70 protein-coding genes and 1 pseudogene (1 of these 71 cut by a window edge) are annotated in these 54,952 nt (G+C 54.3%); 15 read left to right on the top strand and 56 right to left on the bottom strand.

The features are described from left to right. The 6 genes from GO984_RS20355 to GO984_RS20330 form a co-directional block, all read left to right on the top strand. Positions 1-1,250, top strand: partial view of a putative bifunctional diguanylate cyclase/phosphodiesterase gene (locus GO984_RS20355; protein WP_245231194.1) — the 3' portion only. 268 nt of this gene lie to the left of the window's left edge; 1,250 of the gene's 1,518 nt are visible here — the last part of the coding sequence; its start codon lies beyond the left edge, outside the window; its stop codon occupies positions 1,248-1,250. Positions 1,251-1,373: 123 nt separating this feature from the next. Further along, positions 1,374-3,188: a membrane protein insertase YidC gene (gene yidC / locus GO984_RS20350; protein ID WP_157024401.1), complete on the top strand. Its 1,815-nt coding sequence runs from the start codon at positions 1,374-1,376 to the stop codon at positions 3,186-3,188. Next, positions 3,185-3,922, top strand: coding sequence for an MOSC domain-containing protein (locus GO984_RS20345; protein WP_157024400.1), 738 nt, complete (start codon positions 3,185-3,187; stop codon positions 3,920-3,922). Before yidC ends, GO984_RS20345 begins: the two co-directional genes overlap by 4 nt. Further along, on the top strand, positions 3,922-4,572 hold the full coding sequence (yihA, locus tag GO984_RS20340) for a ribosome biogenesis GTP-binding protein YihA/YsxC (protein WP_157024399.1): 651 nt from the start codon (positions 3,922-3,924) through the stop codon (positions 4,570-4,572). The genes GO984_RS20345 and yihA overlap by 1 nt, the downstream gene beginning before the upstream one ends. A gap of 15 nt (positions 4,573-4,587) precedes the next feature. Continuing rightward, positions 4,588-4,932, top strand: a complete 345-nt coding sequence (locus GO984_RS20335; protein ID WP_157024440.1) for a DUF2946 family protein — start codon at positions 4,588-4,590, stop codon at positions 4,930-4,932. A gap of 77 nt (positions 4,933-5,009) precedes the next feature. Further along, positions 5,010-6,410, top strand: coding sequence for a PepSY-associated TM helix domain-containing protein (locus GO984_RS20330; RefSeq protein WP_157024398.1), 1,401 nt, complete (start codon positions 5,010-5,012; stop codon positions 6,408-6,410). Between the two features lie 71 nt (positions 6,411-6,481). Here GO984_RS20330 and GO984_RS20325 read toward each other — a convergent pair whose 3' ends face one another. Then, positions 6,482-7,210, bottom strand: a complete 729-nt coding sequence (locus GO984_RS20325; RefSeq protein ID WP_157024397.1) for an SDR family NAD(P)-dependent oxidoreductase — start codon at positions 7,208-7,210, stop codon at positions 6,482-6,484. 120 nt (positions 7,211-7,330) lie between these two features. On the opposite strand from GO984_RS20325, the gene argB reads away from it, so the two are divergent. The 5 genes from argB (at position 7,331) to GO984_RS20300 (ending at position 10,879) form a co-directional block, all read left to right on the top strand. Next, positions 7,331-8,194 carry an acetylglutamate kinase gene (gene argB, locus GO984_RS20320; protein ID WP_157024396.1) on the top strand — a complete coding sequence of 288 codons (864 nt, stop codon included), beginning with the start codon at positions 7,331-7,333 and terminating at the stop codon, positions 8,192-8,194. A gap of 101 nt (positions 8,195-8,295) precedes the next feature. After that, positions 8,296-9,090: a sterol desaturase family protein gene (locus GO984_RS20315; RefSeq protein ID WP_157024395.1), complete on the top strand. Its 795-nt coding sequence runs from the start codon at positions 8,296-8,298 to the stop codon at positions 9,088-9,090. Then, entirely contained in the window at positions 9,087-9,734 is a 648-nt protein-coding gene (locus GO984_RS20310; protein WP_209279445.1) for a ferredoxin, read from the top strand. The genes GO984_RS20315 and GO984_RS20310 overlap by 4 nt, the downstream gene beginning before the upstream one ends. After that, the gene (locus GO984_RS20305) at positions 9,731-10,228 is read left to right on the top strand and encodes a SixA phosphatase family protein (RefSeq protein ID WP_157024393.1); all 498 of its coding nucleotides are present in this window, start codon (positions 9,731-9,733) and stop codon (positions 10,226-10,228) included. The genes GO984_RS20310 and GO984_RS20305 overlap by 4 nt, the downstream gene beginning before the upstream one ends. Before the next feature lie 222 nt (positions 10,229-10,450). Further along, positions 10,451-10,879: a GNAT family N-acetyltransferase gene (locus GO984_RS20300; RefSeq protein WP_138163973.1), complete on the top strand. Its 429-nt coding sequence runs from the start codon at positions 10,451-10,453 to the stop codon at positions 10,877-10,879. A gap of 62 nt (positions 10,880-10,941) precedes the next feature. Here GO984_RS20300 and GO984_RS20295 read toward each other — a convergent pair whose 3' ends face one another. The 10 genes from GO984_RS20295 to GO984_RS20250 form a co-directional block, all read right to left on the bottom strand. Beyond that, positions 10,942-11,733, bottom strand: coding sequence for an amino acid ABC transporter ATP-binding protein (locus GO984_RS20295; protein ID WP_138163972.1), 792 nt, complete (start codon positions 11,731-11,733; stop codon positions 10,942-10,944). 12 nt (positions 11,734-11,745) lie between these two features. Continuing rightward, positions 11,746-13,053 carry an amino acid ABC transporter permease gene (locus GO984_RS20290; RefSeq protein WP_157024392.1) on the bottom strand — a complete coding sequence of 436 codons (1,308 nt, stop codon included), beginning with the start codon at positions 13,051-13,053 and terminating at the stop codon, positions 11,746-11,748. Between the two features lies 1 nt (position 13,054). Continuing rightward, positions 13,055-14,323 carry an amino acid ABC transporter permease gene (locus GO984_RS20285; RefSeq protein WP_157024391.1) on the bottom strand — a complete coding sequence of 423 codons (1,269 nt, stop codon included), beginning with the start codon at positions 14,321-14,323 and terminating at the stop codon, positions 13,055-13,057. 127 nt (positions 14,324-14,450) lie between these two features. Next, complete coding sequence (locus GO984_RS20280; protein WP_157024390.1) at positions 14,451-15,467, bottom strand: amino acid ABC transporter substrate-binding protein; 1,017 nt, start codon at positions 15,465-15,467, stop codon at positions 14,451-14,453. Positions 15,468-15,700: 233 nt separating this feature from the next. Beyond that, positions 15,701-16,405: an ATP12 family chaperone protein gene (locus GO984_RS20275; protein ID WP_157024389.1), complete on the bottom strand. Its 705-nt coding sequence runs from the start codon at positions 16,403-16,405 to the stop codon at positions 15,701-15,703. Positions 16,406-16,408: 3 nt separating this feature from the next. Further along, positions 16,409-17,077: an HAD-IA family hydrolase gene (locus GO984_RS20270; RefSeq protein ID WP_157024388.1), complete on the bottom strand. Its 669-nt coding sequence runs from the start codon at positions 17,075-17,077 to the stop codon at positions 16,409-16,411. Further along, on the bottom strand, positions 17,074-18,117 hold the full coding sequence (locus tag GO984_RS20265) for an RluA family pseudouridine synthase (protein ID WP_157024387.1): 1,044 nt from the start codon (positions 18,115-18,117) through the stop codon (positions 17,074-17,076). The genes GO984_RS20270 and GO984_RS20265 overlap by 4 nt, the downstream gene beginning before the upstream one ends. Further along, entirely contained in the window at positions 18,114-18,494 is a 381-nt protein-coding gene (crcB, locus tag GO984_RS20260; RefSeq protein ID WP_157024386.1) for a fluoride efflux transporter CrcB, read from the bottom strand. The genes GO984_RS20265 and crcB overlap by 4 nt, the downstream gene beginning before the upstream one ends. Positions 18,495-18,613: 119 nt before the next feature. After that, complete coding sequence (locus GO984_RS20255) at positions 18,614-19,927, bottom strand: replication-associated recombination protein A (protein WP_157024385.1); 1,314 nt, start codon at positions 19,925-19,927, stop codon at positions 18,614-18,616. Between the two features lie 2 nt (positions 19,928-19,929). Next, the gene (locus tag GO984_RS20250) at positions 19,930-21,315 is read right to left on the bottom strand and encodes a trypsin-like peptidase domain-containing protein (RefSeq protein WP_157024384.1); all 1,386 of its coding nucleotides are present in this window, start codon (positions 21,313-21,315) and stop codon (positions 19,930-19,932) included. A gap of 369 nt (positions 21,316-21,684) precedes the next feature. On the opposite strand from GO984_RS20250, the gene GO984_RS20245 reads away from it, so the two are divergent. Both GO984_RS20245 and GO984_RS20240 read left to right on the top strand, forming a co-directional pair. Next, positions 21,685-22,401: a porin family protein gene (locus GO984_RS20245; protein ID WP_342448116.1), complete on the top strand. Its 717-nt coding sequence runs from the start codon at positions 21,685-21,687 to the stop codon at positions 22,399-22,401. 144 nt (positions 22,402-22,545) lie between these two features. After that, a complete protein-coding gene (locus GO984_RS20240; protein WP_157024383.1) occupies positions 22,546-22,941 on the top strand; it encodes an Imm8 family immunity protein in 396 nt (131 codons plus the stop codon). Positions 22,942-23,079: 138 nt separating this feature from the next. Here GO984_RS20240 and GO984_RS24025 read toward each other — a convergent pair. The 39 genes and pseudogenes from GO984_RS24025 to GO984_RS20045 all read right to left on the bottom strand — a co-directional run. Next, positions 23,080-23,235: pseudogene (locus GO984_RS24025) on the bottom strand (50S ribosomal protein L17); the annotation flags it as partial. 126 nt (positions 23,236-23,361) lie between these two features. Beyond that, positions 23,362-25,764: a CHASE3 domain-containing protein gene (locus GO984_RS20230; protein ID WP_342448115.1), complete on the bottom strand. Its 2,403-nt coding sequence runs from the start codon at positions 25,762-25,764 to the stop codon at positions 23,362-23,364. Between the two features lie 154 nt (positions 25,765-25,918). Further along, positions 25,919-26,341, bottom strand: coding sequence for a 50S ribosomal protein L17 (rplQ, locus tag GO984_RS20225; protein WP_138163961.1), 423 nt, complete (start codon positions 26,339-26,341; stop codon positions 25,919-25,921). Between the two features lie 147 nt (positions 26,342-26,488). Beyond that, positions 26,489-27,505 carry a DNA-directed RNA polymerase subunit alpha gene (locus GO984_RS20220; RefSeq protein WP_138163960.1) on the bottom strand — a complete coding sequence of 339 codons (1,017 nt, stop codon included), beginning with the start codon at positions 27,503-27,505 and terminating at the stop codon, positions 26,489-26,491. 117 nt (positions 27,506-27,622) lie between these two features. Then, the gene (gene rpsK / locus GO984_RS20215; protein ID WP_157024382.1) at positions 27,623-28,012 is read right to left on the bottom strand and encodes a 30S ribosomal protein S11; all 390 of its coding nucleotides are present in this window, start codon (positions 28,010-28,012) and stop codon (positions 27,623-27,625) included. Between the two features lie 15 nt (positions 28,013-28,027). Beyond that, entirely contained in the window at positions 28,028-28,396 is a 369-nt protein-coding gene (rpsM, locus tag GO984_RS20210; protein WP_138163958.1) for a 30S ribosomal protein S13, read from the bottom strand. A 238-nt stretch (positions 28,397-28,634) separates the two neighbouring features. Continuing rightward, positions 28,635-29,015 carry a hypothetical protein gene (locus GO984_RS20205; protein WP_157024381.1) on the bottom strand — a complete coding sequence of 127 codons (381 nt, stop codon included), beginning with the start codon at positions 29,013-29,015 and terminating at the stop codon, positions 28,635-28,637. 74 nt (positions 29,016-29,089) lie between these two features. Then, positions 29,090-29,731: an adenylate kinase gene (locus tag GO984_RS20200; RefSeq protein WP_157024380.1), complete on the bottom strand. Its 642-nt coding sequence runs from the start codon at positions 29,729-29,731 to the stop codon at positions 29,090-29,092. After that, positions 29,728-31,092: a preprotein translocase subunit SecY gene (gene secY / locus GO984_RS20195; RefSeq protein WP_138163954.1), complete on the bottom strand. Its 1,365-nt coding sequence runs from the start codon at positions 31,090-31,092 to the stop codon at positions 29,728-29,730. The genes GO984_RS20200 and secY overlap by 4 nt, the downstream gene beginning before the upstream one ends. Positions 31,093-31,204: 112 nt before the next feature. Then, complete coding sequence (gene rplO, locus GO984_RS20190) at positions 31,205-31,678, bottom strand: 50S ribosomal protein L15 (protein ID WP_157024379.1); 474 nt, start codon at positions 31,676-31,678, stop codon at positions 31,205-31,207. A gap of 180 nt (positions 31,679-31,858) precedes the next feature. Further along, on the bottom strand, positions 31,859-32,350 hold the full coding sequence (locus tag GO984_RS20185; RefSeq protein WP_157024378.1) for a hypothetical protein: 492 nt from the start codon (positions 32,348-32,350) through the stop codon (positions 31,859-31,861). A gap of 367 nt (positions 32,351-32,717) precedes the next feature. Beyond that, positions 32,718-33,716 carry a Gfo/Idh/MocA family protein gene (locus GO984_RS20180; RefSeq protein WP_157024377.1) on the bottom strand — a complete coding sequence of 333 codons (999 nt, stop codon included), beginning with the start codon at positions 33,714-33,716 and terminating at the stop codon, positions 32,718-32,720. 162 nt (positions 33,717-33,878) lie between these two features. Further along, complete coding sequence (locus GO984_RS20175) at positions 33,879-34,094, bottom strand: DUF1127 domain-containing protein (protein WP_157024376.1); 216 nt, start codon at positions 34,092-34,094, stop codon at positions 33,879-33,881. A gap of 249 nt (positions 34,095-34,343) precedes the next feature. Next, on the bottom strand, positions 34,344-34,571 hold the full coding sequence (locus GO984_RS20170) for a DUF1127 domain-containing protein (protein WP_157024375.1): 228 nt from the start codon (positions 34,569-34,571) through the stop codon (positions 34,344-34,346). Between the two features lie 155 nt (positions 34,572-34,726). Next, positions 34,727-35,146 (bottom strand): MAPEG family protein, encoded by a 420-nt coding sequence (locus GO984_RS20165; protein WP_158980065.1) that lies wholly within the window; start codon positions 35,144-35,146, stop codon positions 34,727-34,729. A gap of 58 nt (positions 35,147-35,204) precedes the next feature. Continuing rightward, positions 35,205-35,813 carry a 2-hydroxychromene-2-carboxylate isomerase gene (locus GO984_RS20160; RefSeq protein WP_157024374.1) on the bottom strand — a complete coding sequence of 203 codons (609 nt, stop codon included), beginning with the start codon at positions 35,811-35,813 and terminating at the stop codon, positions 35,205-35,207. A gap of 143 nt (positions 35,814-35,956) precedes the next feature. Further along, the gene (gene rpmD / locus GO984_RS20155; RefSeq protein WP_138163946.1) at positions 35,957-36,145 is read right to left on the bottom strand and encodes a 50S ribosomal protein L30; all 189 of its coding nucleotides are present in this window, start codon (positions 36,143-36,145) and stop codon (positions 35,957-35,959) included. A 12-nt stretch (positions 36,146-36,157) separates the two neighbouring features. Further along, the gene (rpsE, locus tag GO984_RS20150) at positions 36,158-36,733 is read right to left on the bottom strand and encodes a 30S ribosomal protein S5 (RefSeq protein ID WP_157024373.1); all 576 of its coding nucleotides are present in this window, start codon (positions 36,731-36,733) and stop codon (positions 36,158-36,160) included. Between the two features lie 110 nt (positions 36,734-36,843). After that, the gene (gene rplR / locus GO984_RS20145; RefSeq protein WP_157024372.1) at positions 36,844-37,203 is read right to left on the bottom strand and encodes a 50S ribosomal protein L18; all 360 of its coding nucleotides are present in this window, start codon (positions 37,201-37,203) and stop codon (positions 36,844-36,846) included. An 11-nt stretch (positions 37,204-37,214) separates the two neighbouring features. Then, positions 37,215-37,748: a 50S ribosomal protein L6 gene (gene rplF, locus GO984_RS20140; RefSeq protein WP_138163943.1), complete on the bottom strand. Its 534-nt coding sequence runs from the start codon at positions 37,746-37,748 to the stop codon at positions 37,215-37,217. A 12-nt stretch (positions 37,749-37,760) separates the two neighbouring features. Continuing rightward, a complete protein-coding gene (gene rpsH / locus GO984_RS20135) occupies positions 37,761-38,153 on the bottom strand; it encodes a 30S ribosomal protein S8 (protein ID WP_138163942.1) in 393 nt (130 codons plus the stop codon). Positions 38,154-38,166: 13 nt separating this feature from the next. After that, positions 38,167-38,472: a 30S ribosomal protein S14 gene (rpsN, locus tag GO984_RS20130; RefSeq protein ID WP_157024371.1), complete on the bottom strand. Its 306-nt coding sequence runs from the start codon at positions 38,470-38,472 to the stop codon at positions 38,167-38,169. An 18-nt stretch (positions 38,473-38,490) separates the two neighbouring features. Beyond that, positions 38,491-39,054, bottom strand: coding sequence for a 50S ribosomal protein L5 (rplE, locus tag GO984_RS20125; protein ID WP_157024370.1), 564 nt, complete (start codon positions 39,052-39,054; stop codon positions 38,491-38,493). After that, complete coding sequence (gene rplX / locus GO984_RS20120) at positions 39,047-39,358, bottom strand: 50S ribosomal protein L24 (RefSeq protein ID WP_157024369.1); 312 nt, start codon at positions 39,356-39,358, stop codon at positions 39,047-39,049. The genes rplE and rplX overlap by 8 nt, the downstream gene beginning before the upstream one ends. A 2-nt stretch (positions 39,359-39,360) precedes the next feature. Then, a complete protein-coding gene (gene rplN / locus GO984_RS20115) occupies positions 39,361-39,729 on the bottom strand; it encodes a 50S ribosomal protein L14 (protein WP_138163938.1) in 369 nt (122 codons plus the stop codon). A gap of 99 nt (positions 39,730-39,828) precedes the next feature. Continuing rightward, a complete protein-coding gene (gene rpsQ / locus GO984_RS20110) occupies positions 39,829-40,059 on the bottom strand; it encodes a 30S ribosomal protein S17 (protein ID WP_157024368.1) in 231 nt (76 codons plus the stop codon). An 11-nt stretch (positions 40,060-40,070) separates the two neighbouring features. Beyond that, positions 40,071-40,271 carry a 50S ribosomal protein L29 gene (rpmC, locus tag GO984_RS20105; RefSeq protein WP_138163937.1) on the bottom strand — a complete coding sequence of 67 codons (201 nt, stop codon included), beginning with the start codon at positions 40,269-40,271 and terminating at the stop codon, positions 40,071-40,073. Between the two features lie 181 nt (positions 40,272-40,452). Continuing rightward, positions 40,453-40,890, bottom strand: coding sequence for a hypothetical protein (locus GO984_RS20100; RefSeq protein WP_157024367.1), 438 nt, complete (start codon positions 40,888-40,890; stop codon positions 40,453-40,455). Further along, positions 40,890-41,345 (bottom strand): Panacea domain-containing protein, encoded by a 456-nt coding sequence (locus GO984_RS20095; protein WP_157024366.1) that lies wholly within the window; start codon positions 41,343-41,345, stop codon positions 40,890-40,892. Before GO984_RS20095 ends, GO984_RS20100 begins: the two co-directional genes overlap by 1 nt. A gap of 296 nt (positions 41,346-41,641) precedes the next feature. Beyond that, positions 41,642-42,262 (bottom strand): 2OG-Fe(II) oxygenase family protein, encoded by a 621-nt coding sequence (locus GO984_RS20090; RefSeq protein WP_157024365.1) that lies wholly within the window; start codon positions 42,260-42,262, stop codon positions 41,642-41,644. 104 nt (positions 42,263-42,366) lie between these two features. Beyond that, positions 42,367-44,766: a CHASE3 domain-containing protein gene (locus tag GO984_RS20085; protein ID WP_157024364.1), complete on the bottom strand. Its 2,400-nt coding sequence runs from the start codon at positions 44,764-44,766 to the stop codon at positions 42,367-42,369. Between the two features lie 238 nt (positions 44,767-45,004). Beyond that, positions 45,005-45,346 carry a RidA family protein gene (locus GO984_RS20080; protein ID WP_138163934.1) on the bottom strand — a complete coding sequence of 114 codons (342 nt, stop codon included), beginning with the start codon at positions 45,344-45,346 and terminating at the stop codon, positions 45,005-45,007. Positions 45,347-45,489: 143 nt separating this feature from the next. Continuing rightward, positions 45,490-45,903 (bottom strand): 50S ribosomal protein L16, encoded by a 414-nt coding sequence (rplP, locus tag GO984_RS20075; protein ID WP_138163933.1) that lies wholly within the window; start codon positions 45,901-45,903, stop codon positions 45,490-45,492. 14 nt (positions 45,904-45,917) lie between these two features. Beyond that, positions 45,918-46,625, bottom strand: a complete 708-nt coding sequence (gene rpsC / locus GO984_RS20070; RefSeq protein WP_138163932.1) for a 30S ribosomal protein S3 — start codon at positions 46,623-46,625, stop codon at positions 45,918-45,920. Continuing rightward, complete coding sequence (gene rplV / locus GO984_RS20065; protein ID WP_157024363.1) at positions 46,625-47,005, bottom strand: 50S ribosomal protein L22; 381 nt, start codon at positions 47,003-47,005, stop codon at positions 46,625-46,627. Before rplV ends, rpsC begins: the two co-directional genes overlap by 1 nt. A 3-nt stretch (positions 47,006-47,008) precedes the next feature. Continuing rightward, positions 47,009-47,287 carry a 30S ribosomal protein S19 gene (rpsS, locus tag GO984_RS20060; RefSeq protein ID WP_157024362.1) on the bottom strand — a complete coding sequence of 93 codons (279 nt, stop codon included), beginning with the start codon at positions 47,285-47,287 and terminating at the stop codon, positions 47,009-47,011. A 3-nt stretch (positions 47,288-47,290) separates the two neighbouring features. Beyond that, a complete protein-coding gene (rplB, locus tag GO984_RS20055) occupies positions 47,291-48,133 on the bottom strand; it encodes a 50S ribosomal protein L2 (RefSeq protein ID WP_138163929.1) in 843 nt (280 codons plus the stop codon). Between the two features lie 280 nt (positions 48,134-48,413). Next, positions 48,414-48,704, bottom strand: coding sequence for a hypothetical protein (locus GO984_RS20050; RefSeq protein WP_157024361.1), 291 nt, complete (start codon positions 48,702-48,704; stop codon positions 48,414-48,416). Then, a complete protein-coding gene (locus GO984_RS20045; RefSeq protein WP_157024360.1) occupies positions 48,701-49,459 on the bottom strand; it encodes an RHS repeat-associated core domain-containing protein in 759 nt (252 codons plus the stop codon). The genes GO984_RS20050 and GO984_RS20045 overlap by 4 nt, the downstream gene beginning before the upstream one ends. Before the next feature lie 517 nt (positions 49,460-49,976). Here GO984_RS20045 and GO984_RS20040 point away from each other — a divergent pair. Beyond that, a complete protein-coding gene (locus GO984_RS20040; RefSeq protein ID WP_157024359.1) occupies positions 49,977-51,215 on the top strand; it encodes a PAS domain-containing protein in 1,239 nt (412 codons plus the stop codon). 143 nt (positions 51,216-51,358) lie between these two features. On the opposite strand, the gene GO984_RS20035 is transcribed toward GO984_RS20040, so the two are convergent. The 5 genes from GO984_RS20035 to GO984_RS20015 form a co-directional block, all read right to left on the bottom strand. Further along, a complete protein-coding gene (locus GO984_RS20035; RefSeq protein ID WP_157024358.1) occupies positions 51,359-51,655 on the bottom strand; it encodes a 50S ribosomal protein L23 in 297 nt (98 codons plus the stop codon). Beyond that, a complete protein-coding gene (gene rplD, locus GO984_RS20030) occupies positions 51,652-52,269 on the bottom strand; it encodes a 50S ribosomal protein L4 (RefSeq protein ID WP_157024357.1) in 618 nt (205 codons plus the stop codon). Before rplD ends, GO984_RS20035 begins: the two co-directional genes overlap by 4 nt. Further along, entirely contained in the window at positions 52,266-52,964 is a 699-nt protein-coding gene (gene rplC / locus GO984_RS20025) for a 50S ribosomal protein L3 (RefSeq protein ID WP_157024356.1), read from the bottom strand. Before rplC ends, rplD begins: the two co-directional genes overlap by 4 nt. 18 nt (positions 52,965-52,982) lie before the next feature. Continuing rightward, entirely contained in the window at positions 52,983-53,297 is a 315-nt protein-coding gene (gene rpsJ / locus GO984_RS20020) for a 30S ribosomal protein S10 (RefSeq protein ID WP_127747095.1), read from the bottom strand. A 228-nt stretch (positions 53,298-53,525) separates the two neighbouring features. Then, a complete protein-coding gene (locus tag GO984_RS20015; protein WP_167740441.1) occupies positions 53,526-54,593 on the bottom strand; it encodes an acyltransferase family protein in 1,068 nt (355 codons plus the stop codon). A gap of 62 nt (positions 54,594-54,655) precedes the next feature. On the opposite strand from GO984_RS20015, the gene GO984_RS23420 reads away from it, so the two are divergent. Continuing rightward, positions 54,656-54,814: a hypothetical protein gene (locus tag GO984_RS23420; RefSeq protein ID WP_167740440.1), complete on the top strand. Its 159-nt coding sequence runs from the start codon at positions 54,656-54,658 to the stop codon at positions 54,812-54,814. Between the two features lie 64 nt (positions 54,815-54,878). Here the strand turns inward: GO984_RS23420 and GO984_RS20010 are convergent. Continuing rightward, positions 54,879-54,952 (bottom strand): EF-Tu C-terminal domain-related protein (locus tag GO984_RS20010; protein WP_209279447.1); only part of this gene is annotated, 74 nt, incomplete at its 5' end.

Raw genomic sequence — 54,952 nt, 5'->3', positions numbered from 1 at the left:
GCCTAAGATCCGCCACCTTGGTTTTGGAAATTGACGAATACAAGGAACTGGTCACGCGACATGGCCAATCCGCCGGAGATGCGGCACTACAACGCTGCGGCGAGCGGATCGTTGCGACACTTCGTGATAACGACACCGTTGCCCGGATTGGCGATAGCAAATTCGGAATCTGCCTGATGCCGGTACAACAGCTAGATCTTGAGCTCACCGTGCAACTGGCCGGCCGGTTGCAGGCCGCTCTGGAAGAGCCCATTTCGCTGGATGGGGCCTCGATCTACCTGTCCTGTTCAATTGGCTTCTGCATGCGTAACCGCGCCCCAGGAAACAGCCCCTCTGACTGGCTATCAGCCTCCGCCGCCGCGTTGGGCGATGCTCAACATAACGGGCCATCCGGTATTCGTGCCTATAGCGCCGACATTCACCGCCGCACCAAGGCGCGCAGCGATCTGCGTGAAGATGCCGCCACAGCACTGGAAGGTGGTCAAATTCAGCCCTGGTTCCAGCCGCAGATTTCAACCGATACCGGGAAAGTAACTGGATTTGAGGCATTGGCCCGCTGGTCGCACCCTGTACATGGCATGATCCCGCCCTCCACCTTCCTGCCTGCCTTGGAAGAAGCTGGATTGATGGAACGTCTCAGCCAGGTGATGCTGTATCACGCGCTGACCGCTCTTAAGGCCTGGGATGCCGCCGGAGTGGATGTCCCTACCGTTGGTGTCAACTTCGCCACTGATGAATTGCAGAACCCTGGTCTGGTGGACCGCGTCAAATGGGAAATGGAACGGTTTGACCTGGCCCCGGAACGGCTCTCGGTAGAAATCCTTGAAACTGTGGTCAGCGATTCCCCCGATGATGTGATCACCCGCAATATCTCTGGCCTCGGAACTCTGGGCTGCCAGATTGATCTGGATGACTTCGGCACAGGCCATGCCTCTATTGCCTCGGTGCGCCGCTTCAACATCTCGCGTATCAAAATTGACCGGTCTTTTGTGATGAAGGCTGATCGCGACCCGGAACAGCAAAAACTGATCGGTGCCATTCTGACAATGGCCGAGCGGCTGGAGCTGGAAACCCTGGCCGAAGGTGTGGAAACCGTGGGCGAACATGCGCTGCTGGCGCAGCTTGGCTGTGACCATGTGCAGGGCTTTGGCATTGGTCGCCCGATGCCATTTGACCAGACATTGGACTGGATCACTGCCCATCAGGCAAAACTGCAGGACGCCCCTGCAATTGGCAAACAGCGCAGCTAACAGCGGCTGAATTTACCAATTGGGGCGTATTGACGCCCCGATCCTCCCGAATCTGCTTGACCTTTGGGGTCCATCTCTGTTGAACCACACCCTGTCATTCCCTGTACAAGGTGGCAGTCCCAAATGGACGACCAGAACAAAAATTTAATACTCGCGACCGTCCTCAGCTTTTTGGTGATTCTTGGTTGGTATACCTTTTTCCCACCACCAGAGCCGGCGCCCGTCGTAGAACCTGCGGTGAACGAAACCGTGGCAACTGGCGATACCGCCGGCGCCCCGGTTGCTGGTGGCGCTGCAGCTACTGATGCCGCCGCGACGGCACAGATTGCCGAAGCCGAAGCGCCCAAGGCACCCCGTATCGACATCGACACACCTCGCCTTTCCGGCAGCATCTCGCTGCAGGGTGGCCGCATTGATGATTTGTCGCTGAAAGATTACCGAGTCTCGATCGAAGATGACGCTGAAATCGTCAAAATGCTGTCCCCAGTGGGAGAGCCGGGCGCTTACTACGCGCTCTATGGCTGGGCTCCGGGTGCAGGTCTAGCACCGGACGAGGTTCCGGGTGCCAATACCATCTGGCAGCCACAGGGCGACAACACGCTGACGCCAGACACCCCGGTCACCATGACCTGGGACAATGGCAAGGGCCTGACCTTCTCGCGCACCATCGCCATCGACGAAGACTATATGTTTGAAGTCACCCAATCGGTTGAAAACACCTCGGGCAACACCGTTGCACTGGCGCCCTACGGCACCCTTGCGCGTCACGGTGAGCCGGCAGAGTTGAAGAACTTCTTCATCCTGCACGAAGGTGTTGTTGGCATGGCCGATGGCGAGCTGACGGAAACCGATTACAGCAGCATGCCTGATTTCGACGTGGACCCACGCGAAGGCAAGGCTGAGGTCACCCAGGTTGCCGAAAGCGGCTGGATTGGCTTCACCGATCACTTCTGGATGTCGACACTGATCCCTGAATCGGGCCAAGCGTTCAAATCTATCGCCAAATACGATGACCGCCGCGATATCTATCAAACAGATATCGTGCTGCCGACTGTCACCCTTGCAGCAGGCCAATCTTCCGAAGTCACCACACAGCTGTTTGCCGGCGCCAAGGAATGGGCCACCATCCGCGAATACGAAGCAGGTGGCGTTTCTGGGTTCATCGACAGCATCGACTGGGGCTGGTTCTTTATGCTGACCAAGCCGATCTTCTGGTTGCTGCACAACCTGAACCAACTGATTGGCAACATGGGTTGGTCGATCATCGGCCTGACCCTGATCATCAAGGCAATCCTTTTCCCGCTGGCCTACAAATCCTACGTCTCAATGGCGAAGATGAAGGAACTGCAGCCGCAGATGGAAGAGCTGAAGAAGAAAGCTGGCGACGACCGTCAGGCCATTCAGAAAGGCATGATGGAGCTGTACAAGAAGGAAAAGGTAAACCCCGCTGCGGGCTGCCTGCCGATCTTGCTGCAGATCCCGATCTTCTTCTCGCTGTATAAGGTGATTTTTGTCACAATCGAACTGCGTCACGCTCCGTTCTTTGGTCCCTTCCAGGATCTGAGTGCCCCTGACCCAACCTCGATCATGAACTTCTTTGGCTGGTTGCCTTGGGCAGGCCCCGAACCCGGCACCATTGTTGCCTTGGTCTTTATCGGCATCCTGCCTTTGTTGCTCGGCATCTCGATGTTCCTGCAGCAAAAGCTGAACCCAGCCCCAACGGATCCAACCCAGCAGATGATCTTTGCCTGGATGCCGTGGGTGTTCATGTTCATGCTGGGCGGGTTTGCGTCGGGTCTGGTTGTCTACTGGATCGCCAACAACACGATCACGTTCACACAGCAATATCTAATCATGCGCAGTCAGGGTTATACCCCAGACATTTTCGGCAATATCAAGTCGGGCTTTAAGAAAACGCCTAAGACGGATAAAAAATGACAAGCAAAGTTGCACAGATGTGGCGGCACCCGATCAAAGGGATCGGGGCCGAACCACTTACAGAGGTCCGCCTGAATGAAGGCGGGCCTTTGCCGTTGGATAGAGCCTGGGCCTTATTGACCGGGAAAGCCACGGATACTGGCGCGTGGCAGCATTGCCGCAACTTCGCTCGTGGCTGTTTCGGACCAGAACTGATGGCTGTAACTGCTGTCACGGATGGTGACCTGATCACGCTGAGACATCCTAAACAGGATGATCTCACCATCGATCCCTCTGCGGACAGCGCCAAGCTGGTCGACTGGATCACATCGATCTATCCCTCCGAACGTCCTGCCCCCCATACGCTGATCAAATCACCCGACGGCGGTATGGCGGACGCAGATGTTCCGGCAATCTCCATCATGTCCCTGGCGTCGCTGAACGCACTGGGGGACAAACTTGGTCAAAACCTTGATCCCCGCCGGCTTCGCGGAAATCTCTGGATTGACGGCTCCACTCCTTTCGAAGAATTTGACTGGGTGGACCAAGAGTTGAAGATTGGTGGTGCCCGCCTAAAGGTGATCGACCGGATCACTCGTTGCCGTGCCACCGAAGCCAACCCGGACACAGGCGAGCGCGACGCCAACACACTCAAGGCCCTGCGTGAACACTGGGGTCATACTGATTTCGGCATTCTTGCCGTCGTCCAAAATGATGGTGATGTCGCCCTTGGCGACACACTCGAGGTGCTCTGATGCAAATCCAATTTACCCTGGCCGAAACGCCCGACGACTTCACAACGGAAAAGGGCCGCAAAATGTTTGCCGGCGAATCCGAGTTTGTCAAAGGCGTTGTGGCCATGTCCGGCCTGCCACCAGCCGACCGGATGGAGGTCTGTTTTGCAGGCCGTTCCAATGTTGGCAAATCCAGCCTGATCAACGCGCTGACCGGCACCAAAGGTCTGGCACGGGCGTCGAACACGCCAGGCCGCACGCAGGAAATCAACTATTTCACCCAGGGGCCTGACCACTATCTGGTCGACCTTCCCGGCTATGGCTATGCCAACGCGCCGCTGCCGGTGGTCGAAAAGTGGCAACGCCTGCTGAAACAATATCTGTCCGGCCGCCAAACTTTGCGCCGGGCCTTCGTGCTGATTGACGCACGCCACGGTGTCAAACCAGTGGACGAAGAGATCATGTCGCTGCTCGACAGTTCCGCTGTGACGTTCCAGTGCGTGCTGACCAAGGCCGATAAGGTCAAAGACAAAGACATGGCACGGATGCTGGATCAGGTACGCAGCAAGCTGGCAAACCACCCGGCCGCCTATCCCGAAATGGTGCTGACCTCCTCCGAAAAGGGCGATGGCATTGCCACCCTGCGTTCGATCATCGTTGGCTTGGTCTAACCTGTGAGGCGCTTGCTGTCATATCTGGTGTTGGTGGCAATCATGCTGGCCGGGATGATCCCGGCTGGCTGGATGCCTGCAACCAGTTCTAACGGCAAAGTACTGCTGGTAATCTGTACCACAGACGGCACACAAGAACAGTGGGTTGATCTGGGTGGAGACACGGCCCCCGCCGAACAGATGGACGATCGCAGCTGCCCATTCTTTTCTCTGACGACGGCCGCTCTGATCCCTGTGTCAGACCCGGCTCTGACACTTGGCACATTCCTTGCCGCCCGCTGGGACGACCAACCCTTTACCCATTACACCGCCGGGTTTCACTGGCGTTACGATGCCCGCGGCCCGCCCGCACTCTCCTGATTTTCTGAACATTCCAATACCTTTTTGTCCGGCGTCCAAGGCGACCGGCACCTGTTCCGATATGGAGAGATCATCCAATGGCAACCGACAGCCAAACCACGGGCCCTGCCCGATCGCTATCTGAAAAATTCTACTTCACCGTCTGGCGCTGGCACTTTTATGCTGGCCTATATGTTATCCCCTTCCTGATCATGCTGGCGGTCACCGGATTGGTGATGATGTATATCGCGGTTTTCTCGGGCCGTGATGGAGAGCATATTTCCGTGACCCCAACAGGGGTTGCGCTCAGTCTTGAGCAACAATCACAGGCAGCCCTTAGCGCCCTGCCTGACGCCACGCTGGTGGAATGGATCGGCACAGCACAAGCAGATCGTGCCTCGGTGTTCCGGGTCAAATCCGAAGGCACTCAGCATCTGGTCGCAGTAAATCCCTATGATGCCACAGTGATCGATTCCTGGGTGCGCCAGGCTGGTTGGTACGACTTCGCCAACGACATTCACGGCACCCTTCTGATCGGGGACACCGGCGATCGTTTGATTGAAATTGCCGCTGGATTGGGCATCGTTCTGGTCCTGACAGGCCTGTACCTTTGGTGGCCCCGCACAACCGGGCTGCGCACCGTTCTGGTCCCGGATCTGGCGGCCCGTGGTCGCGCGCTTTGGAAAAGCCTGCACGCAGTGACGGGTTTCTACATCTCAGTGGTCTTGGTGTTGTTCCTGCTCTCCGGACTGTCCTGGACTGGCATTTGGGGCGAAAAACTTGTGCAGGCCTGGAGCAGCTTCCCAGCCGAGAAATGGGAGAACGTGCCGCTGTCCGACGACACTCACGCCAATATGAACCATGGCGCGATCAAGGATGTTCCCTGGGCGCTGGAACAGACCCTGATGCCCGAGTCTGGCTCTGATGCTGGCATAGAAGGCCTGCCCGCAGATGTGCCCGCCACAGTCGATAGCATTGCCATGCTGGGGCGCGCGCTTGGCTATGAAGGCCGGTTCCGGATTAACTTTCCCAGTGGCGAAACAGGTGTCTGGACCCTTAGCCAGGATAGCATGAGCAATGACAGCGATTGCCCGACCTGTGACCGGACTGTTCACATTGATCAGCACACCGGCAAGATCCTCGCCGATGTTGGCTTTGCTGACTATTCGTTGATGGGTAAAAGCATGGCCGTTGGGATTGCCCTGCACGAAGGCGACATGGGGTTGTGGAACCTTATCCTGAACACTGTGTTCTGCCTGTCAGTGATCTTTGTCTCCGTGTCAGGCGTGGTGATGTGGATCAAACGTCGGCCCTCTGGCGCCGGCCGTCTTGCCGCCCCTCCGGCACCAGCGGACCTTCCGCTTTGGAAAGGCGCTGCACTGATCTGCGTCGTCACCTCGCTGGCCTTCCCCTTGGTTGGCCTGACCTTGCTGGCTGTACTGGCCTTTGAAGTGCTGATCCTGGGCACCATCCCAGCCGTAAAACGCGCATTGTCATAAAAGAAACACCGGGGCCCAGCTTGAACAACAAGCTGGGCCCCGTTTTCAAATTACCCGGTTCTGCTTTCAACCTAGACGTGCTGCGCTCCATTCACCTCAATCTCGGCACCAGAGATGTAGGAACTGTCGTTTGAGCACAGGAAGAAGATCGCGGCTGCGACTTCCTCTGGCTGGCCCAAACGCTGCATTGGCAACTTCCTGACGATTTTGTCTGTGCCTGGCGATAGAATCGCAGTTTCCACCTCTCCTGGCGCAATCGCATTGACCCGCACGCCAAGCGGGCCAAAGTCATGTGCCATTTCGCGCGTCAGCGCCGCCAGCGCGGCCTTGGAGGTGGCATAAGCCGCCCCAGCGAATGGATGCACCCGACTGCCCGCGATTGACGTCACGTTGACAACTGAACCTTTGGCGGCGGCCAGTTCGTCTTTTAACCCGCGTGCCAGCACGACGGATGCAAAGAAGTTGACGTGGAACACCTTGCCCCAGTCCATCAGATCGGTGTCCAGCGTACTCAACCGCTCGCCATTTGGGCCTTTGGGTGAAATCCCGGCGTTGTTGACCAGCGCATCCAGCGGCCCGTCCAGCAGGTCCTGAATGACTCCCACCGCATTGATGGTGCCTGCCGGATCGCCCAGATCAACCTGTACGTGGTTTTCCTGTCCGCCCCCCCAGGGGCATTCCACGGGGAACGGATGGCGCGAGCAGGTGATCACGCGCCAGCCTTCGCTATTAAAGCGGCGCACGGTGGCATGTCCTATGCCCCGGCTGGCTCCGGTCAGCAACATTGTCTTTTGGCGCATTAGCCGGTCCTCAGCTTTGAATTTCCAGCCAACCCTATCACTGCGGCCCCCAGCTGCAACGCTACACTTGGCAGCGACGGCAGAACCGCGTAACAGAAACCGTCAAAGGGACCCCAAGCGATGAAGAAACAGCATATGAACCGCGATTGGATTGCCACCGCCGCCACATTGTCCAGCGCACTGCCTTACTTGCAGCGCTACGATGGGGCTATTGTCGTCGTCAAACTTGGCGGTCACGCCATGGGCAGCGACGAAGCAATGGATACTTTTGCCCGTGACATGGTTCTGCTGCGACAAGTCGGCGTAAACCCGGTGATCGTTCATGGCGGGGGGCCAATGATCAACGCCATGCTGGACAAGCTGGAAATCAAATCCGAGTTTGTGGGTGGTAAGCGCGTCACCGACAAAGCCACCATGGAAGTGGTGGAAATGGTCTTGTCCGGTCTGGTCAATAAACGCATTGTTCAGGCGATCAACCGTCAGGGTGGTATGGGTGTTGGGCTGTCCGGCAAGGATGCTAACCTGATCACCTGTGATCAGACCAATCCTGATCTGGGTTTTGTTGGCACCCCGGCAAACATGGATGCCTCGGTTCTGCATCACCTGTTTGAAAAGGACATGATCCCGGTGATTGCCCCAATTGGTGCAGGTCGCGACGGAGAGACATTCAACATCAACGGTGACACTGCCGCAGGCGCAGTGGCCTCTGCGCTCAAGGCGGACCGGTTGCTGCTCCTGACGGATGTCGCCGGTGTTAAAAATGCCGAGGGCGATGTGGTCACGGAGCTGAAAGCCACAGATGTGGAAGCAATGACCCGCAGTGGTGTCATTGCCGGTGGCATGATCCCCAAAACCGAAACTGCTTTGCAGGCCGTTCGCAACGGTGTGCGGGCCTGTACCATCGTGGATGGACGCGTCCAGAACTCGGTCCTGCTGGAGCTGTTTACACTCCACGGCGCTGGATCGATGATCCGGCCTGACTAGTACAGAAAGGCGGGGTTTACGCCCCGCCCTTAGCTGCAACCTGACAGCAACGTGTATTATCCGGACTTGCGTTTGACTTTCATATGCGCCTTTCTGAATGCATGGAAAACGAAACCACACTCCGTCTTGGCATCTTCTTGGGGCTGTTTGCAGTATTTGCCTGCGCCGAGCACCTGGCCCCGCGCCGCGCCCGCCAGCAGCCACGCGCCAACCGTTGGTTCACCAACCTCTCAATCACGGTTCTCAACACACTGACCCTGCGCGCGGTTGCATTTGGGCTGCCCTTACTCGCCGTCGGGGCGGCACTGGATGCACAGACAAAGGCCTGGGGCCTGTTCAATGCGGTTGAACTGCCTGTCTGGCTTGAATTCACCCTTGCTGTGCTGTTCCTAGACTTTGCAATCTGGCTGCAACATCTGATCACCCACAAGGTTCCGCTGCTGTGGCGCCTGCACCGGGTGCACCACGCTGACCTTGATATGGATGTCACCACCGCCGTTCGGTTTCACCCGGCGGAAATTGCGCTGTCCATGGTGCTGAAGATTGGGTTGATCTACCTGTTGGGTCCAACAGCAATCGCCGTGGTCGTGTTTGAAATCCTGCTCAATGGTACGGCCTTGTTCAACCATTCCAACCTGCATCTTCCGCTGACGATGGATCGTTTGGTGCGTTTGGTTCTGGTCACGCCCGACATGCACCGCGTTCACCACTCAACCCGTCGCACCGAGCACGACAGCAACTATGGGTTTGCCCTGTCCATTTGGGACAAGATGTTTGGAACCTATGTTTCGCAGCCAAAAGAGGGGCACGACGCGATGAAGGTCGGTTTGCAATGGCGCGATGATCAACCCACCAATCTATGGTGGAGCCTCTGCCTACCCTTTCGTCGCAAATGACCTTTGAGGAAATTGAGGCCGCGATTGCACCACATGGGCTGATCCTGATGGGTGGGCTTCATCCCAGTGACTGCCAATATGGGAAAACCATTGTTCTGCTTGGCACAGGTGAAAACTTTTGGCCCTGCTTTACGACATCGGCTGAGTATCTCGATGGTCAGGCAGATCCGGTTGACCGATGGTCGGCACGGGTCATCGGTCAGCTTGCAAGAAAGTTGAACGCCACATGCAGTTTCCCCTCGAACGGGCCACCCTACCCGCCCTTTATTCAATGGGCTCTTCAGTCGGGACGGGCCTTCACATCACCAACCAAAATGCTGGTGCACGATCAGGTGGGAATGCTGATTTCGTATCGCGGCACGTTGCATTTTGATACCAAACTCGACATTCCAGCACCTCCTCTCATCCACTCCCCTTGCGACAGTTGCGTGGCAAAGCCCTGCTTGACCAGTTGCCCGGTGAACGCAATGGTTGACGGAGGCCCCTATGAACTGGCAGTTTGTCATGACTATCTGGACACGGCAGACGGCACAGAGTGCCTGTCCCGTGGCTGCCTTGCCAGACGGGCGTGCCCGCTAAGCGATGGCGCCAAACGACTATTCGACCAAACCGCACATCATATGAGGTACTTTCACGCGCGATGACTTGTACTCTGATTCTCACCCGCCACGCCAAATCTGCATGGGACACATCCGCGCCCAGCGATCATGCCCGCCCTTTGAACAAGCGGGGGCGCCAGTCAGCTACAGCATTAGGGCTGTGGTTAAAGCAAAACGGGCATGTGCCTGATCAGGTGATTTCCTCCCCATCCCAGCGCACACGCGAAACCTATGAACGGATGGACTTGGGCGCGCCAGCGGTGTTTGTAGAGCGGTTGTACCACGCAAATGCCGACATCATTCTACAGGTTCTCAGAGAGGCAGAACGCCCCTGCACCATGATACTCGCGCATAATCCCGGTATCGGCTCGTTTGCACGCGAAATTGCAAAACTTGCTCCGGACCATCCGCGGTTCTTCAACTACCCGACCGGAGCAACTTCGGTTGTTCAGTTTGATATTGATAGCTGGAGTGAGCTGGACTGGAACAGCGGGCACCTAGTGGACTTTATAGTACCGCGCGAGCTGGAAGCCGCCTGACCGAAGCCCAACACTGCTTGAAATACCCAGATCTCTTCTGTTATGCGACCCGTGACAGTCCTGGAGATTTTATGTCCCGTTGAATTTGGGGCCAATGTTGGTCCCTGTATCGCTTATCAAAATACCACCCGCCGATCACTGGCAGGTGAATTGCTGAGTGTACCCATCTCATAGATTCAAGACATGTTGCCCCTGTGGCAATCTCTAAAGGATACTCTGACAATGATCAGACCCTACCACCCCAACGACAAAACCGCTGTGCTTTCTATCTGGCGCGAATCCAGTAGTCTGGCTCATCCGTTTCTAACGCATGACCAGCTGGATCAGGCTGAGGCAATGATACGCGACCATTTTCTGGATATTGCGGAAACCTACATTGCTGTCAGCGATGACCAAGCCGTTGGCTTTATCGCACTCATGGAAAATGAGGTCGGTGGCCTGTTTGTAAGGCCGAGCCATCATGGGAAGCGTATTGGCAAAGCCCTGATGGACAAGGCTGTAGACCTGAAAGGGGAACTGCGGCTCGAAGTCTTTACGGACAACCCCATTGGGCGCCGCTTTTACCAGAGCTACGGTTTTGTTGAAGGCATCGAAAAGATGGATCCCTTCTTTGGTCACAAGGTGCTGGAACTGATGTTCACGCCAAGCTGACCCAACACAACGAAAAAGGCCCCCGGTTTTCCGGGGGCCGATTTATTAGAAACAGATTTGGTTTAGTGACCTAGAATCTGGCTCAGGAACAGCTTGGTGCGTTCGCTTTGTGGGTTGTTGAAGAACTCTTCTGGTTCGTTCTGCTCCACAATCTGACCCGCATCCATAAAGATAACGCGGTTCGCCACCTGACGGGCAAAGCCCATCTCGTGGGTCACGCAGAGCATGGTCATGCCTTCTTCTGCGAGTTCGATCATGGTGTCGAGCACCTCTTTGATCATCTCAGGGTCCAGCGCAGAAGTTGGTTCATCAAACAACATGATCCGCGGCTTCATGCACAGCGAGCGGGCAATCGCAACACGCTGCTGCTGACCACCAGACAACTGACCGGGGTACTTACCAGCCTGTTCGGGGATCTTCACCTTCTCAAGGAAGTGCATCGCCGTTTCTTCAGCTTCTTTCTTAGGTGTCTTACGCACCCAGATCGGAGCCAAAGTCAGGTTTTCCAGGATCGTCAGATGCGGGAACAGGTTAAAGTGCTGAAACACCATCCCCACTTCACGGCGGATCTTGTCGATGTTTTTCAGATCGTTCGACAGAACGGTCCCATCCACAGTGATCTTGCCCTGCTGGTGTTCTTCCAGCGCGTTCAGGCAGCGGATCAGGGTTGATTTCCCCGAGCCCGAAGGCCCGGCGATCACAATCCGTTCGCCTTGGTTGACGGTCAGGTTGATGTCACGCAGCACGTGAAACGACCCGTACCACTTGTTCATGGCATTGATATCGATCGCGATCTCATCAGAGACCTCCATCTTGGAACGATCGATAGTGCGAGAAGTAGCAAGTTCAGACATGTGTTGAACTCCTTAACGATGGCCAGTCTGAAGCTTACGCTCCAGATACATGGAATAACGAGACATGGAAAAACAGAAGACAAAGAACATCAGCGCGATAAACCCGTAGATTTCCCACACGACACCGTTCCACTCTGCATTTGCGCGAATACCGTTGGACAGTCCCAGAGGATCCAACAGGCCAATCACCGACACCAGCGTGGTGTCTTTGAACAGCCCGATAAAGGTACTTACAATCCCCGGAATAGAGATTTTCAGCGCCTGCGGCATGATGATCAGCCGCTGAGCCTGCCAATAATTAAGGCCCAGGCTGTCTGCACCCTCATATTGTCCAGTGGGAAGCGCGGCCAAACCACCCCGGATCACTTCGGCCATATAGGCGGAGGCAAACAGGGTGGCCATGATGATGACCCGCATAATGATGTCAAAGTTGGTTCCCGGAGGCATAAAGATGTTCAGCAAGGTCGACGCAACAAACAGCAGCGTGATCAGCGGAACACCCCGAATGAATTCAATGAATCCAACACATAGTGCCTTGACGATCAGAAGATCGGACTGACGACCCAGCGCCAGTACCACACCAATCGGCAGCGAAAAGCCAATCGCAACAACGCCGATAGTCAATGACAGCATCATGCCACCAAACTTACGACTGCCAACTGCTTCCATACCAATCGGAATGATATTGAAGACAAATTCGGCAATCGGCCCCATCAGGAACAGCCACCAAACAACAGCAACAATAACCGCCGCAATCAGCGCAATCAGCTCGCTCATCTTGTCTAAGATGAACCGATACGCTGCGTAAGCAATGACAAATCCAGCCAGAACCATCAGGGGAACCCAGATAGATCCGCCCCATAGCAACCAAGGCATCAGGAACGGATACAAGCCAGTGAACCAGATCAACTTGGCTGGCACTTGATCGGAAAACAGCACCGGAGAAAGCGCCACGCCCAGCAGAATGAAGGCTGCGATAGGCCGCCAGTAATGTTCAGGCGGGTAGAACCCCATGAACAGCTGAACCCAACGGTCATTGATTACCCCCCAGCACGCGCCGGAGAAATGGCCTTCACGACCGAGATCATGCAGGATTTCACGACAGCCGGCCAGCGAGGTTGCATTCCAGGTTGGCGACCAGGCCCAAGGCAGCAGTGCTGCCAGAACATAGTAGATAGCCAAAATGGAAAACACTGTCAGGGCTGAGTTCATGGCGCCTGAAAACAGGTTGTGCTTTGCCCAGCCCAGGGCTCCAACTTCAGAGGCTGGCGGATCCTGTTCCGGCAGCATTTCTGTGCGAACAAATGAAATATCGCTCATATTACCGCTCCACCATTTTGACGCGATTGTTGTACATGTTCATCACCGCTGAAATGCTCAGACTGATGGCCAGGTAAATCAACATCGTCAACAGAACCGTCTCCAGCTCGCGGCCGGTCTGGTTCAATGTAATACCCATCAAGGTTCCCGTAAGATCCATATACCCCACCGCAATCGCCAGAGAGCTGTTTTTGGTCAGGTTCAGATAGTTCGAAATCATCGGAGGGACGATCACGCGTAGCGCTTGTGGCAGGATCACCAGTTTCATAGTCCGGTTTGGACGTAGTCCCAGCGCCGCTGCGGCCTCACTCTGACCGTGATCGATGGCCATGATACCGGCCCGTACGATTTCAGCGATGAAAGCTGCTGTGTACAGGGACAATGCCAACCAAAGTGCGATCAACGAGTTCCGGAAGTGTGTGCCACCTTTAAAGTTAAAGCCCTTCAGCTCGGGGTATCCCAAGTGAAAGCCCAAAACATACAGCAGGACAGCTGTCGGAACGACAATCAAACCAAGGCGCACATGCCAGGTCTTTGGACGATCCCCAGTCAATTCCTGAATCTTGTCCGCCCGCTTGCGGAACCACGAAGCCCCCCACAGGCTTGCACCCAACACAAGCATCAAGGCCAGCAAATCCAGGCTGACATCAAACCGCATGCTGGCGGCACCAAACAGGTGTACATCGCCCAATGTGTTCGTAAACAGAGGTTCGGGGACATAGACACCACGGTTGGTCACAGCCACGCTATCGTTGAGCATCATTTCTGACGCCGGGTTTTCCCCTTTGAACGCGCGTGGTGCAGGCATGGTTTCGATCATGATTGCCATAACAAAAACGATCCATAGCAACACAGGCACGTTGCGGAAGGTTTCCACGTAGATCATCATCAGTTTTGAAACGACCCAGTTGCTGGACAGGCGCAGAACACCGATCGCCACACCCAGAATGGTCGCAGTAATACAGCCAAGCAGGGCCACCACCAGCGTATTCAGCAAGCCAACAAAGGCAGCACGCAGGTGGGTATCTTGTGAATTATATTCCAGCAGGCGCTGGTTGATGTCGTAGCCAGCCGGTTCACTTAGGAATCGAAAGCTTGGCTCTTTACCAAGGTCAGCCAGGTTTTGTGCGGTATTACCGAAAAGCCAGCCCAGTAGAAGGAGAAATCCGATCAGAGCAATGATCTGGATGGTCATCGACCTGTACCGCGTGTCGTAGATCAGCTGGGACAGCCGAAACGACTCCTGCGGTGGGTCCGAGAGAGTTGTCATGTTTTATGATCCCCGTGACTCCCTCGATCTTATCCGGGTGAGGTTTCCCCCCACTCCTGTTGATCGAGTTCGTATTGCAGATAGGAAAAGGGCGCAGGGGTTACCTGCGCCCTTAACCTTGCGGTTCTTAGCGGAACGGAGGCGAGTACAGCAGGCCGCCGTTTGTCCACTGTGCGTTCAGGCCACGTGCCAGACCAACAGGAGTTTCTTCACCGATGTTCGAGGAGAAGATCTCACCGTAGTTACCACCAGCCATGATTGCGCTTTTAGCCCAGTCAGCGTCCAGACCCATCATTTCGCCCAGTGTGCCTTCGGAGCCCAGCAGACGGTTGATTTCAGGGTTGTTGGAGCCAGCAGACACTTCAGCGATGTTTGCCGATGTCACACCCAGCTCTTCAGCCGAAACCAGAGCATTCAGTGTCCAGCGAACAACGTCGCCCCACTCGTGGTCGCCATGGCGAACCAGCGGGCCGAGAGGCTCCTTGGAGATGATTTCTGGCAGCAGAACGTGGCCAGCCGGATCGTCAAATGTGGCGCGTGTTGCAGCCAGACCCGAAGCGTCGGTTGTGTACACGTCGCAAGCACCGGCAAGGTACTGCTGCTGTGCTTCAGCGTTGGTTTCGATTGGAACCGGCTCGTAGCTGATGTTGTTGGCGCGGAAGAAGTCGGCCAGGTTCAGCTCGGTTGTGGTACCAGTCTGGATACAAACGGTTGCGCCGTCCAGTTCCTTGGCCGAGGAAACACCCAAATCCTTTGGAACCATGAAGCCCTGGCCGTCATAGTAGTTTACGCCAGTGAATTCGAACTTCAGGTCGACATCGCGCGAGAAGGTCCATGTGGTGTTACGGGCCAGCATGTCGATTTCGCCAGAAGCCAGCGCGGTGAAGCGTGTCTTACCAGTGGTTGGAACAAACTCAACAGCCTTGGAGTCACCCAGAACCGCAGCAGCAACGGCACGGCAGATGGAAACATCAAAGCCAGCCCATTCGCCATTGGCGTCTGGAGCAGCAAAACCAACCAGACCGGTGGTGACGCCGCAGTTCAGTGTGCCGCGAGCCTTGACGTCGTCAAGTGTGCCAGCGGCGGCTGCGCCAGCAGCCAGGCCGGCTACAGTCAGCGCACCTAAAAGTACAGTCTTTTTCATTTTTTACCTCTTCCTGATATTCCCGCCTTAGATGGCGGTTTATTTCCCGACACCAGCAATGTCGAAAATGAGTGTGAACTAGGGTATTTCCCCAATTCGTTGCTAACTTTGGGCTTATTCATCAACAAACGTCAAGTGCAGGATCATGATTTTCGATGGTCGGATTACGAACTTGCGTTCCAATCGCAGTCATTTAATGAAAATTGCGCTCACGACTGAAAAAGCCCTTCAGGTCAACAAAAATCGTAAAATCTTTTGGCATGTAAAAAGGCCTGCCGCTTTATTTCAGCCTCAGCTTGGGCCTCATCGTCCGGCCCCCATTGCTCTTCCTGCCACAGTTCATCCAACCGCGATAGCGTCCAAATCTCACCTACACTGCGCCAGTTTTCAGCCGCAGCAAATCCCAGAATCAGCGATCCGGACATGCTGACCAAATCGTGAAAGGCGGCCAATTGAAACGCGGAAAGCGCATGAACTTTTGCACGGAGAGTTTGTAATGCCTCGGCCTCCTGCCGTTTATGAAGCAACCCCTGCCGTTTAAGCAGCCGCACACCTAGGGCCGATTCGGCCCAATCCAGTGCAGGATCCCAAAGATCATTTTGACGTGAGACCAGCTCCCGGGGCGTCTCTGCCCGATAACACAGCAGGTCGGAATCACCATAATCGGCCAACATATCGGCCACTTCCGCGTGCTGGATTCGCACTTTGTCGATGGCTGCATTGGCTGACCGGGTACAGGGCATCGTATTCGGATTTACCGCTTCTTCCTGGGCCTCCCATTCCACTGCGATGGCTTCAGCCATAGTACGAGACGGCAGAAACAGACCTGCTTTGGCAGGCGTTTTAACAGCGCGACCATCCAGCTCCACAGTGAAACCCTCTGCGGTTTCGATCACCTGAACCTGTTCCCAGAATCGCTTTTGCTTCCATGCACTCATGGTTCAGGCCTTCCAAAGTCTATGTAAAAGCGGTGCCAGTTCGGCAAAGCTGTTGATAGTGTAATCGGCATTCAGCTGGTCAGCAGGGTGATACCCCCAGTCAACAGCAATGGTATGAACCCCGGCGGTACGGCCCATGTCGATGTCATAACTGGTGTCGCCAATCATCACGGTGTGCTCCGGCGCGACCCCTGTTTCCGCCATGGCCGTCAAAACCATAGAAGGATGCGGTTTCGACGGGTGGTGGTCAGCAGACTGCCGGGTCACAAAGCTGGTCAACTCATGTGCAGCGACCACCGCATCCAACCCACGTTGAGACTTTCCAGTGGCCACCCCCAACAGGTACTCCGGCACGGCGTCCAACGCTGCCAGCATCTCCAGAGTGCCCGGATACAATGGTGAATGCGCCTGACCGCCAGCCTTACGCGCCTTCATGTACGAGGACTTATACCCCTCCACCAAGGCATCCAGGGTAGGTCCATCAGCGCCAGGCGCCAGCTCCGCCATCGCCAGATCCAACGATAGCCCAATGATGGAAAGGACCGCGTCGCGCGTCGGGGCAACATGCCCAACTTCGGCAAAGGCCTCTGCCATGGCGCCGGTGATAGCGCCCTGGCTGTCCACCAGAGTTCCATCCATATCGAATAAAACCAGGCGCAGGTCTGTACTCATTCCAGCTCCTCAAACGGATCTTCCGGCACATCCTTTGGATCCCACTGAAAATAGTCCCAGGTGTCCTGCATGTGTTGCGGCAGTGGCGCAGTAATATGCAGAACTGACCTGTTCGAGGGATGTTCGATTTTGATGCTACGCGCGTGCAGGTGCAGCTTTTTGGAAATTTCGTCACCCAGTTGCGACCCCCAGCCATCGCCGAGGTTCTCTTGGCCAGATCCACCGTACTTGCCATCACCAACAATCGGATGACCCAGTTCACCCATATGGGCCCGCAGCTGGTGGGTGCGCCCGGTGACAGGGCTCAACGCCATCCATGCAGCCCGCTTACCTGCGGCCTCGAGCACAACATAATCGGTGATTGCCTTCTTGGCGCCCGGCGTGTCTTCGATATCGCGCGGGTGGATGTTGTACATCTTCTCACCTTCGCCGCCTGGACCGTGCCCATGCGCCTTGACCAGCCCGGTTTTAATCATCCCAAGCTTGGGGTGCGGAACCCCAGCAACCACTGACCAGTAAATCTTCTGTGTCTCGCGATGGCGAAACGCCGCTGTCAGTGCTTTGGCTGAGAGCCGATCACGTGCGAGCAGCAAAACGCCCGATGTATCTTTGTCCAAGCGATGCACAAGACGGGGTTTTTCTTCATAACCAAACTTGAGTGCTTCGGCCAATCCATCAACGTGGCGGCTTTGGCCGCTGCCCCCTTGCACGGCCAACCCATGTGGCTTGTTCAGCGCAATCACATGGTCGTCGCGGTAGATCACACAGGACTGGATCATCTTGATATCCGCATCCGAGATCCGGCGCTGGGTTTCGTTGGGGCGATGATCACTAGCCGGCAGTGGTGGCACCCGAACGGTCTGCCCAGCAACAACCCGTGTCGAAGGCTTCACCCGGCCGCTGTCGACGCGCAAATCGCCCTTGCGACACATCTTTTCAATCCGACCCTGGCTGACATGTGGAAACAGTCGACGCAGCCATCTGTCTAACCGCTGGTCAGTGTCCTCGTCCGAAACGATAATTTTTTGAACGCCACTCATGCCAGCACCCCTTTTGCGGCCATCAGGCCAAGAAACAATCCCGTCACCGACAAAATCACTGACATCGATACATACAGTGCAGCATAGCCAAACGCGCCACGCTCCATCAGGGTGACGGTTTCCAGCGAAAACGCCGAAAACGTCGTAAACCCACCCAACAGCCCGGTCATCACAAACGGGCTGAAATGGGTCAGGCCGCGATATGCAGCAAAGACCACAAAGGCTCCCATCAGGAACGAGCCGACAACATTCACCGTCAACACCGCAACCGGAAACGGATGATGGCCCAGCAGCCGGATCATCCCCAGACCGGCCATATAACGGCACGCCGCTCCAATTGCACCCCCAAGGGCCACATGTAACACTGTATAAAACATTGGCGGTCTCTCGCGTGTGAAGACCAAGATGTCAAGTTTTGCCAGCTTTGCACCAAACGCAGGGCTTAACAGATCCAACAGCAACTGACGTAGGGTGTGTGCTCGCACGCAGCGCATCGCTAGCTGTTGCGCTGTGTGCGCAGTTTTGCAAAAAACTCCACTCGCCGCTTCAGCTCACGTTCGAACCCACGTTCGACTGGCTGATACAGAACCGGATGTTTGACACCGTCGGGAAAATAGTTCTGCCCCGAGAACCCATCCTCGGCGTTATGATCATAGTCGTAGCCTTCACCATACCCTTGTTCCTTCATCAACCCGGTTGGCGCATTCAGGATGTGTTTAGGGGGCGGGGCGCTGCCTGTCTGCTTTGCCAACCTGCGGGCTGCGTTATACGCCATGTAGCCCGCGTTGGTTTTGGGTGCCAAAGCCAGATAAATAACAGCCTGCGCCAGAGCCAGCTCGCCCTCGGGGCTGCCCAGGCGTTCATAGGTTTCCCAGGCCTGCAGGCAAACAGCCTGCGCCTGCGGGTCAGCTAGCGCAATGTCTTCAACGGCCATCCGGGTCAGCCGTCGCGCCAGATAGCGAGGATCTTCGCCCCCCTCCAACATCCGGGCATACCAATACAGCGCCGCATCCGGATCAGACCCGCGCACTGATTTATGCAGAGCGGAAATCAGGTTGTAATGTTCATCACCCGATTTGTCATATTTCGCCGCCCGCCGCATCAACCGAGTTGCCAGTGCATCCCGATTCAGCGGCTTGTCCACCTTCCACGCGGAGACCTGTTCAATCAGGTTCAATAACGATCGGCCATCCCCATCTGCCATTTCCTGCAACGCATCACGCGCATCTGCATCCAGTGGCAATGCGCGACCCAATTCCTGTTCGGCCCGCTGGGTCATCAGCTCCAGATCCACCAAAGACAGACGTTCCAACACCAGAACTTGCGACCGGCTGAGCAGCGCGGCGTTGAGCTCAAAGCTGGGGTTCTCGGTGGTGGCCCCAACAAGCAGGATGGTGCCATCTTCCATATGGGGCAGAAACCCATCTTGCTGAGCCTTGTTGAACCTGTGCACCTCATCGACAAACAACAGGGTTCCGCGCCCGTTTTGCCGCCGGATTTTTGCCGCCTCGAACACTTTCTTCAGATCAGCAACACCGCTGAAAATCGCGCTGATCTGAACAAAATGCAGATCTGTCTCGTCCGCCAGCAAACGCGCAATGGTGGTCTTGCCCACGCCCGGGGGACCCCAGAATATCAAAGACGACAGTGAACCAGAGGCCAACATGACCCCCAGCGGCGCCTCTGCCCCCAAGACCTGCTCCTGCCCAATGACCTGCGCTAGGTTTTTGGGCCGCAGCCGATCGGCCAAGGGCCGCTTGGGTTCAGGTCGATCAGGTTGCGCAGCGCCGCTGTCGAAGAGATCTGCCATAGTTATAGCCGGAACCGCAGGTTCAACCGTTGACCGCCGCGTTGCAGGTTCAGGTTCAACCGTCGACCGGACTCACTTAAAAACTGTGGGACTTCGGTTGTCTCAGCCACCTCATTGCCGTTGATTGCCAGCAAGACATCACCGGGACGCAGCCCCGCGCGTGCACCGTGCTGGCCAGGGTCAGTGATGACGATGCCTTCTGCATTGAGAGCCAGCCCCATGCGGAAAATGACCTCAGGATTGATTCTCGCCACCGTCAAACCCGGGAGCGGGGTATTCTCGCCCAACTGGACTGGTGCGGCGGGAGGCCTATTGGGAGCTGCCATCATCTGAACGTCGAGGACGTCCTTTTCAGTGCCCCGCAGGCGGGTGACCTGAGCCGTACTCCCCATACCGGCAACCGACATGCGAAAGGCCATTTCTGAAGGCGAATTGACCACCTGGCCATCCACCATGGAAATAACATCGCCAACTTTGAACCCGGCTTCTACAAACGGACTGGCGGAATGCAGATCCGAAATCACCATACCTTCGGGTAAGGCCATCCCCATCGACGCCGCAAGATCGGCATCTACGGGCTGCCCCGACATGCCTGCCCAGGGTCGCTGGAACTCTTCTGTTCCGCTCCGGGCCTGATGGACAATTTCGCCAACCAAATTGGCTGGAATGGCAAACCCAATACCATTGGACCCACCGGACCGGCTCAGAATTCGGGTATTGATGCCGATCAGATCGCCATTGACGTCAATCAAGGCGCCGCCAGAGTTGCCTGGATTGATCGCCGCGTCGGTTTGCAGGTAATAGCCAAACCCTTCACCCGTAGCGGTGCCGGTACGGGCCAGACCGGAAATGATGCCACTGCTGACGGTTTGCCCGACACCAAAGGGATTACCGATGGCCAGTGCCAGTTCCCCCACCTCAACCTGATCACTGTTGCGCAGATCCAGGAAAGGAAGGTCTTCAGCCCCATCCAACTGAAGGATCGCCAGATCGCTGGCCTTGTCCGACAGGATGACGCGGGCATTATACTCGCGCCGATCTGTAGTCACCACACGGATTTCAGTCGCCATGCCCACCACATGATAGTTTGACACCACTATACCATCATCTGAAAGGATCACGCCTGACCCCAGCGAGTTCTGCACCCGCTGTTGTGGCTGGGAAAGCCCCCGGAAAAATTCATCGAAAAACGGGTCGTTGGAAAACGGGGTGCGCTGACGTTCCTGAGTGACGGTCTTGGTATAGATGTTCACAACTGCTGGCGCAGCTTCTTTCACCAAAGGCGCAAAGCCAAGACTGATTTCGGCCTGAGATACCGGGACCCGTGTCTCAGCGGTCAACGGCGTTGCGGCGGCTACAACGAGGGCAATAAGGGTTGCGCGGATCATTTTGGCTCCAAGTTAGCGTGTCCCTAGGATATGCGGGGGGCACCGGCCAAATGCAAGCGCAGCCCGATCAAAAGAAAGACAAGGGCGCTGCCCCTCTTGGCCAAAGGCCAATTCACCCCGGAGTAGTTTTTTGCAAAAAGAAATCCCAAAAGTTGATCCGTCAATGGCTTCATCTAGCCCTAAATATCCCCGCCGGAGGCAGCGCCCATCGGGTGCCTTACAAGCCATCCAACAAAACAGACTTTGCGCCAGATAGGAGAGTACCGTTGTCAGCAGTCAGTATACCACCCAAGACTCTTCACCTTAAGATATAACTTGAAACCACCCCCACTCCGCGCGACCATAAGCCTAGTTGGTAGGGGGTTTGCAGTGAAGCAGATAGTCAATCCATTGGTCGCGGCGGCATTTGTTGCTAGCGCACCAGCACATGCTCAGGACTGGAGTTATTCAGCCGCACTGTACCTATATGCAGCGGAGACCGAAACAAGCATCGGTGATCGGAGTGCAACACTCAGCTTTTCAGACGCTTTGGAAAATCTGGACGCCACTTTTATGGGGACATTCACCGCCGAAAACGGTCAATGGGGCGTTTCGCTCGATTACATGATGACCGATATCGGGTTTAACACCGCAACGCCGGGTCCTTCCTATAGTGGGCTGAACACATCTATCAAAACGCGGATCCTGACTGGGTATTTGTCATACCGGATCCACGAAACTGAAACAGTCAGCACAGACTTGTTGGCTGGTGCGCGCTGGTACGACACGAATACCACCATGACGCTACAGGCAGGCACTCTGCCCACCAACAGCCGCACCACGTCGGATGACTGGACCGATCCGGTGATTGGTCTGCGTTCTAGATTCAGCCTAAATGATAAATGGTCTGGGACAGTTGTTGCCGATGTCGGCGGCTGGGAAGATCGCGAGACCTGGCAGGTACTTTTGACCGCAGACTATGCCTTTAGTAACAAATGGGTTGGGCGGTTTGGATTTCGGCACATCAGCGTCAGTAACGATAGTGGTACAAACAGCTATAGCTTTAAGCAGTCCGGCCCTATTGCGGGGATGACCTACCGTTTCTAAGCTTCCAAAGCCCAAAGCAACTGTGTTTCCTAACAATTAATAGCGACGAACACTCAACGACAACCAAAACTCAGAGCATCTAATTTAGTAGAGAAAAGCCATGTGACTGGCGCATTTTCCAGAACATCAAATCGCAACAAACCCATGAATGCTGTGCTTAAAAAACTACATGTGTTTGACACGCACATGACCTATTTCTTCCCCGAAGATGTTCGGTACTTTGACGGCTTTCTAGAGGCTGAAATTGGACCGGCCTCAAGCGAGGAATGGAGCCGGTTTTCGGCCATAGTTTGTACACCGTCATGGTTTGCGCAAAATATAGTTACCCGTGGAAAGCAGGACCCAACGCACGCGACCTTTTACAAGGCCTCATTTGGCACTCACCACCTGTTCGTGCATGAGTATGATGAAGACATTATTCGAAAGGCCATTGAGGATCTGGTCAGTGTACATGGGCAAGGTGACTGGTCAAAAGCAGCTATGCGACTTTCTAGGCACCTTGCATGGGAATTTGATGACTATGACCCAACCGAAAAGTAGCAATTAGTCGCCTTTATGGCGTCGAAACAAAACATGCTATGCTGCCCTCAACGAAACACATGACAGCCAGCCAAACAAAAAGCCCCCGCTCCGGATGGAACGAGGGCTCTCGACGCACAGGATCTAAGATCCGGCGGCTTATTCTTCGGCAGCAACTTCTACAGCTGCAACACGCGCCTTGTCGGCTGCGCCTTTGGCATCGCGGTCAACGAATTCGATGATCGCCATTTGCAGCCTTATCGCCATAACGGACACCAGCCTTCAAGACGCGAACCCACCACATTGGCGGCCGTAAAAGCGTTGGCGTAGAACTTGCAGAACACGCTTGCCTCTGTGCCAACTGAACAGTTCTTGGTTCGACAACCCGACTACCCCCCAGAGCGACGAATTCCATCACCCCGGGAGAGCATTGTTATGAACCTAAAAGTCCTGCCACTGAGCCTGAGGGTCGGTACCAGTGGCCGCCATAGGCGCTGACGACGAGGCCTCATCAGACCAATCGTCTAGATCGCCACCGGATCCATGCGCGGTCGGCGCCAACTCCGGTGTGCCACCAAATGATGTCGCTCTGTGGGACAATCCGAAATGAGACATAAGTTCAGTCAATTTGCTGGTGTCGGCCTTAAGCAAATGGCTGGCAGCTGTAGATTCTTCAACCATGGCTGCGTTTTTCTGGGTTACCTCATCTAACTGGATCATACCGCTGTTGATTTCGTTCAAGCCAATCGACTGCTCGCTCGCACCTTCGGCAATGCCGGCCACCTGTTTGGTAATCTCACCGACCTGTTCAACGATACTTTGCAGGGCTGTACCGGCTCGACCCACCAGATCCACACCTCGTTCAACTTGTTCCGTACTGTCACCGATCAGGGTCTTGATCTCCATCGCTGCATCGGAGGAACGTTGCGCCAATGCCCGCACCTCAGAGGCGACCACGGCGAATCCACGACCGGCCTCTCCTGCGCGGGCGGCTTCGACCCCGGCGTTCAGGGCCAACAGGTTCGTTTGGAAGGCAATATCATCTATCACCGAGATGATCTGACTGATATGGCGCGAAGACTCTTCGATTTCGGTCATTGCCGACACCGCGTTCTGAACCACTTTGCCACTGTCTCTGGCCTCGTCACCGGCCTTGTTCATGGTGGCTTCGACGCTGCGGGCTCCGTCGGCGGATGACTTGACCGAAGCCGTCAGTTCGTCCAGGGCAGCAGCCGTTTGCTCAAGCGTGGCGGCCTGGCTTTCGGTGCGATGTGACAAATCATCCGACGCCTGGCTGATCTCTTCAGCGCCATTTCTGATGCTACCCGTTGTATCACCCACACGTTCCACAATGGCCTGCAGCGTTGAAACCGAACCGTTAAAGTCCTGACGCAGACACTCGTAATCTTCCGGGAAGCGTTCCTGTATCTGGATATCCAGCTCGCCTTCAGCCAGTCTGGACAGGCGTTCACTCAGGGTGTGCACAACGGCATTCTGCTCTGTCTGCTTGTCTTCTGCTTTTCGCTCGGCCTCTTCTAGGGCGATGCGCGATTCACGAAATACTTCCAAAGCGCGAGCCATCTGGCCAATTTCGTCACCACGGCGCTGGCCCTGCACTCTGACGCTATTGTCACCATCAGCAAGGTCACGCATCGAATTCGTCAGGATCTTGATGGCCCGACCTATTTTGGAGCCAATCAACAACGAAACAACCGTACTGAGTGCAATCGCCGCCGCAATGGCGATCGGGATCATGGTGCGAGTTGAAGAGGAGGTCTGATTGTTTTCAGCCTGTCGGGTCGTCATCAGGGCCTGTTCTTCCGCATGGAACGCAGCCATGATTGCACGAAAGCCATCAAAGTACTTTTTTCCATTCCCTTCGCCGACAAGATCGGCCATGTCATCCATGGTTTTTGCATCGCCAATTTGGTTCCGCAAGGCGATGTCCGGCACGACTACTTCTGCACGCCATGTATCAATTATGGTTTCGATTTCATCGAGCCGTGCCAATTGATCAGGGTATCCCTCAACAGCGCTCTTTAGTTCGGTCAGAATATTTTTGAACGCCTCTTGACCGACGTTGTAGGGTTCCAGGAACGCCTCGTCCCCAGCCAGATAGAATCCACGGGCACCAGTTTCCATGTCAATGGCTGATGCCAAGAGATCCTGGGCCTGGTGAAGAATGAGAGACGCTTCCTCGACTTGGCTCACGGCCTCCTTAACATCACTTGCCGCAACAAACTCTGTACTCATTACTTCGGCCGAGACCGCTTGTCTTTCAGCCAGCAGGTCGTTTTCAGCCCCCATGAACGCAGCAATCACCCGCCGGAACTCATCGAAATAGGTTTTACCCTTGGCCTTTCTGATCTCGATGGCCATATCATTCATGGATGGCGCATCACCAATTGCGCGGCGCAGCGCGATCATGGGATCGGCCACGTTGACCTGCCACTCTTTCAGAACATCTGCCGCTTCATTCAGGCGATCGACCTGGGGCGGGTTGTCGCTGACAGTCACTGCCAGTTCCGCCAGCGCCTGATAGGCGCTGTCCTGCCCCGCGTTGTAGGGCTCCAAAAACTCTTCTCGTCCGGCAAGCAAGTACCCACGCAAACCCGTTTCCATATCAACAGCCGATGCAACAATCGCATTTGACTGCCCCAATACCTTTTGCGTGTGTTCCACCCATCCCGACTTTACTTCCATTTGAGTGAGATTCGTCATGATGAACACGCCAATGGCCATAAACAGCGCCAACGGAACCAAGGTCACCGCAATGATTTTCTGTTTGGTCTTCAAGTCGGTAAACCTGAAGCGTTTCAGAGGGAATTTTGAATTGTCGCTCACTTCATCGTCCTACTCTTACTGCTGATGCAAGAAGCAGAACATAATCTGATTACCCATTCCTAATTGGCCATAAAAACAAGATAGATCACAGCACGACAAAGCCCCCGGTCCGGCTGGAACGAGGGCTTGGCAATCTCAGATCAGACTGAAATTATTATTCTTCGGCAGCAACTTCTGCAGCTGCAACACGCGCCTTGTCGGCTGCGCCTTTGGCGTCGCGGTCGCGGTCAACAAATTCGATAATCGCCATCGGTGCCATGTCGCCATACCGGAAACCAGCTTTCAGAACGCGGACGTATCCGCCCTGACGGTCCTTGTAGCGTGGACCCAGGATGTCGAACAATTTGCTGACGTACTGGTCTTCTTTCAACTTGGATGCGGCCTGACGACGGGCGTGCAGGTCGCCACGTTTTGCCAGCGTGATCATCTTTTCGATGATTGGACGCAATTCTTTTGCTTTTGGCAGAGTTGTTTTGATCTGCTCGTGCTCGATGAGCGAGCCAGCCATGTTCGAGAACAGAGCTTTACGGTGCTCATGTGTACGATTCAGGCGGCGATAACCACGTTTATGACGCATTTTCGAATTCCTTCTTCAGGTTTTGCTTTGTCTGGAGACCGATGCGGGTCAGTCCCTCTCCTTGGGGCAATATTGCCCAGTCGTCCCCACCATTGTGGGCATTGCGGAGAGGGCTTTACGCCCTCTCCAATCTCTTGACCAGCCCTATTAGAACGAGTCTTCGAACTTTTTCGCCAGATCTTCGATGTTGTCCGGTGGCCAGTCCTCGACGTCCATGCCGAGATGCAGACCCATGCCCGAAAGCACTTCCTTGATCTCGTTCAGCGACTTGCGGCCGAAGTTTGGAGTACGCAGCATTTCTGCTTCGGTTTTCTGGATCAGATCGCCGATGTAGACAATGTTGTCGTTCTTCAGACAGTTTGCCGAACGTACAGACAGTTCCAGTTCGTCCACTTTCTTCAACAGAAGCGGGTTGAACTCGAGACCGTCGTCTTCGTCCTGACGCGATGCCGACTCTGGCTCGTCGAAGTTCACGAAGATCGACAGCTGGTCCTGCAGGATACGCGCAGCAAAAGCAACAGCGTCGTCCGGCGTGATCGAACCATCGGTATCAATCTTCATGGTCAGTTTGTCATAGTCCAGAACCTGACCTTCGCGGGTCGGCTGAACGTCGTACGAAACTTTTTTGACCGGCGAGTAGATTGCGTCGATCGGGATCAGGCCGATAGGTGCATCTTCCGGCTTGTTCTTCTCAGCCGAAACATAACCGTTGCCAGTGTTCACAGTCAGTTCCATGAACAAATCAGCGCCGTCGTCCAGGTGACAGATCACATGGTCGCGGTTCAGGATCTCGATACCAGCGGACTCAGAGATGTCACCAGCAGTCACAACAGCTGGGCCTTTGGCATTGATCGACAGACGCTTAGGGCCTTCGACTTCCATCCGCAGGCAAACGCCTTTGAGGTTCAGAATGATGTCGGTGACGTCTTCACGCACACCGGCAACGCTGGAAAATTCGTGCAGAACGTTATCGATCTGTACGGATGTGATGGCAGCGCCTTGCAGCGAGCTCATCAGAATACGGCGCAGGGCGTTGCCCAGGGTCAGACCAAAGCCACGTTCCAGCGGCTCAGCGACAACAGTCGCCTGGCGTGCTGGGTCGTTGCCCGGCTTAACTTCAAGCTGTGTCGGCTTGATCAGTTCTGCCCAATTCTTATGGATCATGCGTTCCCTCCATTCCTGCCTGTACCCCATGTCCGGTAGGTTCAGGCGCCCGAGGTTTCTAATGACAAACTGGGGCCCATGCAAAAAACACAGGACCCCAGCGATAAATTGTGTCGCTTAGACGCGGCGGCGCTTCGGCGGACGGCAACCATTGTGTGCCATCGGAGTCACATCACGGATCGATGTGATGTTGAAGCCGATTGCTGCCAAAGCGCGCAGCGCGGATTCACGACCGCCACCGGGGCCCTGAACTTCGACTTCCAGAGTTTTAACACCATGTTCCTGTGCTTTTTTGCCTGCATCTTCTGCAGCCAGCTGAGCGGCGTACGGTGTGGATTTCCGCGAGCCTTTGAAGCCGCAGGTACCAGCCGAAGACCAGGAAATTGCGTTACCTTGAACATCCGAGATGAGGATCTTGGTGTTGTTGAACGAGCTGTTAACGTGAGCAACGCCGGAGGCGATGTTCTTACGCTCTTTTTTCTTCGTACGAGTCTTATCGCGTGCCATTGATCAAACCCTCCCTTACTTCTTCTTACCAGCAATAGCCCGTGCAGGGCCTTTGCGAGTACGAGCGTTGGTGTGGGTCCGCTGACCACGAACAGGCAGGTTACGACGGTGACGCAGGCCACGGTAGCAACCCAGATCCATCAGACGTTTGATGTTCATGGTTGTTTCGCGGCGAAGATCGCCTTCCACTTCGACGTTGGCGTCGATGTGCTCGCGAATTTTCAGAACTTCGGCGTCGGTCAGCTCATTAACACGACGGGTCATTTCGATGCCTACGGCTTCGCAAATGGCCTGAGCCGTGGTGTTACCGATTCCGGTGATATAGGTAAGGGCGATTGGAACCCGCTTTGCAGTCGGGATGTTTACGCCGGCAATACGTGCCACGTTATACGTTCCTTTTGTTGCGGTTCCGTAGTACCGGAACCTTTTTTCACAACACTAGGCTGTGGCAGCAATGCCGTTTGGCCCAGTATTTTAGAGGTAGTTTTGCAGATGAGTTAAACCCACCCACAGGAATTGATTCCCCGTAGGGATGGGCTTGGGTATGAGGTATTTTAAGGATCGTCAACCCACCTTTTGATTGACGCTACAGATCATTGCTAGCGCAACCAATCAGATAGAGTCAGTTCGCGCAGGAATTGAACCGGGTCGGCTCATCTGATCCGTCATAGAGCTTCACCACCCCAGGCTCCTCATTGCTCATCACAAAGGTGAACAGCTTGGGTTCGTAGTCCGGACCTGGATACTCGCACTGCCCCACATGAGTCGAAACATGGTAACTGTCCCAGTTAAAGGTCAGCTCCGGTGAAAACAGGCAATAGAGCTCCATCGAGTTGAAACCATATGGGTCCAGGATCAGCCCGCCTTCGCTCGCGAAATCGAGCAATCCATGCTCCTCCTTCATCATTGCACAGGCGCGGAGGTCATCAACTAGGACCTGAGCTGATACGGCCGGGGCGGCAACACAAAGGGCGGCAATACAAAGAGCGGGACGAATTGGCATAAATTGGGTTCCTGAATCAAAAAGGGCTAGGAATGTCCTAGCCCCAATTGGTTATCAACCTACCAATGCGTTGATCAGCCCAGAATGGCCTCGATCGACTTTTGCACTTCGGTGATGTCAGCCAGACCATTGACGGGACGCAGGTCGCCCTTGGCATAGTAATAGCCAATCAGCGGCGAGGTCTTTTTGTAGTATTCCATCAAACGGGTGCGCAGGCTGTCTTCGTTGTCATCTGCGCGCCGCACCATGTTGGTACTCCCGCAGTTGTCACATTTGCCGTCCTCAGCCGTTGGTTTGGTTTCGTCGTGGTAAACTTCACCACAATCGCCACAGGTAAAGCGACCGGTGATCCGCTTAACCAGCGCATCGTCGTCGACCCGCATTTCGATCACGGTGTGCAGTGACTGGCCCAGTTTGGCGAGCAAAGCCGCCAGTGCGTCAGCCTGAGCAAGTGTGCGTGGGAAGCCGTCGAAAATAAAACCAGCGCCAGGTTCGGCAGACAGTTTCTCCTCGATCAAGCCAATGACGATCTCGTCCGTGACCAGCTTGCCGGCATCCATGATGGCCGCGACTTTCTTACCCATCTCAGTCCCGCTGGACTTGGCATCGCGCAGCATATCTCCGGTGCTGAGCTGTACCATGCCACGGGTGTCAACCAGATGGCGCGCTTGGGTGCCTTTGCCGGCACCCGGTGGTCCTAGAAGGATAATATTCATCGGCGCGCTGGCCCGCGCTTACCGCGCTTCTTGCTTTTGCGACCCAACTGACTTTTCTCGATCAGGCCTTCGTACTGATGTGCCAAGAGATGACTTTGCGCCTGCTGGATTGTGTCCATAGTCACAGAGACCACAATCAGAACCGATGTACCACCGAAGTAGAACGGGATGGCAAACTGCCCGCGCAGGATTTCTGGCAGCAACATAACCAGTACCAGATAGCCCGAGCCCAGAACCAACACGCGGTTGACGACGTACTCAAGATACTCGGCGGTCTTCTTGCCTGGACGGATACCGGGAACAAAGCCGTTCTGGTTCTTCAGGTTGTCGGCAACCTCTTCAGGTTTGAACGACACGTTGAAGGTGTAGAAATAGGCGAAGAACACGATCATCGACACAAAGAACAGCAGGTACAGCGGTTGACCGGGGCCAAAGTTGGCCAGCAGCCAGGACATGACAGGGCCACTTGTCGCACCGGACGAGAAGGTCGAGATGGTGGTTGGCAGCAACAACAGCGAGCTGGCAAAGATGGCCGGGATCACGCCTGCTGGGTTCACTTTGACCGGCAGATGCGAAGAGCCACCGTCATAAACTTTCATGCCAACCTGACGGCGTGGGTACTGGATGTGGACCTTACGCAAGGCCCGTTCCATAAACACCACAAACATGATGATTGCGACAACCATGATAAGAACCATCACGATGACCGCCGGGCTGATAGCACCGGACCGACCAGAGGCAAAGAACTGAGCAAGAGCAGCAGGAACTTCGGCGATGATACCAACAAAGATGATCAGCGAGATACCGTTGCCCAGACCACGCTGGGTAATCTGCTCACCCAACCACATCAGGAACATGGTGCCACCAACAAGGGTGATCATACAGGCCAGACGGAAATACATACCGGGGTCGGTTGCCAGTTCACCAGCCTCAAGCGACACGGCCAGACCATAAGATTGGGCTGTGGCCAGCGCCACGGTGCCAAACCGGGTGTACTGGTTGATCTTCTTGCGGCCCTGCTCGCCTTCTTTCTTCAACTGCTCCAGCGACGGAACCATCGAGGTCAACAGCTGGATAATAATCGAAGCCGAGATATAGGGCATAATGCCGAGGGCAAAAATACCCATACGACCAAGGGCACCACCAGTGAACATGGAGACCATGCCGCCGATACCCTGGCCGGCCTGTTCCATGAAATCGCGCAGGGCGAGTGTGTCGATGCCCGGAACCGGAATGAATGTGCCCAGACGGTAGACAATCAAAAGGGCGAGTGTGAACAGGATGCGATTGCGCAGGTCTGTCGCTTTGCCAAGCGCGGACCAGCTGGTGTTCGCCGCCATTTGTTCTGCTGCTGATACCATGAAAAAGGTCTCTTTATTGCGAAAACGCCGCCCGGAGCCGTTTTCCGGCTCGGGCGGCGTCAATTGGAAAACTGGAGACTATGTAAGCGGCATTGTTGCCGCTCACAAGGGCTTACTCAGCTGCGGCTTCTTTTGCCACTACGGTCAGGGCGCCGCCTGCCTTTTCTACTGCTTCAACAGCCGCCTTAGAGGCACCGGTTACAGAGATTGTGGCTTTGGCAGTGATTTCGCCTTTGGCCAGAACGCGGATACCGTCCAGCTTGCGACGAACAACACCCGATTCGACCAGCGAATCTTCAGTGATCGACTTGGCGTCAAGTTTGCCCAGGTCGATGAATTTCTGGATCAGGCCCAGGTTGATGACTGCAAATGCCTTGCGGTTTGGCTTGTTGAAGCCACGCTTTGGCAGACGCTGGTACAAAGGCATCTGACCGCCTTCAAAACCTTTAATCGCAACACCCGAACGGGATTTTTGACCTTTGATACCACGGCCACCCATTTTACCGGTGCCGGAACCCGGACCACGGCCAATGCGCTTGCGTTTTTTAGTTGCGCCTGGGTTGTCGCTCAGTTCGTTAAGTCTCATATCGCTTCTCCTTGGCCGGATGTGACCCACGAAGCGAATTCGGGCCAACCACGGCATATAGTGATTTTGATTCTCGTGACCCGGATGGCCACCGGGTGCCTATAGACCTGTTGGGGTGGTGGATCAAGGGATAAGGGCAACGGGCTTCAATACTAGATGCAGGTATCGTGATTAGAATATTCACTCAGTAAGCATTGCAAGTTTTCCAATCCCTTCAATTGTCACCTCCTTGCCATTTAGTAACTCAATTCTCTCACCAATGCTTGCCCCCAAGATGCTGTCAGCCAATACATGGCGAGTGTCATGAAAAATCACCAAGGGATCAGTACTAGTTTTTGCCCGTCCAAACTGTATTTTGTGGCCATTGGAAAGATACACTAGGTCGTTCATCTCAACAATTTTGCTTCTATCGACATCATCCGATGTAGTCTCGACAACTTCAGCAACCAACGCTGTCGACTTCTCAGCATTGGAAACCTTCGAAATTAGCTTTTCAAGATGTCCTCTAACGTCATGTATTAGCAGCCGAACACGCGGAGTTGCCTTTCTGCAATTCACCAGCTCATCAAAAATTTGGGCAAGTTCCATGAACTTTTCCACGCTCTGCTCGACCTCCTCCTCAAGATCCCAGATCCGATAGCTTTGATAATTCCGTTCCTCAAATATTCTCACACTTTTCTCCGACTAAAAAATCTATGTCTTTCAATTGAACTTCCAATGGACCTTAGACGCCCCCAGCTCTTCAAGTAAAAATAATTCCCAAACACCTTCACCCGCCAAGGCCCCTGCCCTGTCGGTTTCTGTCGTGCTGGTCCATGTTTAACGGGTGGGCCGGATAGGAGTGGCGGCGCCGCCGGGGTGGATGCAGACGGGGGAATGCCCCGTGCAAGGAACGGTTCAGTTGCGCGCCCTTCTTTGCGAGGGCCAGGCTCCGGGTGTGGCCGGGGTGCCAAGCCCGGCTAGATCGCGATCAATTAGGAAACTACAGCTCGACGGTTTCAGTTTCCTGAGCAGGGCGTCCGCTGGCTGCGCAACAGGGTTAATCCGCAGCCCTGTTCAGACACAGGGCCTCCCACTCGGTCAGGAACGCCATGATCTCAACCGAATCCTGCAGGCGGGGCGACGGGCGCTGTGCCTCGGTCCGGTTTTGGGAGAGGTTCTGTTCGACCATTTTGATCTGATGATAGAAGGCGTCATACCCGGTTTCGACATAGATGTCCTCAACCGCACCGTCATAGGGGCACCACTGCAGGTGGTTGGCGCCGGGTACGGGCAGCCACGGGTTGGTGACGAACCGCAGCACGCCCTTGCTGCCGCTGATGGAAAAGCCGTGCGCCATGCCGTAGCTGTCGGTGGAGTGTAGACTGGCCAACACACCATTGCCAAACTGGGCGGTCACCGCCGCGTCGCAGATGGTATCGTCGTGGTCCGCGACATTGCCAAAGCCACTCAGGCGGCGGGTGGCAAACATCTCCTCGCCGCACATGGTCTGCACCACAAGATGCATCAGCGAGGTGGGGTAACAACCAAGATTGTACAGGGTGCCGCGCCCCAACGGATTGGTCACTTGCCAGATATCAGCGGCGTAAAATCCCTGGATGGCGCGCAGCTCGCCTAGGCGACCGTCCAGCAGCACCTCTTGCAGGCGGTGATACAGCGGATGGGCCAGATACATTAAACCCTCCACGAAGAAAGTTTTGTGGCTCTGTACTGCAGTGACCAGCTGGTGGGCTTGATCCATAGTGGTGGTCAGCGACTTCTCACTCAGGACCGCCTTGCCACTGGCCGCAGCCTGAGCAGTCAGCGTGTGATGTACGTGGTTGGGCAGGCCAATATAGACCACATCGACATTTGGGTCACTGAGTGCGCCCTCGTAACCGATAGAGTGGTTTGGAATCTGGAATTGGCGCTGAAACGCCTGCACGGCGTCCTGATTTCGTCCGGCGATGGTCCATAGGTCTGACCCGTCACTTTGCTGGATGGCTGTCGCCACAGCGTTGGAGATAAACCCTGTTCCCAGAACAGCCCAGCGTAGCATATCACGCGCTCCTTTGTTGTGACGAACCAGAGCTAGATTCAGCGGCAACAGAAGGCAAATCTAACGTCACGACCCACCAACAGAAAACGCCCCCGCAGTGCGGAGGCGTTTCTGGTCACTCAAACCCAAGGGAGGAGGAAAAGGGTCGAATGAATTCGGGAATTACTTGCCGTATACGTGGATGCGGGAGATTTCGGCGATATCGCAGCGGCGAACGCCAATGTCGGCCAGTTCACGGCCTGTCAGCTTGTCCAGCTCCGCGTAGGTACGCTTGTATTCGCTGGCCTGAACCCAGGATGTTGCAGCAGCCTCAAAGAACCCACGGATGCGTGCGATCAGGTTAAGGCCGGTAGAAGCGGAATTGATTGCGTGAGCCATGTTATTGTCCTTACTCTTTACCGGGACCCATTCCCCGGTACTGTTTGTGTGCCTTGTTAAGCTGCATTTTGAATACGCCATCTCTGGTGCACTCCACAAATGCCAGTTCGGTCAAGCCGCTATGCACTGAGGACATGCAAAGCCCAACCTTGCTAAAGGTACGAAAATGCAAAACGCCCCCGGTTTCCCGTGGGCGCATCGTCATGTCGTAGGGTGCGTGCTAGCACGCACCGTTCACCGGCCTAAGGTTCAGTCGGCTTCAACCTGTTGACGGGCAATTTCAGCCAGATCTGAGCGGTGCATACCAAATTCGATCAACTCGTCTTCTGTTAAGCTTTGCAACTCGGCATAGGCGCGATTGAACGCAGCCTTACGGGCCCGGGCAGCACGTACGTTCGCCAGAATGGCTTGAAAGCGGCCACTCAGGTTCATGGTGGCACTTTGCGAGGGGATTGCATATTCCATTGGTTCGTCCATCTATTCGGCCGATCCGCATTGACCGGCAGCTTCTGTCATTTGTCGACCTAAAATAAGATTAGATGTCAGCGCAAACAACGCACATCACGGTCTTGCCGCTATGCGTCTGAAACATAGATCTCGGCCTGCTGTTGGTTCTGCGTACCTCACGAAATTCAGACCAGCGCCAAGATTGACAGCACACACAGCGCAACAACCATCGCCCATCCCGCGACAAACACAAATGTACGTGCGCCTTGGGTCGCCTTACCTACGTTCTGCGCATAAATCAGGACGTAGATCAGCCGCAAAACCAAAAACAGCACCATCAGCAAGTTGACCCACCAGGCAGATACCCCGGTGAGGATACAGGCAAACACCCCGACGGCGACGGCAGGCATGATCTCAATGCCGTTTTGATGGCTTCTGTTCAGCCGGTAAACGGAATTGTCGTAGTCCGGTTCGGGGTTGCTGCCCGGGGTCATGTTTGCCTTGGCCTTGGCCGCGCCTACCAGCGCAGACTGCAGCAGAACAACAAGAACAAAGACCAGCAGGGAAATAAGGGCAACTGAATAGGCTGCTACAAGTTCGGGCATTGGGCACTCCATCTATTTAATGATTTGGTTAAATAGAGAGCACCCCTGCCCTGTTCCGTCAAGCCGATCTTTTCGACAGCGCGTGTTCGATCAACTCCAACCGGTCCTGCCCATAGAACATGTCACCGTCCAGAACATAGGTGGGTGAGCCAAAGACGCTGTGGGTCATAGCCTCTTGGGTATATTGCTCATGCAGGGCTTGAATTGGGGCAGACAACGCTGCGGTCAGCAAGCTATCTGCATCCAAACCCAGGTCAGTGACCAGTCCCGCCAGAGTTGCCGCATCTGCAATATCGGCATCCTTCACCCAATGCGCCTTGAGTATTGCATAGGACAGTAGGTCCACCGGTGCCCCGGCTTCGGCGGCTGCGATGATCAGACCATTTGACAGTGTCAGCGGATTGTCATGATGAGTGGGACGGTAGTCGATCATATCAACACCCCGGTATTCTGCCCAGCGTTCAATTTCGCGGCCAAAGAAATAGTCGGCGTGGGCCTTGGTACGCGCAGCAAAGGGTTGTGATCCTGCGGCCTCGATGACGGGGCTTAGGTAAATCGGCCGGTGTAGCAGTGTGCAACCATAATCCGCGCAGATTTGAGCCAACTTTTGCCCCCCCAGATAGGCATAGGCGGAATGGGCAGAGTAGAAATATTCGATGGTGGGCATGTGTAAATTCCCTGAAGTGAATTCCCTGTAAGTACCTGTAACGGGAAACCCTGTCAGCTTATTCTTATCTACACAGCCAACTTCCAAACAAAAACGCCCCCGGCAGAACCGGAGGCGTTTTCGATGTCTTCAAGGAAAAGGACTTAGCCTTTTTCTTCGATGATCTCGACCATGTGTGAAATCTTGTTCACCATGCCGCGAACCGAAGGAGTGTCTTCCAGCTCGCGAGTCTTGTGCATCTTGTTCAGACCCAGACCAACCAGCGTAGCACGCTGTTTGGCGGGACGACGGATCGGAGAACCGATCTGCTTTACAACGATAGTTTTAGCCATCTTCCGATCTCCTTAAGCTTCAGCGTCGGCAGGTGCCGCTGCTGGTGCTTCGTCCCGCTTAGGCAGGATGTCGGCAACTTTCTTACCACGACGCTGAGCAACCGAACGTGGGCTGGACTCTTTGCGGAGGCCATCCATGGTTGCACGGATCATGTTGTAAGGGTTCTGCGAACCAATCGACTTCGAAACAACGTCTTTGACGCCAAGCATTTCGAAAACGGCACGCATTGGACCACCGGCGATGATACCAGTACCTTCAGGTGCAGTCCGCATAACCACTTTACCGGCGCCGTGACGGCCTTCCATGTCGTGGTGCAGTGTCCGACCTTCACGCAGCTGAACGCGGATCATCTGACGCTTGGCCTGCTCGGTGGCTTTACGAATGGCCTCAGGGACCTCTTTCGCTTTACCTTTACCGAAACCAACGCGGCCTTTTTGGTCGCCTACAACTACCAGTGCAGCAAAACCAAAGCGCTTACCGCCTTTTACAGTTTTGGACACACGGTTGATCGCAACCAAGCGATCTGCAAATTCTGGAGTCTCGTCGCGATCACGACGTCCGCCGCGGCGGTTATCTTCTCTTGCCATGAGGCATTCCTTTCATCCGGCGCTATGCGCCTAATATCCAATCCTAGTGAACGCCCATCGCTGAGCGCCCCCGGATCATCGGGGCGGCACCAAGGCACCGCCCGCATTGATTAGATCTTGAGGCCACCTTCACGGGCAGCGTCGGCCAGGGCCTTCACTTTACCGTGGAACAGGAAACCACCGCGATCGAAATATGCTTCTTCAACACCAGCTTTCTTAGCACGCTCGGCGATAACCGCGCCCACTTTGGTAGCTGCTTCGATGTTGTTCTTGCCGACGAAACCCAGATCTTTTTCCAGGGTCGAGGCAGAAGCCATTGTAACGCCACGAACGTCGTCGATCAGCTGAACGCTGATGTTCTTGTTCGAACGGTGAACGGAAAGACGAAGACGTCCAGCGTTCACGCGGCGCAGTTTGTTCCGGACGCGCAAGCGGCGCTTCAGAAACAGGGTTCTTTTGCTGTTTGCCATTGTGCTGGTCCTTACTTCTTCTTGCCTTCTTTGCGGAAGACGAATTCACCCTTGTAGCGAATACCTTTGCCCTTGTAGGGCTCGGGCTTGCGCCATGCACGGATGTTCGCCGCGACCTGACCTACAGCCTGGTCATCAATGCCTTCGACAAAGATGATGGTTGGCTTAGGGGAGGTAACAGTGACACCCTCAGGTGCTACGTATTCCACATCGTGCGACAGGCCCAGGTTCAGCTTCAGGGTATTGCCCTGCATCTGTGCCCGGTAACCAACACCCTGGATCTCCAGCTCTTTTTTGAAGCCGGTGGTGACCCCAGTTACCAGATTGGCAACCATGGTGCGGGACATGCCCCACTGCTGACGTGCCCGTTTGGACATGCCGCGTGGCGTGATAGAGACAACGTTATCTTCGACCGAGAGAGTCACATCATCAGTGGCTTTGAAGCTACGAGTCCCTTTCGGGCCCTTAACTTCGATGGTCTGACCGGACACCGATGCAGTAACACCTGCAGGCAGCGTAACCGGTTTTTTACCAATACGAGACATTGATTGACCTCCTTAGAAGACGGTGCAGAGCACTTCGCCGCCAACATTGGCTGCACGTGCTTTTGCGTCCGACATCACACCCCGAGGAGTGGAGACAATCGACACACCCAGACCCTGACGGACGGATGGAATGTCATTGACGCCCATGTAAACGCGACGACCAGGTTTTGAAACCCGCTTCAGCTCGCGAATGACAGGTTCGCCATCGTAGTACTTCAGGCTGATTTCGATAGCCGGGTGGCCATCTGCACCAGTGGATGCTTCGTAGCCACGGATGTAACCTTCGTCAGTCAGCACGTCCAGAACCCAGGCCCGCAGCTTGGAAGCTGGGGTCGAGACTGTGGATTTGCCGCGCAACGAGGAGTTACGGATCCGGGTGAGCATATCTGCGATAGGATCGTTCATATCTGTCTCTCCCTTACCAGCTCGACTTCACCATGCCGGGGATCTGGCCCGAAGAGCCAAGGTCCCGCAGCGCGATCCGGCTTACCTTCAGCTTACGGTAGTAAGCGTGAGGACGGCCGGTCAGCTGGCAACGGTTGTGCAAACGTGTAGCCGAGCTATTGCGCGGCAATTTTGCCAATTTCAGACGCGCAGCAAAGCGCTCTTCCATAGGCTTGGACTGGTCACTCGCGATCTCTTTCAGCTCGGCGCGTTTCGCAGCATATTTTGCTACCAGACGTTCCCGCTTCTTTTCGCGTTCGATCATTGCTTTTTTAGCCATGTCTATTCCTTCCCGCGCTTACGAATTGAAGGGCATGTTGAGAGCTTTCAACAGCGCCTTGGCTTCCGCGTCATTCGAAGCGGTCGTAGCGATCACAATATCCATGCCCCAGTTTTCGTCGATTTTATCAAAATCGATTTCTGGGAACACGAGGTGCTCTTTCAGGCCCATGGCGTAGTTGCCACGACCGTCGAAAGATTTGCCAGATACGCCGCGGAAATCGCGGATACGAGGCATTGCGATGGTGATCAGACGATCCAGGAAGTCATACATCCGGTCGCCGCGCAGTGTCACCTTGGCGCCCATTGGCATGCCTTCGCGAACGCGGAAGCCAGCAATGGAAGTCTTGGCGACGGTGGTCAGAGCTTTCTGGCCAGAAATCAGGGTCAGATCAGCCTGAGCCGACTTTGCCTTCTTGCTGTCACGGACTGCGGCACGGCCACAACCAATGTTCAGAACGATCTTATCCAGCTTAGGGATCATCATTTCGTTCTTGTAGCCGAATTCTTCTTTCAGAGTGGCGCGAACGCTCTCTTTGTAGAAGGTCTTCAGGCGTGGGGTGTAAGCAGCGTTATCAAGCATCGATCACGTCCCCTGTAGTTTTTGCAAAACGCACTTTCTTGTCGCCTTCGATACGGAAGCCAACGCGAGTTGCTTTGCCATTTGCGTCCAGGAATGCCAGGTTTGACAGCTGGATCGGCAGTGCTTTGGGCAGACGGCCACCCTGTTCAGTCTGTGTCTGACGTGTGTGGCGGATCGCCATGTTCACACCTTCAACAACAGCCTTACCAGCAGACGGGTCAACGGAGGCGATAACGCCTTCTTTGCCTTTGTCTTTGCCGGCCAGCACGATGACTTTGTCACCTTTACGGAGTTTAGCAGCCATTGTTACAGCACCTCCGGAGCAAGCGAGATGATTTTCATAAAGTTCTTGGCACGCAGCTCACGAACAACTGGGCCAAAGATACGAGTACCTACAGGCTCATTGGCGTTGTTCAGGATCACAGCAGCGTTGCTATCAAAACGAATAGCAGTACCGTCTGCGCGGCGAACTTCTTTGGCGGTGCGAACGACGACGGCCTTGCGGACATCACCCTTTTTAACGCGACCACGTGGGATGGCTTCTTTAACCGAAACGACAATAACGTCGCCTACGGAAGCGTACTTACGCTTAGAACCACCCAGAACCTTGATGCACTGGACTCGGCGAGCGCCTGAGTTATCAGCAACATCCAGGTTAGTTTGCATCTGGATCATTTGGTTTCTCCCGACCTATGGAAACTGGCGATGCGTGCCATGGCGTTCCCAGGGTTTCGACAAACTGGGATGTCTGTCGGTTAAGGGTTCTAAAGGCTCTTAAGCTTCCAGAACTTCCCAGCGTTTCGTTTTCGACCTAGGTGCGCATTCGATGATGCGAACTGAATCACCTACTTTGAAAACGTTCTTTTCATCGTGGGCCCGGTATTTTTTGGACTTACGGATGGTTTTCTTCAGAACAGGGTGCGTGAAGCGGCGTTCAACCGAGACAGTTACGGTCTGGGCGTTGGCGTCGCTGGTCACGGTGCCAGTGAGAATACGTTTGGGCATCGTGTCGCTCCTTATTCAGCTGCTGCTGCAGCTTTTTGGTTCAAAATGGTCTTCACGCGGGCAGCGTTACGGCGAGCCGCTTTGATGCCTGATGTGTTTTCCAGCTGACCGGTGGCCTGTTGAAAGCGCAGGTTAAAGCTTTCTTTCTTCAGGTTTGCGAGTTCATCGCGGAGTTCATCCGCGGATTTTTCGCGAAGATCCTTGGCGTTCATAGCCTAAGTCCTTTCCAAAGCACCAGAAGGCCCCTGTTGGGTAACCTCGCACCTGGTGGGTTATGTCACCTGCACCGAAATGCAGAAAAGAATCACCTTGCCCTGATTCCGATAGGAATAGGGGTTAGCGATGGGTCCCTATAGGGGAGTGTGGGGGTGGGGGCAAGAGGGAAGATTGGTGCTAACCACTTTGCCCAGCTCCAGCTTTGGCCGCCTCTGTCGCCATTCCTACCAACGCATCCGAGTCACTTGGCTTGAAACGACGGAAAGATCCAACCAAAAGAGCGACTGTGATTGTGGTAATCGAAGCCACGGGAGCCAAAATAAGTGACATTGCATAAATTCGCGGCACGGTCAAAACGGGGCCCATCATCACTTTATGCATCGCGTGTAAAATTAGATATGTCATCACAACCAAGACAGACACGCTAATCACTAGAACGAGTTGCTTGATCTGAATTCTCTGCTCTGCTTCACGAATTTGAAGCGTGCGAAGTTGATCTTCTAGACTTGCCTCGCGTGCATCGACCTTATCCTCGAGCTCCGAGAGCCGGTTTACAAGGTAATCTATTTGATCTGTGTTACTGGGCCGATTAGGCGCCTGTTCGTCAATTGCCATCAAGTACTCGCAGTTGAGCGCTTACCTTCATAGTGCTCTCTGATTTCATCGTCGAACATTAGGGCATAGTGCCCCCTCCGAGAAGCCTTTTCCCAAGGTCCTCCGGATTCATGTGTGATGTCAGAAAGTTTAAACGCGTCCATATGACCATAAATAGAATAGATTTGTTGAAGAAAATCTTCGTCGAAAGAGTTCACGCCTGCATCAAACGCAGCACTTCCTGCGACTTGAGAGATCTGCACTCCCTGCCCACGAAAGGCATGGTACACATCTGGAATAACCGGTCCACGCTGCCACGCTTCGATACGATTTCCAAACAAAGGTGCTTTTCGCATCTCTAGATGCCAGCCGTGAGCAATGTATGTTAGCTTTAATAGCGACATAATTGACAGTTGCCGACCTTCGAGAGCCGCTTTACGGACAAACCAGTTTGCCACTTGACGTGCGTCATACATTTTTTGCCCCCTTTTGTTCGCAGCTCAAAAATAGTCTAGCAACTATTTACATAGGGTGTTCACAACCTATTCACAACTAAATCTACTCATTCTGTATACCGTTGATCCAAGGCATACTTGGGACAAACTGCACATTTGCGATTAGATCGACCGACGGGATCAATACATAGACAGCGTGGTCTCCGACCGTTCGCCCCTCAATCGTTCCCCCGGAACGATTGCCGCAATGCGGACCGGCTTTGGGCTCCGCCCGTTCGCGCCTGAAATGATCCCCCGGATCATTTCCAAGACGGCGCTCACTCCCACCGATAATTGAAGCTGACCGAGATGCGATCATCTTCGGACATGTTCATTGGCACCTCATGGCGCAGCCAGCTTTCCCAGAGCAGCACATCGCCCACATCCGGCTTCATATAGATAAACGGCTGCAGCTCGCGGCGGGCGTCTTTGGTGCGGATGGGGGACGCCATCATCATCGCGGACCGGGGATCTTCCAGTTTCAGCGCGCTGGTACCCTCGGGCATCGCAACATATGTGGTGCCGCTGATCACTGAATGGGGGTGGATGTGGCTGGCGTGCATGCCGCCCTCGGGCAGGATATTGATCCACAGATCCTCGAGCACCAGCGCGCGGCCATCGAGATCAAACTGCAAGTCCTTGGCAAATTCAGCCACGTGTAAATCCAGCACCTTGACAAGATCAGCAAAGATCGGAAAGCGCCAGGGCAGATCGGTCAGCGAAGCATAAGAGGTATAGCCGGGATAGGCGTTTTCCTCACACCAGTCCTGACCGGCCTCGTCATCATTGGCGATGACAATGCAGGAGTTTTCCAATTCATCTGCGTCAATCTTGACCCCGTGTTCAGACAGGGCGGCGCGGTACAGGCGGGTGGCGAAAAGCGATTCAATGTGTGACATGCCAACGTCATACCTCAGGTCACCGCATAGGGCGAGAGGTCGCGTTGAGGGATATCAGCCCCGTTGGGCTGGTGGCCCCAAATTCAGGGGCCACCATAGTAAGATCAGAAATCCTGCCAAACGGCTTTGCCTTCGGTGCCTGTTGCGGCTGCTTCAGGTCCGGCATCCATGGACCAATCGTCATCCATGCCACCAGTCCCATGCGCGGATGGCATTGCTGCGACCGGGCTGGTGTTTGCAGTACTATGCCCAGAAGTTTCAAAGTGTTCCATCAACTGGGCAAGCTTGGTCGCATCGGATTTCAATAAGTGTCCCGCTGCGGTTGCCTCTTCTACCATGGCCGCATTTTGCTGTGTCACCTGATCCAGCTGTGTCATGCCGATGTTGATCTCATTGAGACCCGTAGACTGCTCCGATGCGCCTTCGGCGATTTCAGACACCAGCGTGGTGATGTGACCAACCTGCGTAACTATGCTGCCTAAGGCCGAACCAGCATTACCGACCAGTTCAACGCCCCGATCCACCTGTTTAGAACTATCATCAATCAACGTCTTGATCTCCATCGCGGCATCCGAAGAACGTTGCGCCAGAGCGCGAACTTCGCTGGCGACCACCGCAAACCCACGACCAGCTTCACCAGCCCGCGCAGCCTCTACCCCGGCATTCAGGGCCAAAAGGTTGGTCTGGAAAGCGATGTCATCAATCACCGAGATAATCTGAGAAATATGACGCGAAGAGTTTTCAATCTCGGTCATCGCAGCCACAGCATTTTGCACAACTTCGCCGCTGCGCTCTGCCTCGGTGCCGGCATCCCCCATAGTCGTTTCAACATGACGGGCGCCCTCAGCTGCTGATTTCACAGATGCTGTCAGCTCATCCAATGCGGCGGCTGTTTGCTCGAGTGTTGCGGCCTGGCTTTCTGTACGCTGCGACAGATCATCAGAGGCATGGCTGATCTCATCCGCACCACTGCGAATGCTGCCAGAGGTTTCAACAACCTGTTCCACGATGCCGTGCAAGTTAGAGACGGTTGTGTTGAAGTCCTCACGGAGCTGTTCATAGCCTTCAGGGAAGTTCTCTTGAATTTGTACGGTCAGTTTGCCCTGAGACAGCAGCGACAAGCGATTGCTGAGTTCTTTGACCATTTGCCCCAGTTCTGCGTCACGGCCCTCGGCCTTCCTCTGCTCTGCTTCCTGCATTTCAACCAGTGAATCGCGGAACACTTCGAGTGCGCGGGCCATTTCGCCAACTTCGTCGCCGCGGCTTTGCCCCTTAATTTCAACGGCATTGTTGCCGTCAGCCAGACCACGCATGGACACAGTGATGTTCTTGATCGCCTTGGCAATGCTTGAACCGATGACCAATGCCAGCATGGCGCCAATAACGATCGCCACGGCAATAGCGCTCGGGATTAACGTCTTGGTTGTCGCAGATGTCTGCTCGCTTGCAGCGCGGCGGGTGTCCATCAATCCCTGCTCTTCGGCTTGGAAATCAGCCATGATTCCGCGGAACCCATCAAAGTATGTTTTACCGCGTCCCTCAGCCACCAGATCCGCCATATCATCCATGGTCTGCGCATCGCCAATTTCGCGGCGCATGTCGAGTGTAGGTTCTACAACTGTGCTGCGCCATTCGGAAATAAGCTCACCCGCGCCTGTTATGCGCTGAACCTGTTCCGGGTTGTCGCTTACTGTTTCAGCAAGTTCGCCCACCAGTTTTTCCATCCGGGCAATGCCAGCAGTATATGGAGTCAAGAAAGCTTCATCACCGGACAGCAGGAACCCACGCATCCCGGTTTCCATGTCCACTGCAGCAGCCAAGACATCTTTTGCCGTCTCGATCACAGAGTATGTATGCTCGACCCGCTCAAGACCTTCGGAAATAGCAACAGCGTTAATAAACGGGCTATTGATGATGCCATCTATTTTTTCTTTCCGTGTTGCCAGCAATGCCTGTTCCGCCTCGATAAAGCTGGTGATCCGGATCCTGAAATCATCAAAGAACACCTTACCCTTGGCTTGCTTAACTTCGGCGGCCATGTCGTTCATTGTCAGTGCATCACCGATATCACGACGCAGTGCGATTGCCTGTTCTGCCACCTCAGTTTGCCAGCCTCTTAGGGCTGCCTCGGCTTCCTCCAGCCGAGTAACCTGACGAGGATTATCACTCACCGTTTCCCGCAAGCTGGCCAATGTTTCATAAGCCTGGGCTTGCCCACTATTGTAGGGATCCAAAAACGCGTCTTTCCCAGCAAGAAGATATCCACGCAGGCCGGTTTCCATATCAACTGCCGAGGCAATGATGGACCGCGACTCCCCCAGAACAATCTGAGTGTGGTCAACCAGACGCGAAGATTCTTCCATCCGTGCCAGGTTGATCATCGTGATGACCCCAACGGCAGCGATCAAGATCAAAGGAAATAGAGCCACCGAAATAACTTTGGACTTAGTTTTCAGATTCGTAAGCGAAAAGCGTCGAGGTAACTTCTTTGCTTTAATGGTCATTTCCAGGATCCTCTTTGGAATAGGTTTCCTGAGCTAGACCACATGAAACTTAATATCCCGTGCAGTGATGCGGTATTGGCAGCCCTCAACCTGCGGCATATTGGTAAAAATCGTCGTTTGTGCCGTGGAAACTCCAGCAACAATGCAAAGGCTCGGCCGTATAACTGCCCCATGTAATCCAAAAGGCCCCCGCCAAATAATGAGCGGGGGCCAGTACTTAGGCAAATGTGCTGGGTCGCTAGTCGTAAGCAGCATCCACAATTATTTCGACTTTCAGCTCCGCTCTCGCCAGTTTTGCCTCACCACAAGCGCGTGCAGGCGCATCGCCTTCGGGAACCCAGGCATTCCAGACTTCATTCAAACCGGCGAAATCGCTCATATCCGCCAGCCAGATTGTTGCGCGCAGCATTTGCGATCTCGACGATCCGGCCTGAATCAATAGAGCCTCTAGCCGACGCAGACATTCTTCGGTCTGTTCCTGAATTGTTGCCCCCTCGCCCACTTGGCCGGTGATATAAGCAACGCCGTTATGTTTGACGATTTTTGAGGATCGGACCCCGGTTTCGATGCGTTCGATCATGACACTCTCCTTGCGGTGTTGGTTTCTGTTGACTGCAGGTGCCCCTGTTCGGTCTGCGCTTCAACACTTTTCTACTCCAGCAACAGAAAAAGCCCCCGCTGAAAAATCAGCAGGGGCTTCTAAATTTTCAGATCGGTAAGAGCTTACCAGTCTTCGCGAACCACGACGCGTGTTTTGATTGGCAATTTCATCGCAGCCAGGCGCAGGGCCTCGCGTGCAACAACATCGTCAACACCGTCGATTTCGAACAAGACACGGCCAGGGCGAACCTTGGCTGCCCAGAAATCTACGGAACCTTTACCTTTACCCATACGGACTTCGGTAGGCTTCGAGGTCACTGGAGTGTCCGGGAAGATACGGATCCAAACACGGCCCTGACGTTTCATGTGACGTGTCATCGCGCGGCGAGCCGCTTCGATTTGACGTGCAGTGATACGCTCAGGCTGCAGTGCTTTCAGGCCGAAAGTGCCAAAGTTCAGATCGGATCCACCTTTGGTTTCACCCTTGATCCGGCCTTTGTGCATCTTCCGGAATTTAGTACGCTTTGGTTGAAGCATTTGTCATGTTCCCCTTAGCGACGACCGCCTGCACCGCGAGGTGCTGGGCCGTCCTGGAGTTCCTGTGCTTTACGGTCACGTGCCTGCGGGTCATGCTCCATGATCTCACCTTTGAAGATCCAAGTCTTGATCCCGATGATACCATAAGCAGTTTTTGCTTCGACGTGTGCGTAATCGATGTCGGCACGCAGTGTATGCAGAGGCACGCGGCCCTCACGGTACCATTCGGTACGCGCGATTTCTGCTCCACCCAAACGACCCGCAAGGTTGACCCGGATACCCAGGGCGCCCATGCGCATCGCGTTCTGTACCGAACGCTTCATGGCGCGACGGAAAGACACCCGGCGCTCCAGCTGCTGTGCGATGGACTCACCAACCAGAGCAGCATCAAGTTCCGGCTTGCGGACTTCAACGATGTTCAGATGCAGTTCGCTATCGGTCATGCTGGCAATTTTCTTGCGCAGAGTTTCGATGTCTGCACCTTTTTTGCCGATGATGACGCCAGGACGCGCAGTGTGGATCGTAACGCGGCACTTTTTGTGCGGACGCTCGATGATCACACGAGAGATACCAGCCTGCTTACACTCTTCTTTGATGAAGTCGCGGATTTTCAGGTCTTCCAGAAGAAGATCGCCGAAATCTTTGGTGTCAGCATACCAGCGGCTGTCCCAGGTGCGGTTGACCTGGAGGCGCATGCCAATTGGATTGACTTTATTACCCATTAGGACTGCTCCTCAACTTGACGCACCAGGATGGTGATCTCAGCAAACGGCTTCAAGATCTTGCCGAAACGACCACGAGCCCGCGGACGACCGCGCTTCAGGGTCATGTTTTTACCTACATAGGCCTCGGCGACGATCAGCTCGTCTACGTCCAGGTTGTGGTTGTTTTCAGCATTGGCAATCGCCGACTGAAGACATTTTTTCACGTCCTGAGCAACACGCTTGTTCGAGAAAGTCAGTTCGGTCAGAGCCTTATCAACTTTCTTGCCACGGATCAGACCAGCAACCAGATTCAGTTTCTGAGGGCTGGTACGGAGCATGCGCAGTTTTGCCATTGCTTCGTTGTCTGCCACGCGGCGTGGATTTTTTTCCTTACCCATGACTTATTTCCGCTTCGCTTTTTTGTCAGCAGCGTGACCATGATAGGTACGAGTTGGCGAATATTCACCAAACTTCTGACCGATCATTTCTTCTGTGACGTTGACAGGGATGTGTTTCTTGCCGTTGTACACGCCAAAAGTCAGACCCACGAACTGGGGCAGAATAGTGGAGCGACGCGACCAGATCTTGATCACTTCTTTGCGGCTCGAGTCACGAGCAGCTTCGGCCTTTTTGAGAACATAAGCGTCAACAAAAGGGCCTTTCCATACAGAGCGAGACATAGATTAACGTCCCTTCTTCTTGGCGTGACGCGAGCGGATGATCAGCTTGCTTGACGCTTTGTTCTTGTTACGGGTCCGAGCACCTTTGGTAGGCTTACCCCAAGGGGTCACTGGGTGACGACCACCCGACGTGCGGCCTTCACCACCACCGTGTGGGTGATCGACCGGGTTCATGACCACACCACGCACAGAGGGACGAACGCCCTTGTGACGCATACGGCCAGCTTTACCAAAGTTCTGGTTCGAGTTGTCGGGGTTCGACACCGCACCAACTGTTGCCAGACATTCCTGACGCACCAGACGCAGTTCGCCCGAAGACAAACGGATCTGAGCGTAGCCACCGTCACGACCAACGAACTGAGCATATGTACCAGCTGCACGGGCGATCTGGCCGCCTTTGCCTGGCTTCATTTCGATGTTGTGAATGATGGTACCGATTGGCATGCCCGAGAAAGGCATTGTGTTGCCCGGCTTGATGTCGGCTTTTGCAGAGGCGATAACCTGATCACCAACAGCAAGACGCTGTGGAGCCAAGATATAGTTCTGTTCGCCATCTTCATATTTGATCAGCGCGATGAATGCGGTCCGGTTCGGGTCATATTCGATCCGCTCGACGGTCGCCGCAACATCAAATTTGTTACGCTTAAAGTCAACGATCCGGTAGAGGCGCTTTGCCCCGCCACCACGGCGGCGCGAGGTAATCCGTCCGGTGTTGTTCCGGCCGCCCGATTTCGTCAAACCCTCAGTGAGAGACTTGACGGGACGTCCTTTCCAAAGCTCCGAACGGTCGATCAGAACCAGCCCACGCTGGCCCGGCGTCGTCGGTTTATACGACTTGAGTGCCATGCTTTCTGTCTTCCGTTTAGCAGTGTCCAAGCACCGGGTGTTCCCGGCATCCTGGACTATGTTCAGCCCCCCGAAGGTGGCCATCGATCTAGGGCCCCAAAGGTCCCCATCCAAAAATCAGCAGCCCCGGAACGAATCCGAGGCTAGATGATTGGAGCGAGGTAGCAGGGTATGAGGGGGGTGTCTATAGGGGTAATCCGCCAGACTGACAGAAAACAAAGAGCGACTCGCCGGTTACTATCACTACTGTCTAAGTTTTCATTAAATCTGACGCCCAAAGTCACACTATTCGAAATTCAAAAATTTGTTTGCGGCCTGCAAATAGGCCAATACTTTTTTGCCCCTCTTCGAGCGAAGGTTTATAAATAAAGTGTAAGGTTGCGGCTTGGAACTGATTAGATATTTTTTTCTTGCTATCCTCCAACTCAACAACACAAGTCACATGTTCCCCAGCCAAAACTCCACTACACCGAATACTATACGCATATGCAGTTCGTTCGCTTAGGTGTTCTGGGGCTATTCGAACTTCTCCACGCAGAACCATCGCCGAATGAGTAGGCTTCAAGCTCATTTAAAGATCTCACTTATTGACCGGATCGCGTTGTTAAAATAACCCAAATCTTCCTTATGAATCGTGACAGTTCCAGACCTAAAAATCATTGGATCGACAGGGGTTAGATCGGCAACTCCATCAAGAGCGCTCTTAGGAATTTCAACTTTAACAGTTTTTGTCAAATCTGGAAAATGCTTAGCAAACGATTGAAGTTCCGTGAGGCTATTTGCAAATTGCTTTGCATCCATGGCTCCCTCTTTAAGCCTAAATCCATATTCCGCAATATCTTGAAGCTCTTCTGGGCTAACCGCGCGAAAAATTTCAACGATCTCTTCGGAGGTCTTACCTGCGCCCCTCATCGCACCAATAATCGGCTCTAATACCTTGGCAGCTTTACCTCCTGGGATAAGACCGATGCCTTCTATCAAATCGTCGGCAGTAAGCTCACCATCAAATAGGACCGAAGGATCGGGCACAACTCCTTCCTTCATACCTTTATTGAAGGCATCGTGGATAGCCTCGAGTTCGTCCATGTTGACGTTTCCGTCTTCATCGACGGCCAACCCATATAGCGCTCCAATCCCCGGTCCAGCTTGATTTCCCGTAGGATCGAGAAAATTGACCGGATCGTTTTGTGAATACGAATATCTATTAGTGCCAACACCCGGCTCAGTCACTTCAAACCAATCCGGCTGAATAAACATCGCCGAGGCTTGAGAGGCCAGGATTGCAAAAAGTGTTGTGAAAAGAACTTGCTGTAAATAGCGGAGCACGGAATTTCCCCCTTAACGTGTTTCGCGGACGCTAGCACAAGCTTCTTGCAACACCAACATAAAGTGAGCGTAAAGTCAGAAGTCCAAGCGATGCCCGACAACAGTTCCAACACAGTCCCGCGGGGTGGCGCTGCTGGCCTTGCTTGGGGCAGTTTATCTCTACCAAATCCGTAGAAGATCAAACCGGAGTACACCACCAGCCAAGAAGCGCCGCCACAGGTTCAATTTTGGTTGGGCGGGATATGCCAGAGGCATTCCTCCGGCATGAAGCTGGCGCGGCGGGCTTCGCCCTTGAGTCCTCGCCGGGGCGCGCCATGTCAGCGGGCCAACATGCCAAGCCCAAAACAGCCCCCTAATTGTGGCCTCTTGCTACCCTAAAGCCATTCGCCCTAACAACATTCTTAATCTGCAAAGAAATAATTCTGCGTCATAAATCTTTCGTAAAACTAACGCGAATAGACACTTGAATAGTTCTGATTTTCTGAATCCGAAGCAATTTGAGTAAGTGGGATTTCACATGTCATTCATTGACCGAACAATCGAAAACCGTCCAACCACCGGCGAAGCACCTTTTGAGCTACACGAGTGCTTTTTCTCCAGAACGGATGAGCGCGGCGTGATCCAGGCGGGGAACAACATTTTTGGTCGTGTTTCGGGATATGAGTGGAATGAACTCATTGGGGCCCCGCACAAAAGAATTCGCCATCCTGAAATGCCAAAGGGCGTATTCTGGCTGCTTTGGGACACGATCAAGCGTGGTCGCAGCATGGGCGCCTATGTGCAAAACAAAGCAAAGGACGGGCTCAACTACTGGGTCTATGCCATGGTTGTTCCCTGCAAGGGCGGATACATCTCAGCCCGCTTCAAACCCAGCAGCCCTTGGCTGGCAACCATTCAGTCAGAATACGCGGCGCTCCTAAAAGCTGAACAGATTGAAAATCTTACTCCAGAAGCCAGCGGTAACCGCCTTTTGGCCCGGCTGAAAGAGCTTGGTTTCGAAAAATACCACCATTTTGCTGCCCACACAGCAAGTACAGAGCTGCTGGCCCGTAGCACCGGACTACGGCAGAAACAGGACCCGTCAATTGTTGCTATGCGCAGTATGCTGGACAAGGCAGATACACTGAAACAGCAGAGCGAAGGTTTGATTCAGGAATTTGAAGCCATGCGCACAATTCCGCATAACTTGCGGGTCATCGCGTCACGTATTGAACCCGCAGGTGGGCCAGTCACCGTTTTATCGCAAAACTACGGCATCATGTCACAGAGCATGTCGGATTGGTTTGCCGAGCATGTCGTCGGAGAAAAGAGCAACTTCTCCAGCATCAAAGGGGCAGTCAACAATTGTCTGTTTACCGGGTGCCTGTCCGTTGTCATGCGGGAGTGCGCAGGTCAGTTTACAAGCGAAGGCCTTGGCCACGGCGCTGAGAATATGGATGCGGAACGTGAAATCCTGAACAGGGTATCCAAAGATCGCAACACCGAGGCCTTTGCCAACCTACGGGTTGTAAAAACCGAAGCTGAACGGATTTTACATGCCTGCGGTATTATGCAACGTCACCTTCTTGGCCTTAGCTCGACGCGCGTATTGTGTAAAATCGAAAGTGCTCGCGTGCCCGAGGCCGGGGAGACGTTAACGGACATCATCGACCAGCTTGGCGCTTTTCAGGCGCGCATCTCTGAAAAGCTGGACAATATCGTTGCTCTAAGCAACGAGATCAGCTCTCACGAATTCGATGCTGACCCCGCTGAGTAAAATAGGTTGAAGTCACAGCAACTGGCCGCGATGTGCATCGTGGCCGTTCTCCAAAGGTCGCCAAGCCTCACGCGCAAGCCGCCCAGAAACGAAAAAGGCCCCCGCTTTACAGCGAGGGCCTTTCTCAATTCATCCAAGCAATCTTAGAGTCCGGTGGACACGTCGATTGTGTTACCTTCTTCGAGGGTAACATAGGCCTTTTTGACGTCCTTGCGACGGCCTAGGCCACCGCGGAACCGCTTCACTTTACCTTTAGTGATGCTTGTGTTCACAGCCTTAACCTTCACACCAAACAGCGCCTCAACGGCAGCTTTGATGGTTGGCTTGTTGCTGTCGATCGCAACTTCAAAAACAACCGCGCCATTTTCGGACGCCATGGTGGCTTTTTCAGTGATGATCGGCTTGCGGATCACGTCGTAGTATTCTGCTTTAGCGCTCATTTCAGGCGAGCCTCCAATGCTTCGATACCTGCTTTGGTGATCACCAAGGTGTCACGCTTGAGGATATCATAGACGTTTGCGCCCATCGACGGCAGGATATCCAGACCTTCGATGTTTTTGGCAGCTTTCAGGAAGCCTTCGTTGGCGGTCGCGCCGTCGATGACCAGAGCGCGTTTCCAGCCCAGGTTAGCAACCTGTTTGGCCAGAGCAGCAGTCTTGCCGTCTGTGTCAGCGTTCTCGATCACAACCAGCTCACCAGCAGCAGCCTTGGCAGACAGTGCGTGACGCAGGCCCAGTTTACGGAACTTCTTGGTCAGCTCGTGGCCGTGCGAACGGACAACTGGACCTTTGTAAACACCACCACCGCGGAAGATCGGAGCAGAGCGAGCACCGTGACGTGCGCCGCCGGTACCTTTCTGACGATAGATCTTCTTGGTCGAGTAGTTCACTTCCGAACGGGTCTTTACCTTGTGGGTACCGGCCTGTGCGTTGTTACGCTGCCAGCGAACCACACGGTGCAGGATGTCGGCACGTGCTTCGAGACCGAACAGGTCTGCATCCAGCTCGATGTTGCCGGCTTTGCCGCCGTCAAGTTTGATTACATCAAGTTTCATGCTTCACCACCTTCGGCAGCTGCCGATTTGATAGCTGCTGGGAAAGGCAGACCCTCGGGGGCCTTCTTCTTGACAGCATCTTTGACAGTGACCCAACCACCTTTGGAACCAGGAACGGCGCCTTTGATGAAGACCAGACCACGGTCGGCGTCAGTTTTGACAACTTCCAGGTTCTGAGTGGTTACACGGGCAGCACCCATGTGACCGGCCATTTTCTTGCCTTTGAAAACTTTACCGGGATCCTGACACTGACCTGTGGAACCGTGCGAACGGTGCGAAATCGAAACACCGTGTGTCGCGCGCAGACCACCAAAGTTCCAGCGCTTCATAGCACCCTGGAAACCTTTACCAATCGAAGTACCGGAAACGTCAACTTTCTGACCTTCCAGGTAATGCTCGGCCGAAATTTCGGCACCAACTTCGATCAGGGCATCAGCGGAAACGCGGAATTCTGCAACTTTACGCTTCGGCTCAACCTTTGCAGCGGCAAAGTGACCGCGCATAGCCTGAGACGTGCGTTTTGCCTTAGCAGCACCAGCACCAAGCTGAACAGCAGTGTAGCCGTCCTTCTCGTCTGTACGCTGCGCAACAACCTGCAGGTTTTCCAACTGAAGAACGGTTACAGGGATCTGTTTGCCGTCTTCCATGAACAAGCGGGTCATGCCCACCTTTTTAGCGATAATACCAGAGCGCATATGATTTACCCTCCGATCTTATGACTGCAACTTGATCTCGACGTCCACACCAGCGGCGAGGTCGAGCTTCATCAGCGCGTCAACGGTCTGGGGGGTCGGATCAATGATGTCGAGTAGACGCTTGTGAGTACGGATCTCAAACTGGTCGCGCGATTTTTTATCAACGTGAGGTCCACGCAGAACGGTGAACTTCTCAATCTTGTTCGGCAGAGGGATCGGGCCACGAACTGAGGCGCCGGTCCGCTTGGCTGTGTTGACGATCTCTTGCGTGCTGGAATCCAGAACGCGATAGTCAAACGCCTTGAGCCGAATACGGATATTTTGGCTTTGCATTATCTATAGCCTTTCGAGGCTAAGGAGTTGATAGGACGACCGACGGCTCATTCCACCGGCCCTCTTCAAACCCAAACGGCAGGAGCGAATCCTGCCGATAGGTTATTCACACAAGGTGAACTCGCGCGCTATACGCCTGTTGGCGGGATGTGGCAAGGGGGAATGTCGCCAAACACGAATATGAACATGCGTTCTGACGCCAGCAGAGAACTGCTGCCCCGCTGTGATCTACTTCGCGCCCAAGGCTAAACGGAGCCCCAATCGGTTAGTCGGCTTTTCCACAAGCGCATAGGTAGCCATGGAGACCACAACAGTAGTTCCGTAAACCAGCATAAACTTTGCCAGACCGAACCCTGGTAACAAGTTCAACTCTCCCAGCAAGGACATTATCGGGAGGTGGAAGAGATAGAGACTATAGCTAATTGATCCAAGGAAAAGCATCGGGCGTGATGTCAAAGGCCGGGTTACCCACTTAGCTCTGTCCGGCGTAACACAAACGATAAGTATCGCCGTAGAAAATGCCAGGGCTTCTGATGCCCGGCCAGAACCAGCAACCAAGGCCAGTGCAAACAAAGCAACGGCACCGCCAATCCAGAGACCTGACCCGGCAGGCGGTTCTGTTTTGAAGCGAGCCCTTAGATAAAAGGAAGTTGCTCCAATAAAGAACATCTCACCATGAGCCGCTGGAGACCAGGTAATCGGCAGTACGGTCCCAAACATATCCTCAGAAATTCCAAAGAGAAATTTCGAAAGAAAGTGAAAAAACACAAAGGCTCCAATTGTCCGATAAACTGTCTTTGCAAAATAGAGTAATGGAGGCAGGAAAACATACCAGAACACCTCGATGGGTATCGTCCACTCTACCCCCAAAACCGAATTGGCAACCTTGTAATCTAGAAAACTAGCCATGCTTAAATGCATTAGATAGTTATACAAGTTCGGCTCGGATCCAAGCTCTTGCATCCAATATGGAAATGGCAATGCACCCACCACAATTAGGAGCATCGCAAGCGTGATGGCCAACCAATAAAGGGGAACAATTCGCATAATTCGTCTTGTCAGATAAGACGAGTAATTTCGTGCTTCGGTGAAAGTCTTGGCGATCGTAAAACCAGAAATAACAAAGAAAATATCTACACCATATTTCCCTGCACTGGTAATCGCTTGTCCTATAGCCCCAAACTCAGAAAGTGCCGCAGTATGGATCATAACAACCATCGTCGCGGCCACAGCTCGAAGGCCTGTAATAAAATCGGTGTCTCCGTAAGTACGGAGAAAAACGGTTTCTTTTTTCAATTTCAAATACCTAGATTACAACAGTAATAGAAGAGCATAGATGCACCAACCGCCCTAAGTCTATGAGGAAATTTCCCAACCTCTACCAGCGGTACCTGCCTAAGAACAACCTACCCAAACAGCAAAAAGAGCCGCCGTTTGGGCAGCCTTTCTTTATCATTTCACCTGTGTGGCTATGGGGTTATCTGAGCCTTGGTGTGGATAAACTGCCGCCACAGTAATCGCCAAACAAAAAGGCCACCCCAAATTGGAGCGGCCTTTCCGTATAGTGATCAACAGAGTTGATTACTCTTTGATGTTTGACACAACACCAGCGCCAACTGTGCGGCCGCCTTCGCGGATCGCAAAGCGCAGGCCCT

It is taken from the genome of Parasedimentitalea huanghaiensis (genome assembly GCF_009753675.1).
Lineage (GTDB): Bacteria > Pseudomonadota > Alphaproteobacteria > Rhodobacterales > Rhodobacteraceae > Parasedimentitalea > Parasedimentitalea huanghaiensis.
The sequence above is the reverse complement of the archived record's forward strand: the minus strand, read 5'-3'. Positions and strand labels throughout refer to the sequence as shown.

Coding starts and splice junctions, on each gene's coding strand:
- rpsC (WP_138163932.1), bottom strand. CDS start 46,625: ATGGGTAATAAAGTCAATCCAATTGGCATGCGCCTCCAGGTCAACCGC.
- GO984_RS20315 (WP_157024395.1), top strand. CDS start 8,296: ATGGAAAACGAAACCACACTCCGTCTTGGCATCTTCTTGGGGCTGTTT.
- GO984_RS20275 (WP_157024389.1), bottom strand. CDS start 16,405: ATGAGTGCATGGAAGCAAAAGCGATTCTGGGAACAGGTTCAGGTGATC.
- GO984_RS20095 (WP_157024366.1), bottom strand. CDS start 41,345: ATGTATGACGCACGTCAAGTGGCAAACTGGTTTGTCCGTAAAGCGGCT.
- GO984_RS20165 (WP_158980065.1), bottom strand. CDS start 35,146: ATGCCCGAACTTGTAGCAGCCTATTCAGTTGCCCTTATTTCCCTGCTG.
- rpsS (WP_157024362.1), bottom strand. CDS start 47,287: ATGTCTCGCTCTGTATGGAAAGGCCCTTTTGTTGACGCTTATGTTCTC.
- rpmC (WP_138163937.1), bottom strand. CDS start 40,271: ATGAACGCCAAGGATCTTCGCGAAAAATCCGCGGATGAACTCCGCGAT.
- secY (WP_138163954.1), bottom strand. CDS start 31,092: ATGGTATCAGCAGCAGAACAAATGGCGGCGAACACCAGCTGGTCCGCG.
- GO984_RS20310 (WP_209279445.1), top strand. CDS start 9,087: ATGACCTTTGAGGAAATTGAGGCCGCGATTGCACCACATGGGCTGATC.
- argB (WP_157024396.1), top strand. CDS start 7,331: ATGAAGAAACAGCATATGAACCGCGATTGGATTGCCACCGCCGCCACA.
- rplF (WP_138163943.1), bottom strand. CDS start 37,748: ATGTCTCGTATTGGTAAAAAACCGGTTACGCTGCCTGCAGGTGTTACT.
- crcB (WP_157024386.1), bottom strand. CDS start 18,494: ATGTTTTATACAGTGTTACATGTGGCCCTTGGGGGTGCAATTGGAGCG.
- GO984_RS20250 (WP_157024384.1), bottom strand. CDS start 21,315: ATGATCCGCGCAACCCTTATTGCCCTCGTTGTAGCCGCCGCAACGCCG.
- rpsN (WP_157024371.1), bottom strand. CDS start 38,472: ATGGCTAAAAAAGCAATGATCGAACGCGAAAAGAAGCGGGAACGTCTG.
- GO984_RS20255 (WP_157024385.1), bottom strand. CDS start 19,927: ATGGCAGATCTCTTCGACAGCGGCGCTGCGCAACCTGATCGACCTGAA.
- rplB (WP_138163929.1), bottom strand. CDS start 48,133: ATGGCACTCAAGTCGTATAAACCGACGACGCCGGGCCAGCGTGGGCTG.
- rplP (WP_138163933.1), bottom strand. CDS start 45,903: ATGCTTCAACCAAAGCGTACTAAATTCCGGAAGATGCACAAAGGCCGG.
- GO984_RS20270 (WP_157024388.1), bottom strand. CDS start 17,077: ATGAGTACAGACCTGCGCCTGGTTTTATTCGATATGGATGGAACTCTG.
- rpsJ (WP_127747095.1), bottom strand. CDS start 53,297: ATGCAAAGCCAAAATATCCGTATTCGGCTCAAGGCGTTTGACTATCGC.
- GO984_RS20050 (WP_157024361.1), bottom strand. CDS start 48,704: ATGAGCTTGAAGCCTACTCATTCGGCGATGGTTCTGCGTGGAGAAGTT.
- GO984_RS20295 (WP_138163972.1), bottom strand. CDS start 11,733: ATGTCTGAACTTGCTACTTCTCGCACTATCGATCGTTCCAAGATGGAG.
- GO984_RS20200 (WP_157024380.1), bottom strand. CDS start 29,731: ATGAATATTATCCTTCTAGGACCACCGGGTGCCGGCAAAGGCACCCAA.
- rplO (WP_157024379.1), bottom strand. CDS start 31,678: ATGAGACTTAACGAACTGAGCGACAACCCAGGCGCAACTAAAAAACGC.
- GO984_RS20040 (WP_157024359.1), top strand. CDS start 49,977: ATGTCATTCATTGACCGAACAATCGAAAACCGTCCAACCACCGGCGAA.
- rpsH (WP_138163942.1), bottom strand. CDS start 38,153: ATGAACGATCCTATCGCAGATATGCTCACCCGGATCCGTAACTCCTCG.
- GO984_RS20345 (WP_157024400.1), top strand. CDS start 3,185: ATGACAAGCAAAGTTGCACAGATGTGGCGGCACCCGATCAAAGGGATC.
- GO984_RS20325 (WP_157024397.1), bottom strand. CDS start 7,210: ATGCGCCAAAAGACAATGTTGCTGACCGGAGCCAGCCGGGGCATAGGA.
- GO984_RS20205 (WP_157024381.1), bottom strand. CDS start 29,015: ATGCCAATTCGTCCCGCTCTTTGTATTGCCGCCCTTTGTGTTGCCGCC.
- GO984_RS20090 (WP_157024365.1), bottom strand. CDS start 42,262: ATGTCACACATTGAATCGCTTTTCGCCACCCGCCTGTACCGCGCCGCC.
- yidC (WP_157024401.1), top strand. CDS start 1,374: ATGGACGACCAGAACAAAAATTTAATACTCGCGACCGTCCTCAGCTTT.
- rpsQ (WP_157024368.1), bottom strand. CDS start 40,059: ATGCCCAAACGTATTCTCACTGGCACCGTGACCAGCGACGCCAACGCC.
- rplC (WP_157024356.1), bottom strand. CDS start 52,964: ATGCGCTCTGGTATTATCGCTAAAAAGGTGGGCATGACCCGCTTGTTC.
- GO984_RS20160 (WP_157024374.1), bottom strand. CDS start 35,813: ATGCCCACCATCGAATATTTCTACTCTGCCCATTCCGCCTATGCCTAT.
- GO984_RS20035 (WP_157024358.1), bottom strand. CDS start 51,655: ATGAGCGCTAAAGCAGAATACTACGACGTGATCCGCAAGCCGATCATC.
- GO984_RS20330 (WP_157024398.1), top strand. CDS start 5,010: ATGGCAACCGACAGCCAAACCACGGGCCCTGCCCGATCGCTATCTGAA.
- GO984_RS20240 (WP_157024383.1), top strand. CDS start 22,546: ATGAATGCTGTGCTTAAAAAACTACATGTGTTTGACACGCACATGACC.
- GO984_RS20285 (WP_157024391.1), bottom strand. CDS start 14,323: ATGACAACTCTCTCGGACCCACCGCAGGAGTCGTTTCGGCTGTCCCAG.
- rplX (WP_157024369.1), bottom strand. CDS start 39,358: ATGGCTGCTAAACTCCGTAAAGGTGACAAAGTCATCGTGCTGGCCGGC.
- rplQ (WP_138163961.1), bottom strand. CDS start 26,341: ATGCGTCATAAACGTGGTTATCGCCGCCTGAATCGTACACATGAGCAC.
- GO984_RS20100 (WP_157024367.1), bottom strand. CDS start 40,890: ATGGCAATTGACGAACAGGCGCCTAATCGGCCCAGTAACACAGATCAA.
- GO984_RS20290 (WP_157024392.1), bottom strand. CDS start 13,053: ATGAGCGATATTTCATTTGTTCGCACAGAAATGCTGCCGGAACAGGAT.
- GO984_RS20085 (WP_157024364.1), bottom strand. CDS start 44,766: ATGACCATTAAAGCAAAGAAGTTACCTCGACGCTTTTCGCTTACGAAT.
- GO984_RS20280 (WP_157024390.1), bottom strand. CDS start 15,467: ATGAAAAAGACTGTACTTTTAGGTGCGCTGACTGTAGCCGGCCTGGCT.
- rplV (WP_157024363.1), bottom strand. CDS start 47,005: ATGGGTAAGGAAAAAAATCCACGCCGCGTGGCAGACAACGAAGCAATG.
- GO984_RS20220 (WP_138163960.1), bottom strand. CDS start 27,505: ATGATCCATAAGAATTGGGCAGAACTGATCAAGCCGACACAGCTTGAA.
- rpmD (WP_138163946.1), bottom strand. CDS start 36,145: ATGGCTAAAACTATCGTTGTAAAGCAGATCGGTTCTCCGATCCGTCGT.
- yihA (WP_157024399.1), top strand. CDS start 3,922: ATGCAAATCCAATTTACCCTGGCCGAAACGCCCGACGACTTCACAACG.
- GO984_RS23420 (WP_167740440.1), top strand. CDS start 54,656: ATGAGGAAATTTCCCAACCTCTACCAGCGGTACCTGCCTAAGAACAAC.
- rpsE (WP_157024373.1), bottom strand. CDS start 36,733: ATGGCAAGAGAAGATAACCGCCGCGGCGGACGTCGTGATCGCGACGAG.
- GO984_RS20265 (WP_157024387.1), bottom strand. CDS start 18,117: ATGAGTGGCGTTCAAAAAATTATCGTTTCGGACGAGGACACTGACCAG.
- GO984_RS20170 (WP_157024375.1), bottom strand. CDS start 34,571: ATGGACGAACCAATGGAATATGCAATCCCCTCGCAAAGTGCCACCATG.
- GO984_RS20080 (WP_138163934.1), bottom strand. CDS start 45,346: ATGATCGAACGCATCGAAACCGGGGTCCGATCCTCAAAAATCGTCAAA.
- rpsK (WP_157024382.1), bottom strand. CDS start 28,012: ATGGCACGCGATAAGACTCGTACGAAGAAAAAAGAGCGTAAGAACATC.
- rplD (WP_157024357.1), bottom strand. CDS start 52,269: ATGAAACTTGATGTAATCAAACTTGACGGCGGCAAAGCCGGCAACATC.
- GO984_RS20175 (WP_157024376.1), bottom strand. CDS start 34,094: ATGGCTCACGCAATCAATTCCGCTTCTACCGGCCTTAACCTGATCGCA.
- rplE (WP_157024370.1), bottom strand. CDS start 39,054: ATGCTTGATAACGCTGCTTACACCCCACGCCTGAAGACCTTCTACAAA.
- GO984_RS20300 (WP_138163973.1), top strand. CDS start 10,451: ATGATCAGACCCTACCACCCCAACGACAAAACCGCTGTGCTTTCTATC.
- GO984_RS20305 (WP_157024393.1), top strand. CDS start 9,731: ATGACTTGTACTCTGATTCTCACCCGCCACGCCAAATCTGCATGGGAC.
- rplN (WP_138163938.1), bottom strand. CDS start 39,729: ATGATCCAGATGCAAACTAACCTGGATGTTGCTGATAACTCAGGCGCT.
- rplR (WP_157024372.1), bottom strand. CDS start 37,203: ATGGCAAACAGCAAAAGAACCCTGTTTCTGAAGCGCCGCTTGCGCGTC.
- GO984_RS20180 (WP_157024377.1), bottom strand. CDS start 33,716: ATGCTACGCTGGGCTGTTCTGGGAACAGGGTTTATCTCCAACGCTGTG.